Origin of the sequence: Pseudomonas furukawaii, assembly GCF_002355475.1 — a bacterium.
GTDB classification, from domain to species: domain Bacteria; phylum Pseudomonadota; class Gammaproteobacteria; order Pseudomonadales; family Pseudomonadaceae; genus Metapseudomonas; species Metapseudomonas furukawaii.
Genome location: NZ_AP014862.1, coordinates 5,936,456 through 5,991,277, shown reverse-complemented (window position 1 = coordinate 5,991,277; position 54,822 = coordinate 5,936,456). Strand labels below are relative to the sequence as shown.

Genomic DNA, 54,822 nt, shown 5'->3' with positions numbered 1-54,822 from the left:
GATCGATGTACCTGAAGGTTCGTCTGGCAAAGGCACCGGCTCTGGCGATGAATAATCAAGCACTTGCTCGAAAGACTGAAGATTAGTGTTACGAATGCCCTGAGTGCTGAAAACGCCCTTCAATTACCGTCATGAGAGAAGGGCGCTAGTGCAATGTCTTACACATAGGTGGATAATGGTCACCACAATCCACCAGCCGATTTAATAGGTCATCCCCGTATGTCGAAGATTGCGGAATTTAAAGCTCTTGAAGCCCAGCTTGCTGAACAGCTGAAGCAATTGGATGCAATGAAGAACGATGAAGGACTGAAGCGCGAAATAGAGTTCGAAAGTAAACTACGTTCGCTAATGGCCGAATATGGTATGAGTCTGCGTGGAATCATCGCACTGATTGACCCGCAACCGGTTTCCAAAACTGAGCAGAAGACGACCAGCAATCGCCGCAAGCGCCAAGTGAAAACCTTTAAGAACCCGCACACCGGGGAAATTGTTCAGGCTAAAGGCGGCAACCACAAAGTACTCAAAGCATGGAAAGCGGAGTTCAGTGCGGAAGTAGTGGACGGCTGGCTCCAATAACCGCTAGCGCTCCTTTCGGCGGGCTTTGCGCCGTTTTTTGGCTTCGGGTGGGCTTCGCAGCAATCTGTGGACGGAAGCTGGGATTGCCATAGGTCAGAAGGCGCGTGAAGTGCTGCCCTGAAGGGCACCCCTTCGCCGTTAAGCGACTCGACGTACTCGGAGCGATAGCTCGAGGAATCGTCTGAAACGACCGGTTGTTGCCGCTGACCGAAACCTAACCCAGGTGTTCAACTGCGTCTGCTCAATTTTTGAGCAGAAAAACGCAGGGTGACCGGCATGGAAACGATGGGCGAAATCCGGCGGATGTCCTTTTCGCGACAAACTGTCCTTGCATGAGATAGCCAAGCGTACCGGGCTGTTGCGTAACACCATCAGAAAGCGGGTCAGAGCATGCACTGTGCATTTTGATATGCGAGTGGCGGAATGCACGATGCTGACATCACCGGGTCGCGGTTCTGGATCTGCATGCATGGCGGGGTGATCTGCTGGGCGTTCTCGGTCACGCCGGATGCCGTGTTGGTTGGACATGGACTACCAAAACAGAGCCAGCTGCGGTCGGTGCTGTTCCATTCGAATCCGGATATCTATTACGCCAGCTGCCTGTTTCGCATTGGCTCTGGCGCTACCGGATGCAGCAGAAGATGAGCCGCCAGGGGAATTGCCGGGGTAGCTCGCCGGTGGAGAGCCTGTTCCGCAACCTGAAGTCGGAGTGGATTCCAACGATCGATTAATCCTTAGCTCAAATCCCTTGTTTAGCTGCACAGCTAAACAAGGGATTTGAGCTAAACAACGCGGCATTGCTCGAGCTTTGAGCTGGGGTCCGGCTGACGGCAGGGCTAGTCCGCGAATAGTGCCATTGGCCACTGGTGGTACGCGTTGAGCAAAGCCTTTATGGGAATTATGAATTTTCGCATAATTGCACATAACCACTAAATGTTGGCATGGCATCCCTCAGCACCCTAATAGCTGGCAATAAATCTTCACTTTTAACCACGGCCGGAATGCAATTGTGCCAAGCCAACGTTGGCCGCCGGCCCTGGCAAGCACAAGATGTCTACGGACGAGCTGGACTCCTACTCACCCAATTTCGGTAAGAAATGTCCCGGCACGAATAGGCGCGGCCAACATGGAGGTCTTCGGAGGTGCGTCCGGTTCAGGTGAAAAGCTTTTCCCAGCTTCGCCGGGAAAGCACTTCGCACGCTTCAGGGGCTCCGCCAAAGCAGCGAGTAGCGACCTTCGACAAGTTCATCTGCGGGCTGTAAGTGATCGGATTGCCGTCTTGGTCTAACAATACGCCCTGGGCCCCAATGAGTAGAGCATGTCCTGCCACTACGTCATGCGCACCCACGGGGACCAGTGAAACACCGGCCACGGCTTCGCCAGCTGCTGCAAGCGCCAATCGGTAAGCGATGCTTGGCATGGGGGAAAACCCGGCTGGAGCACACAGTTCAGCGTTGAGCTGGGGCTTGGTCTTGGCGGCGGTGCTCACCAGAACCTGAGAGTTGGGAGTGAGGACCTGGTGGCGTAAACAGGGCTGGATTTGCTGCCCATTTCTTAGAAGGCCGGATAGCCCAGTCTCCCACGCAATGCAGTCAGGCCCCCTGCTATCCGTCACAGGGGCGTACACGACACCGAGTATTGGTTCTGCGTTGCGCAGCAATCCGACGGAAATAGCCGAACCGCGGTGCCCCTGAAGGAAGTCGGCTGTCCCGTCGTTTGGGTCGACCACCCAGCAGAGTTCGGCGCCTGTCAGTCGCCGATCAGTCTCCTCTCCCCAGAAGTCGCAATCGATCAGAGCCAGCAGCTCAGTCCGTAGAACATGTTCAATTTCGGTGTCGACATCAGCTTTGTCGCCGGCACCTCGCGGACCGTCCGGGCGCTCCCACTCCGCAGCCAGAATCTGGCCTGCAGAGAGCACTGATGCGATGACCTGGAATAGGTGCTCCAAGGTGCGTGCCTCTCTTTGGGGAGGGGGAGCTTCCACTCTACAAGCGTACCCGTACCTGAAATTGAAGCGCATGCCTCAAGACGTACTGCTGCAGCGCGGCGTTGGAAGAGTTGAGCCGAATGGCGGTTGAGGTATTGATCATTGCTTGACCAATGTCAGAAATTAACTAATATTTCTGACATGCGAGTAATGAGAGTTGCTTAAGGCCTATGAAGACCCTCCCCGAATTGATCTTGGAGCACAGCAGGCGATTGCCTGAAGGTGGGATGCTGACGCCCAAGGAGTTCCTGCACTTGGGAAGTCGGGCTGCTGTGGATCAGGCGCTTTCAAGATTGGCGAAGGTTGGGCAACTCATTCGAGCAGCTCGCGGGCTCTATGTGGCCCCGACTACAGGCGCGCTCGGGAAAGGAACGCCTGCGATGGAGAAGGTCGTCAGTGCCCTGGCCTCAAAGAGCCAGGAAGTGATCGTGGTTGATGGCGAACGCTCCGCGAAGATGCTGGGCCTCACCACACAAACCCCAGTTGGGGACGTGTTTCTCACCAATGGGCGTACCCGTACGCTTAAAGTGGGTGACGTGAAGGCAGAGATCCGGCACGCGCCCAGATGGATGCTATCGCTTGGCGCCACGACCGCAGGTTCTGTCGTTCGCGCCCTGGCTTGGATGGGGGAGGCGCAGGTAGGCGAGGTGATGGAGAAGCTGCGTAAGCAGCTGACTTCAGTCGACTGGCAGGCTTTGAGCTCAGTACGGTCGCTCCTTCCCTCCTGGATGGCATTGGCGATCGGTCGCGAAGTGGTATGACAGGCTGCAGCTCGGCGGAATTTAGGGGCTAGGCGTTTAAGGCTTTCTGAAAGTGAACTAGGCTACGCCGCCATGCCAGCTACCCTGCTTCACAGTGTTAGCGTCAAGTGTGTACAGATATATAATTAGGAAGGGAGTCCTTGATTATGAAATTCAAAGTGAGAGACGGGTTATTGCAAGTTATGTAGCCACGATAGAGTTTGTCGCTGTCTATATAAAACAGAAGTGAGCAATAATTCAGAGGGTGGTGACTATGGCCAATGGAAAAATTCTCCGTCAGCTGTTCAGAGCAGGAACGGCAGGCGATGCCGATGCGTTTCGCCTCGCCTCCCAAGCTGTCATCGAAGAAGAGCGGCAGAAGCAGCACCATCTTCTCGCTAATGATCTTGAGCAAATTCTCTACGGCAGCGATTTGAATCTGCGGGCTTCCAATAGTACGCCTCGCGTTCACTATGATGTTCCCGTAGACAAAGAGCGCGGTTTACCGCTGTTGGATATAAGAACGCCTAAGCGCTCCCTCGATGAAGTGATTCTCCCTTCCAGCAGTTCTGCTGCACTCGAGGAAGTACTCGAGGAAAACCGGCGTGCTGATGTGCTGCGTAGCTACGGCATGAAGCCCGCAGGCAAGGTGATTTTCTTCGGCCCACCAGGGTGCGGAAAGACGCTGGCAGCTGAGGTTGTAGCTTTTGAGCTGGATAGGCCGCTAGCTATCGTTCGACTGGATGCTTTGGTTTCATCTTTCCTCGGTGAAACGGCTGCCAATCTTCGCAAGGTCTTCGACTTTATTGCCCAACATCCGTTTGTGGTTCTATTCGATGAATTCGATGCCATCGGTAAAGAGCGCGGCGATAGTGGTGACCATGGCGAGCTGAGACGCGTAGTAAACGCGGTGCTTCAGATGATGGATTCATACGAAGGTCGTAGTTTGATCTTGGCTGCTACGAACCATGAGCAGATCCTGGACACCGCCATTTGGCGGCGATTCGATGAGTCCATTGAGTTTCCGCTCCCGGACGAGAAGCAGCTGAAGGAGATTTTGTCGCTGAAGCTGAGAGGGATCCGTCGACAATTCGAGATTGACGACAAGGAAGTATTGAAGGAATTTAAAGGTAAGAGCGGGGCGGATATTGAGCGAGTCATTCGTCGTGCCGCGAAGCGAATGATCCTGCGGGAGCAAGAGTTTCTGACCATCAAGGAGCTGAAGAGCGCCCTTGTACGGGAGGACCTCAGGAAGTCCTAAAAATGAGCCTTCAAGGAAGAAGTAGTGGCTACCTACAAGCATCTGAGCATTGCACGGGAAGTTCTGGACAACTCGCGTCGGACTAAGAACCCGCCCCATTTCGTCACGCGTGAAGACCGTCGTGGGCATGGTCAAAAGCTCAATGCCTACTTCGCCACGGCTGAGGGGCAAGCCAGGAAGCAAATCGGCTCGACAGTAAACTCCCCCTACGTCCTCAAGCTGAAGTACGACGGCGCCCTTACCTTCTCCAACCTTTCGACCCATGGGTTGGAGTTTGTCAGCCAAGAGGACAAGCAGCTCTGCGTGGTGTTCGCGACGGAAGCCGGCCTGGCCAAGTTCGCTGACCATTTGAGAAAGCTGGGCGTCATGGAAGCCGCCTTGACCTACCGTCAGATCCTGGAGGCCATTGCGGGGGTGGAGGCCTGGTCGGCAGAAGATCGGATGAGCTGGGCGCTTACCAACATCGGCTTGCCGGATACCCCGAGCTTCAAGCTTGATGTCGAGCTGTGGCCCGTTCACGTCGCGAACCACCCAAGTCGAATCCTGCTCACGAATGCTTTCGAGGCGTGGCTCGCAGGCGAGCACATCAAAAGGCTCGACAAGATCAATCTGGATAGCCTGCTCATGTACCGGGTTGAAGTGACTCCTGCGCAAGCACAGCTACTGCTGAATCACCGCGATGTCCGTCTGGTGGACCTCATTCCAGCCACCGGGATCAGTGTTCAGCAGCTGAATCGGGACATCAATGAGCTACCTCGAAACATCCCTTCTCCGCCCGGAGATGCGGCGCGGGTCTGCATTCTCGACAGCGGTATCAACGGGAACCACCCTCTGTTGAAGCCTGCGATGGCTGAAAGCGCCTCCTTTGTCGATGAGGAGGGAGAGGCCGATGAAGCGGGTCACGGTACTGCTGTGGCCGGTGTCGCCCTGTATGGCGACGTGGAGGCCTGCAACAACTCGAATTTCTGGCGGCCGGAGTTCTGGCTTTTCAACGGAAAGGTGATGAAGAAATGCCCGCATACCGGTGATGCGGTCTATGACGAGCTCTCGCTAGAGGCATCACTGGCAAAAGCGGTTGAGCACTTCGTCGAGCTCGGATGCCGAATCTTCAATCTATCGTTGGGCAACAACAATGCCCCCTACGATGGCGCACATGTTAGGGGGCTCGCCTATATCCTGGATGTCCTTTCCAGGCGGCATAACATTCTGTTCGTAGTCTCTACGGGTAACTTCTGTGGTTCTGAAAACCCGCCAGTTCCGATCAACAGTTGGCGTGATGAGTACCCCGAGTACCTTGTCGCTGAACAAAGCGCGATCATCGATCCGGCACCCGCTATGACGGTGCTGACGGTGGGAAGCATTTCCCGCCATAACGCCACTTTTGACAGCCAGAAACATCCGGAGATCAACCAGCTCTCGCCGGCCTCGGAAAACCAGCCATCGCCCTTCACACGGCACGGCCCTTCGGTAAAGGGGGCGCTCAAGCCTGAACTTGTTGCGCCGGGTGGCAACCTCGCGAGTCCCATGAGGCAGGCCAAGGCGCAATGGGCGCCGCACATGCGAGGCTTGGGGGTTCTCACGCTCAACCACCAGGTGGTGGGCAACACGGTATTCAAAGAGGTCAGTGGGACCAGCTTGGCCGCTCCCTACATCACTCACCTGGCCGGGCGTTTGCTGAACGAGTACCCAACTGCGTCAGCTAATTTGCTTCGCGCCATGTTGGTCAATCAGGCCTACCTGCCGGATGAGGTTACCTCCTCGTTTTCTGAAGAGTTCAGAAAGGGCTACAAGGAGGCCAAGGCTACCCTCAACCGTGATGTGGCAAGGGATGTAGCCGGCTATGGAGTTGTGAGTGAGGCCGATCTATTCAGATCTTCCGATAACGTCGTGGTTCTAATGTCGGAGGAAAGCATCGAGAACGATGGATGCCAGTTCTTTGAGCTGCCTTTGCCGGACGACTACCTGCGTTCCGCGCGAGGAACGCGTGAGCTCTCGATAACACTGGCCTATTCGCCAGTGGTCCGCACTACCAGGATCGAGTACCTGGCCACTCAGATTAATTACCGCTTGGTTATTGGTACTTCGTTGGACGAAGTTCAGAAACACTTTAACCAAGAGCTGAAGGCTGAGACTGAAGTGCTCAAGGAGGCCAAGTCCACCAATCGCGACATCTCCGCCCAGCTGAGAAACCACGGTACGGTCCAGTCATCACGTTGGACGCTTCGACAGTGCAGACCGGGTGAAAAGTGGTTTGTGGTCGTGGTCAGGCAGGATCGCGACTGGAACCCCTCCGCAGCAGAGAAGGAATCCTATGCGCTGGTGGTCACCGTAGCTGATCGGGACAACGAGCACGCTCAGCTCTACACACAGATCCAGGAACGGATAGCGCAGCAGGCTGTGGTAAGGGAGCAACAAAAGGCCGTTGCTCGACTGCAAAATCGGGGATAGTCAGCCAGCAGCTGCTATCTCGGACACCCTGCAGGCCCTGCCATTTGGGAAAACGGGCGATGCTGTCACGACGCGCTCAAGGTATCGGAGTGCTGTCTCGCGATTGGATTCGTGCTCTGGGGCCTGTGAGTGGATAAGCCGTCCCCACTGGATATGTGGGCACTCGCCGGCCACCAGGGTGGCTTTGCTCTCGATAGCGCATGACAGCAGCAGCTTTGCGATGTCGCTACTCTCGATGAAGCCCTCCTGATCGCCCCAGAACACGATTGTCGAGTACTGCTGCTTGCCAGGAAGCTGTTGGAGCTCAAGCAAGTATCGATATCGCTCCTGGTACTTAATCTCGGCCACGATGGCGAAGCGACGCTTCGTGTTGTCCTCGTCGGTGTATAGCCATTTCTTTTTCCTACCGTTGATTTCCGGGGGGTAAACATTGACTGGAATATTGCCAACGGTAGAGAGGTCGACCAGGACCACTCGGTAGCAAACGCTTGCCTGGGTGTATACCTCCATCCATCTCAGCCTCTGGATAACCGCGGAGTGCCCAAGGTCATTGGGCGAGGCGTCAATATCGGCGAGCTTTTTGGGAGTATCACCTGGATGCCGACTGTCTTTTTTCTGCCTCAACGCCCCGCTTATCCCGGTTCTTGCGACAGGGCCACCTGTGCCTTTCCCCGGTACCACCGATCCAGTCGAAATTGGCGCAGGTGGCAGCAAACGAGCTTTCGTGGTGTCACTCCGGTCCTCTACGAGCTCCCTGCTATGAGGGATTACGTCGACATCGTTGAACGCAGGAAACCGCTCATCAATGGCCGGGTCTTCGATGGAGTTGCTCGATTCACCGGTAGGCGGACGATCCGAGAGCGTATCGGGTGGGGTGTCGTTATGCCCTTCGATTGCGCCATTCGGAGATGATCCATCCGTGGGAGACGGATCTGGCTTGGCATCGGTTTCGCGCCCGGTCAGAAGGCGCTGGCATGGTGGTGGGCACTTACATGACAGGATCCGGGTGATCATCTTCCTTGTGCGACCGGGCGTTTCTATCTGCCGGTACAGGAACTCTGTTTCAGCCTCGACATCGATGGGTGGTACGACGCTAACGAATGCGGGGTTTCCGGATGCGTTCCTAACCGTCCAAAGCAGGTGCAGGCTTTTCGCTTGCTTCATGGCATAGGGGCTGAAGGCGAAGCGGCTCAGATAGCGTGCATCGGCGTCTCTGACCCTTTTCCGCAGCATCATGGAGCCGGTGCCATCTTCGTCCAGCTTCTCGTTGTAAAAGAGATTGCTATGGGGATCGAGGATGCTCCCGTCGAACAGGGCTCGGGTGAAGCTATCGGACGTTGCGTAGAAGAACCGCAGGACCTCTGCAGCAGGGATGATGAGGCTGTAGGGGTCACCATCCTGCCCGATACCTAGAAAGTAACCGTTGAAGTCATCATCGGCCGGCGGAGTGCCAGTCTTGCTTGGGGGGATGATGAGTTGGTCATTTTCAGTGGCCAGGCGGCGGAAGATTCTGAGATTGCTTGGTGCGTAGTCGAGGAGTTCGTTTCCCTGTCGGAGCTTTGGCTGAAAGCGTTCTTCCTGAGAGATGTATCCGTCGACGACGACTGCCTCGTGGTAAAGCAGCGGCATTTCACCCACGGGCACCTGGACGATCTTGCTCTGATTTTTTTCTAGATTTCGCAGCTTCACCAGGAAGCGGACATCGGACGAGATATTGCCGGGGGAAGGTGTGTGAGGTGCGGTTGCGCCGAATGCAGCGATCCGCCAAACCCCGCCCAGTGCTAGGGATTCATGTCTTACAGCCCCCAACGCGCCCTCTCTGATTATCAAATAGCACTAGTCTATTTTCACTCGAGATGGACTCATTATCAAATAGCGTTGTTCTTAATACTTGGGCAGGTCGGCGGGGGCGAGGTTGAGGGTGATGCGCCTGGGAGCGAAATCGAAGCCGCTGTTGAGGATGGCGCTGCGGACGCGGTCCTTGCTCTCCTTGACGGCCGTTTCCGGCAGGCCCACCAGGGTCAGGGACGGCAGGCCGTTGGCGATGTGCGCCTCGACGGTGACGGCGGGGGCTTCGACGCCCACCTGCGCGCGGCTGTGGACGATGGCCAGGGACATGGATCACTCCTTGATCGGTCCGCCGGGCCGGAGCGGGATTACTCCGTGGTCGGCGGGTTCACTTTGGCTTCCAGCTCCAGGACCTTGGCTTCCAGGGCCTCCAGGCGGGCGCGGGTGCGGGCGAGTACCACCATCTGGCTGTCGAACTCGTCGCGGCTGACCAGGTCGAGCTTGCTAAAGGCGCTCTGCAGCAGGACCTTGAACTGGGCCTCCACTTCGGCGCGGGGCAGCGGGCTGTCGGCGCTGAACAGGCGTGAAGCGGTGGCGGCTAGGGTGTCGAGCAGGGCTTTGGGCGGCAGCATGGTGGGTATCCGTAGGTGAATGGAGGCGAGTCTACCACGGGGCCCGGCGCCCGGTTCGGGAACACGGGACTGCACACTTTTTGAGCGGTGCGATGGGGCGCCATGCACTCCTTTGGTGCGATGAGGGCGGTGCCGAGAGGGCGTGTAACCGGCACTGCGCCACTATCTGCTTGAAAAGACGAGCTTTGTTTGGATCTGGCAAGGATTCTGCTACGTCGGGAGTGACGCATGCACCGATGCAGTTCCGGTGCACCAGGCGAGGCGGGGGAGTGTTTCGCCAGAAGCGGTTGGTTGAGGTCGGAATGCCGTGCCAGGGCGGTCCGACGCGTTACAAAAGCCAGACACTGCGCTTAGACTTGCTCCGGGTTCGCGTTTTTCCTGGGGCAAGTCAACCAAACACGGGAGAGAGTTTCATGAAGCTAGTCACCGCCATCATCAAGCCTTTCAAGCTCGACGACGTGCGTGAGTCGTTGTCGGAGATCGGTGTGCAGGGCATCACCGTCACCGAGGTCAAGGGCTTCGGGCGTCAGAAGGGCCATACCGAGCTGTATCGCGGCGCTGAGTACGTCGTCGACTTCCTGCCGAAGGTGAAGATCGACGTGGCCATCGCCGATGACCAACTGGACCGCGTCATCGAGGCGATCACCAAGGCTGCCAACACCGGCAAGATCGGTGACGGCAAGATCTTCGTCGTCAATCTGGAACAGGCCATCCGTATCCGTACCGGCGAAACCGGCACAGACGCGATCTAAGCCTCCGAACCCCAACGCCCCAGGAGAAAACAACATGACTCTGCGTAAAGCCGCAGGGCTAGGAGCCCTTTTGTCCCTCGTTACCCCCGGCCTGGCCATGGCCGCCGACGAGGTGGTGCTGAACAGCGGTGACACCGCGTGGATGCTGACCGCGACCGCGCTGGTTCTTTTCATGACCATCCCCGGCCTGGCCCTGTTCTACGGCGGCATGGTGCGCTCCAAGAACATCCTGTCGGTAATGATGCAGTGCTTCGCCATCACCGGCCTCATCAGCATCCTCTGGGTCGTCTTCGGCTACAGCCTGGCGTTCGACACCACCGGCATGGAAAAGGGTGTCGTCAACCTCAGCTCCTTCGTCGGCGGCTTCGACAAGGCCTTCCTCAGCGGCCTCGGCGTCGACAGCCTGGTGGCGGCCTTCCCCGAGAGCGTGTTCATCACCTTCCAGATGACCTTCGCCATCATCACCCCGGCCCTGATCGTCGGTGCCTTCGCCGAGCGCATGAAATTCTCCGCGATGCTGATCTTCATGGGCGTCTGGTTCACCCTGGTCTACGCCCCGATCGCCCACATGGTGTGGAGCGGTGATGGCGCCCTGATGTGGGACTGGGGCGTGCTGGACTTCGCCGGTGGCACCGTGGTGCACATCAACGCCGGCGTGGCCGGCCTGGTTGCCTGCATCGTGCTGGGCAAGCGCAAGGGCTACCCGACCACCCCGATGGCTCCGCACAACCTCGGCTACACCCTGGTGGGCGCCGCCATGCTGTGGGTCGGCTGGTTCGGCTTCAACGCCGGCTCCGCCGTAGCCGCCAACGGCACCGCCGGCATGGCCATGCTGGTCACCCAGATCGCCACCGCCGCCGCCGCCCTGGGCTGGATGTTCGCCGAGTGGCTGACCCACGGTAAGCCGAGCGCGCTGGGTATCGCCTCCGGCGTGGTGGCTGGCCTGGTCGCCATCACCCCGGCCGCCGGCACCGTCGGCCCCATGGGTGCCCTGATCATCGGCCTGATCGCCGGCGTGATCTGCTACTTCAGCGCCACCAGCCTGAAGCGCAAGCTGGGCTACGACGACTCCCTCGACGCCTTCGGCGTTCACGGCATCGGCGGCATCGTCGGCGCCCTGCTGACCGGTATCTTCGCGGCCCCGGCCCTGGGTGGCTTCGGTGCCGTCGATGACATCGGCGCCCAGTTCTTCATCCAGCTGAAAGGCGTGGTGGTGACCGTGGTCTACACCGGCATCGTGACCTTCGTGATCCTGAAAGTGCTGGACGCGGTCATGGGTCTGCGTGTCAACGAAGAGGAAGAAACCGTCGGCCTCGACCTGGCTCAGCACAACGAGCGCGGCTACAACCTCTGATCCTTCCGGGGCCCCGTCCGGCGACCGCCGGCGGGGGCTTCACCGGGACACCGCGAAGGGCGCCGAAAGGCGCCCTTTGCTTTTTCGACGGCCGCGCTAGAATGCCGGCCGTACGAGCCTGGACAGGTATTTGCGGATGTGGCGGCAGACCCTGATCACCCTGCGTGCGAGGCCCCGCGGCTTCCACCTGGTCACCGAGGAGATCCTCGCGGCCTTGCCGGAACTCGGGCGCTATCGCGTCGGTCTGTTGCACCTCTGGCTGCAGCACACCTCCGCCTCCCTGACGGTCAATGAAAATGCCGATCCCGCCGTTCGGCGTGACTTCGAGCGGTTTTTCAATCGACTGGTGCCTCAGGGCGAAAGCGGCTATGAACATGACTACGAAGGGCCGGACGATTTGCCCGCGCACTTCAAGGGCAGCCTGCTGGGCTGCCAGCTGAGCCTGCCGATTCGTGATGGGCGGCTGGCGATCGGCACCTGGCAAGGTGTCTATCTGGGGGAACACCGCGACCATGGCGGTGCCCGGAAACTGATGGCGACCTTGCATGGCGAGGCGTCCTGAATTTTTTCCGGCAGCGTTAGAAACCTGGCGCAGCTGGGCTATAACTAACCTGCTTTGGCAAGGCATGAGGTAGAACATGAGCGACGAAGAACTGGAACAAGACGAGCTGGAAGCGGGCGACGAGGACGACGGCGAGGAGCTGGCGGCAGCCGATGACAGTGATGGCGACAGCGAGGATGGTGAGGTAGCGGCTCCCTCCGGGAAGGGCAAGGCCAAGGCCACCGTCGAGGTCGAGGAACTGCCCAGCATCGAAGCCAAGCAGAAAGAGCGCGATGCCCTGGCCAGGGCGATGGAAGAGTTCCTGGCCCGTGGTGGCAAGGTGCAGGAAGTCGAGCCCAATGTGGTTGCCGACCCGCCCAAGAAGCCGGACAGCAAGTACGGCAGCCGCCCCATTTGAGGACGGCCAGTAGAAAAGCCCGCCCAGGCGGGCTTTTTCATGGGCGAAGGAAAAGGCCTGGGCTCAGTGCCATCGGGCCCAGCGCGTCAGCACCTCGGGCAACTCCTGCAGGCTGCCGATCTCCGCGTCGGGGGCCTGTTCGCCTTCCCATGCCTTGCCCTGGGGATTGAACCAGATGGCCTTGAGCCCCGCGCGCCGGGCGCCTTCGATATCGTCGGCCGGGTGGTCACCGATGTGCACGGCCTGGCTGGCGCTCACGCCACCGCGCCGGAGGGCTTCCAGGAACGGCATGGGGTCGGGCTTGCCGATGCCCAGCTCTTCCGCGCAGAGGGCGAACTTGAAGTAGTCGGCCAGGCCAAGGCGGCGTACATCGGCATTGCCGTTGGTGATGACGCCCAGGCTGTAGCGCATGGCCAGGCGTTCCAGGGTCGGCACGGTGTCCGGGTAGAAGGTGATGCGGTGGCGTGCATGGAGCATGGCCTGGAAGGCCCCTTCCGCCAGGTCGAGGGCATCGCTGGCGCTGTAGCCGACCCCTTCCAGGGCGCGGCGCAGGGTGCGACGGCGCAACTCGCTGAGGCGGTGCCTGAGGCTCGGTTCGGCGGCCAGGACTTCACCCCGGATCGCCCAGAGATGCTCCACGGGCAGGGTGCCCAGGGCCGGCGTGTGCTCCAGCAGCCAGTCGCGCATGGCCGCCTCGGCGCCCTCGATGACCGGGCGGTTGTCCCAGAGGGTGTCGTCGAGGTCGAAGGTGATCAGTTGGATGCTCATTCGTCCGCTCCCTGTCGCTTGGCCCTTGGATGGGCGCGGTCATACACCGCGGCCAGGTGCTGGAAGTCCAGGTGGGTATACACCTGGGTGGTGGAAATATCGGCATGGCCCAGCAGTTCCTGCACCGCGCGCAGGTCCTGGGACGACTCCAGCATATGACTGGCGAAGGAATGCCGCAGCATGTGGGGATGCAGGTGCTGGCCCAGTTCGCGGACGCCCGCCTGGCGCACGCGGGCGCGTACCGCGCGCGGGGTCAGGCGGCGGCCCTGCCGGCTGACGAACACCGCATCGTCCTCCGGATTCGCGCCGGTCCGCAGGGGCAGCCAGGCTTCGAGGGCCTCGCGGGCCTTGCGGCCAACAGGCAGCTCGCGGACCTTGTTGCCCTTGCCGCGGACCCTGACCAGGCCGTCGGCGAGGTCAAGTCCATCGAGATCGAGGCCGACCAGTTCCGAGAGGCGCAGGCCCGAGGAGTAGAACAGCTCCAGCATGGCGTGGTCGCGGCGGGCGATGAAGTCGTCTTCCACCGCCCCGTCCAGCAACTGCTGGGCGCGATCCGCATCCAGGGTCCTGGGCAGTCGGCGGGCGCCTTTTGGGGCCTGGATGCCGGCGGCGGGGTCGTGGCGGCAGCGGCCTTCGCGGATCAGGTAACGATAGAGGCCGCGCACCGCGGACAGCAGACGGGACAGGCTGGGGCTGGCAAGGCCGTCGTGATGCAGCCGGGCGACGAAGCCGCGCAGGCTGCGCACGTCGAGGTCCTGCCAGTTGGCGATGCCGGCCTTCTCGCACAGCGCCAGGACCTTGTGCAGGTCCCGGAGGTAGCCTTCCAGGGTGTGGGCCGAGACCTGGCGCTCGCTGCGCAGGTGGTTCAGGTAGGCATCCAGGTCGGCTTGCATGGGACTTCCTTGGACTGCGGAATGGGGCGCTATCTCACCGATCTCAGGGGCGTGTCGAAGCGCGGCAGCACCCGGGCCAGGACTTCGGCGATGTAGCCGAGGAAGAGGGTGCCCAGGGAGCTCTTGTAGTGTTGCGGATCGGGGCTGCCGATGGCCAGCACGCCATGGACACCCTGGTGGGTGAGGCTGACCACGGCGGCGGAGCCCACCTTGTCGCGCTCCTCGCTGCCGAAGAGGAATTCCAGCTCATGGCCGCGCAGGACGCCGCAGATAGTCTTGCCGCCCGCCAGCAGTCCACCGATGCTCTGGTGGGCCTCCGCCGTGGTGACGCTGCGACCTACCGGCAGCGCGGTCTCGCTGAACAGGATGAGGCTGACGAAGGGCACCTGGAATTCGTGGCGCAGGCTGTCTTCCACAGCGCCCACCACTTCCTCCAGGCTGGAGGCATCCAGCAGGTCCAGCACCAGGCGCCGGGTCTTGTCGAACAGGCGGTCATTCTCCCGAGCCACGTCCATCAGCTGGGACAGGCGATGGCGCATCTCGATGTTGCGATCCCGCAGCAGCTTCACCTGGCGCTCCACCAGGGACACCGCATCGCCCGGCTGGTGCGGAATGCGCATCTCGGGAATCAGTTCTTCGTGGTGGACGAAGAACTCCGGATGGAGGCGCAGGTAGGCGGCCACCGTTTCCGCGTCGAGGTGTTGGGGCGAGTCCTGGTGCTGGTCGGTCATAGGCGAACCTGTCCTTCGAATACCCGGACGGCGGGCCCGGTCATCATAACGGGGTGGCCGGGGCCGGCCCACTCGATGGCGAGGCGGCCACCAGGCAGGTCGAGTTGTACCGGGGAGTCCATCCAGCCCTGACGGATCGCCGCGACGGCGGCGGCGCAGGCACCGGTTCCACAGGCCTGGGTTTCCCCCGCACCGCGCTCCCAGACCCGCAGCTTGGCGTGCGTGCGGTCGACCACCTGGAGGAAGCCGACATTCACCCGCTGGGGGAAGCGTGGATGGTGTTCCAGCTTCGGTCCCAGGCTGTGCACCGGTGCGCGGGCGACGTCGTCCACCCGCAGCACCGCGTGGGGATTGCCCATGGACACGGCGGCCAGGTCGACGGTCTCGCCGTCCACCTCGACGGCGTAGGACAGGGCCTCCTCATCGGCGATGAAGGGAATGGTCTGCGGGACCAGGCGCGGCGGCCCCATGTCCACAGTGACCTGGCCGTCGGGCTTGACGTTGAGCTCGATGATGCCGCCTTTGGTTTCCACCCGGATGCACTTCTTCACCGTCAGGCGCTTGTCGAGGACGAAGCGGGCGAAGCAGCGGGCGCCGTTGCCGCATTGCTCCACTTCCGAACCATCGGAGTTGAAGATGCGGTAGCGGAAGTCCACGTCCGGGTTGGTCGGGGCTTCGACGATCAGCAGTTGGTCGAAGCCGATGCCGGTGTGTCGATCACCCCACTGCTTGGCGTGCTTGGGCTGGATATGGGCGTGCTGGCTGACGAGGTCGAGCACCATGAAGTCGTTGCCGAGGCCGTGCATCTTGGTGAAGCGCAATAGCATGGTTGCGCCCTCACTGCGGCAGCAGGCTTTCGCCGGCGTAGAGTTCTTCGGGGGTCTCGCGGCGGCGTACTTCGTACGCCCGCTCGCCGTCTACCAGCACCTCGGCGGCGCGGCCGCGGGTGTTGTAGTTGGAGCTCATCACGAAACCGTAGGCGCCGGCGGAGCGGATCGCCAGCAGGTCGCCTTCGTCCAGTGCCAGGGTGCGCTCACGGGCGAGGAAGTCGCCGGTCTCGCAGATCGGGCCGACCAGGTCGTAGGTGCGCTCGGGGCCGGCATGGGGTTGCACCGGCACCACGTCCATCCAGGCCTCGTAGAGCGCCGGGCGGATCAGGTCGTTCATGGCCGCGTCGATCACCGCGAAGTCCTTGTGTTCTGTGTGCTTGAGGTATTCCACGCGGGTCAGCAGGACACCGGCGTTGGCGACGATGGAGCGCCCCGGCTCCAGCAGCAGCTCCAGGCGGCGGCCCGCCAGACGCTGGCGCACCGCGGCGAGGTACTCGGCCGGCTGCGGCGGATGTTCGTCACGGTAGCGCACGCCAAGACCACCCCCCAGGTCCAGGTGGCGGATGGCGATGCCACGGGATTCCAGGCGATCGACCAGGTCCAGGAGGCGGTCCAGGGCGTCGAGGAAGGGCTCCAGGCTGGTGAGCTGGGAACCGATATGGCAATCGACGCCGATCACCTCGAGGTTCGGCTGGCTGGCTGCGAGGGCGTAGACCTCTTCCGCCTCGTCGATGGCGATGCCGAACTTGTTTTCCTTCAGGCCCGTGGCGATATAGGGATGGGTGCCGGCATCCACGTCCGGGTTCACCCGCAGGGACACGGGTGCCTTCAGGTCCATCTCCTCGGCCACGTCCTGCAGGCGTTCCAGTTCGTTGCGCGATTCCACGTTGAAGCAGTGCACGCCGGCTTCCAGTGCACGGCGCATGTCGTCGCGACTCTTGCCGACGCCGGAGAAGACAATGCGTGAGGCCGCGCCGCCGGCCGCCAGCACACGCTCCAGCTCACCACTGGATACGATGTCGAAGCCTGCACCAAGACGCGCCAGCAGGTTCAGTACGCCCAGGTTGGAATTGGCCTTGACGGCGTAGCAGATCATGCCGGGCAGGTCGCCCAGCGCGTCCGCATAGGCGCGGTAGGCGCCCTCGATGGCCGCACGGGAGTAGACGTAGGTGGGCGTGTCGAAACGGGCGGCGATATCGGACAGCGCTACGCCTTCCGCGAACAGCTCCCCGTCGCGGTAAGTGAAAGCGTCCATGGAAGCTCCCCCGATCAGCGGATGTACACGTCTTTCTGGTGTTCTTTCGCCGCTTTCTCGTCGTCAGGCATGTAGAGCGGGCCTTTCTGGCCACAGCCGGCCAGCAGGCAGGCCACGGCGAGCAGGGCGACGAAGGGGGCGTGGAGTCGCTTCATGACGGAGTCCTTGCAGAAAACGTGAATTGTTCCGGAGTATACCGACCCCCCGACGCCTTGCCTATGCGCCGGAATTCGCGCCCGCCGTGGCTTCCGGGCCCTTGCGGGGCCGGCCTCGGGCGCCTCGAGAAGGAGAGTCCATGGACACCAGCGCATCCCTCGCCGGCTCGGTTTCGGTGACCTGTCTGCAGGGCCTGGTGGAGTACCTGGAACAGGTCGGCGTGGCCCCTGTCGAGTTGCTCCGCCCTGTCCAGCTGACCCCGGCCATCCTGACCCAGCGGGACCAGCGCATCGCCGCCAGCGCCTACCTTGAAATGCTTGCCCAGGGGGCCCGGCTGTCCGGCGACCCGCACCTGGGCCTGCACCTTGGGGAGGCGGTGCGCCCCGGCTACTACGGTGTGCTCGGCTACCTGCTGATGAGTTGCGCCACCCTCGCCGATGCCCTTCATCGCCAGGCCCGTTACGCCGCGCTGGTCGGCGACCTGGGGCGGGTAACCCTGGCGGATGAGCCGCCCCGCGCGGGGTTGGAGCCCCAGGTCGCCCATGGCTGGGAGCCGCGGCTGCCGCAACAGCGCGCGTTGCTGGCGGAGGAGACTCTCGCGGGCTGGGTGACCTTCGGGCGTTGGATCACCGGACTGGACATTCCACCCACCGAGGTGCGTTTCCAGCATCCGGCGCCGGCGGATATCGCGGAGTACCAGCGGATCTTCCGTTGCCCGGTGCGCTTCGGCCAGAGCGACAATGCCCTGGTCTTTCCCCGGCGCCTGCTGGGCACGCCCCTGGGCCAGGCCGACGCGGCCGTCCGCGCGCTGTTCGACGACTACGCCGAGCGCCTGCTGGTCCGCTTGCGCCAGGGGCACAACGTGCTGGATCGCGCCCGGGAGCGGTTGGCGGCCCAGCTTGCGGCCGACGGCCCGGACCTGGAGCGCCTGGCCGGCGACCTCGCCCTCAGCCCTCGCACCTTGCAGCGCCGGCTGCGGGAAGCCGGGTTATCCTTCAGCCAGTTGGTGGACGAGACCCGCCAGCAACTGGTGCTGCATCACCTGCGCGACCCGAATCTGGACCTGACCGATATCGCCTTCCTGGTGGGGTTCAGCGAGCCCGGTTCGCTGGCGCGGGCTTTCCGCCGCTGGACCGGACAGACCCTGGGCGAGTACCGTCGCGCCCCACATTCCATGCCCTGAGGTAGAACCCCATGACTTTGAGCGAAGCCCAATTCCACGACCTGGTCGATGCCGCCCAGGAACTTGTGGAGGACGCTTTCGACGACAGCGACCTGGACCTGGACCTGGAAAACAGCGGAGGCGTGCTGACCGTGCGCTTCGAAAATGGCAGCCAGGTGATCCTCAGTCGCCAGGAGCCTCTGCGCCAGCTCTGGGTGGCCGCCCGCTCCGGGGGATTCCACTTCGACTACGACGCAGACAGTGGCCGCTGGATCTGCGACAGCAGCGGCGAGCCCCTTGGCGAGCTGCTGGGCCGTGTGACCCGCGAGCAGGCGGGCGAAGACCTTGAGTTCGACGAGCTCTGACCGGGCGCCCCCGGCGCGCCATCCGTCGCCCTGCGTCCGACGCTGCTGCCTGAACGACGCCGATGTCTGCGTAGGCTGTGGTCGGACACTGGCGGAAATCTGCGAGTGGGGCGAGGCCAGCGACGTCCGACGTCGCGAAATCTGTGCTGCGGCCGAGGCCCGGCGCCAGTCGCGCGCCGGCTGACCGGGTGGTCTTGCCAAGCGCGTCCGGGCTGACGTACTGTCGGGCTTCCGGGCGATGACGTCCGGGCATACAGAATCAGAAACCCCGCCCTCGGGCGGGGTTTCGCTTTTTTCGTAACCTGCACAAGGAGTCGCGCGTTCGCCATGAACACCCATCCGCCCATCACCATCACCCGTCTCGACCTGCAACGCCTGGAGCGCATGCTCGACAGCCTGGAGGAGTTCGGCCCGGCCGCCGAGGCGCTGGAGCGCGAGCTGTCCCGCGCCCAGGTGGTAGGCCATGAGGAAGTTCCCGCTGGCGTCGTCACCATGAACTCCCGGGTCCATTGCCGCGAGGAAAGCAGCGGCAAGGACTATCACCTGACCCTGGTCTACCCCGAAGAAGCCGGGGGCGAGGGCAAGGTTTCCATCCTCGCGCCCGTGGGCAGCGCACTGCTGGGTCTGACCGTCGGTCAGCACATCGACTGGCCGGTACCGGGTGGCAAGACGCTCAAGCTGACCCTGCTGGAGATCGAGTACCAGCCCGAAGCGGCGGGTGAATACGCGCGCTGATCCTTCGCAAGGTCCGCGAGGTGGGGCCTGTGCTGAAGGGCAGGTCTTCGACCTGCTTCGCGGCTGAACCTCCACGGAGAAGCCGGCAGCCCTCTGGCGGCTTCGTCAGCCTTCCCGCAGCGCCCGATTGAGCCGATCTTCCAGTTCCACCTTGTAGCGCAGGTAATGGACCGTCTGCGCCTGGCCGCGCCCGGGCATCTGGGACAGGTCGAGGTCGGTGATGTAGCAGGGATAGCGTTCGGGTGAGCGGCGCTGGGCGAGGATATGCCGGGCCACGGCGGCGAACAGGCCACTGCCGTACTCCAGCTCGGAGAATTCCCGGTGGTTGCAGTAGAGGGTCACGTGGACCATGCCGGCGTCGGCGGGCTCGACGATGGCCTGCACATCGTAGAAGGGATGGCTCACCGCTGCCGCCGGTGCGGCGCGACGTTCCAGTCCGCGACCCTGGTTGACCACCTCGTAGTAGAGGATTTCCCCCGAGGCTTGTGCCTCGGTGCCTTCCAGGGGCAGCAACGCGTTGCGCCGATAGAGCAGTGACTGCAGGAAACGGTGCAGCGGGTTGAGCAGGCTCAGTTCGTCATGGAACGGCAGGCGTTGGCGCCAAAGGGCGTTGCGCTCGTCCAGCAGGCTGATCTCGGCGCTGCCGCCCTCCTGTCGGTAGAACACCTGGATGCAGCCCGGGCGCCCGACCGGGAGGATCACCGACAGGTCCTGCTCGGCCAGGGCATGGCGGTCCAGTTGCAAGGGGCTGTAGTCCGGCACGTCGCGCCCCAGGTGCTCCACCAGCGCCGGCAGGTCCGGCAGGCTGGCATGGTTCACCTGGCCCGGCTCCAGTTGCAGGATGTGGAAGCGCTGCTCCACCTGGAGCAGGAAGCGCGGGACGCCGGTGGTGCCCAGGAGGGCCTGGGTGTCCTTGAATAGCTCTTCCACCCGCTGCCCGATGGCCTGGGCGCGATTGCGACAGTAACAGCGCACGCGCAAGCCCGGTCGCGGGCCGTTGGCGGGCAGGGCATTCAGGTAGTCGCGCAGGCAGGCGAGCAGGGCGTCCGGGCCCTCGTAGCGCTGCACCAGCAGTTCGTTCCAGCTGTTCAGCGTGACCTGGTCCAGGGTCAGCACCAGATTCTCCCGCACTGCGGAAAAGCCCAGGGCGTCGTTGTGTTCGGTGATCAGGTGGAAGTTCTTCTGGCTGTGCTGGCGAAGCGGGTCGACGCCGACGTTCACCAGCAGCAGGGTGTTGGTGGGGACGCCAGGGCGGAGCAGGGCGTTTTCATCCACCTGGCCCAGGGGCAGGGGAAAGGCCTGTTGCAGGCTGGCCAGCAGGTTGCTCAGTTCGTTTTCCGTCAGGTCGCTGTTACCCGGGTGCAGGGAAACCCGGGTGCTGGCGTCGATCACGCCGTTGCGGTGGCACCAGGCGAGCAGGGCGATCAGTTCCCGACTGCGCTTGAGGGGCGCGAAATCGCGCCACTCCTGGGCATTCAGGCTGCCGTGGAAAAGTGCCCACTGGGTTTCGCCGCCGTCTTCCGTGCTGGGGCATTGCACCAGGGTCAGGGTGTCTTCTGCGATGTCCGGGGCGATCCCGGGGTTGATGAATTCCACCTTGCCCGCCTTGCGCTCGAAGGCGGCGTAGAGGCGTCGGCCCAGCACCCCAAGGTCGCGGCTGCTCAAGGTGCCGGCGGTCTGTTCGCTGCGGGCGAACTGGGACAGGAAGCGGTAGCTGTAGGTCAGTTCGTTGACCAGGGCGCGCCGTTCGCTGAGCACCTGGCGCACCTTCCACTGGCTGCGGCTGTCGAGCATCGCCAGCTGGCGGGGCGACCAGTGCCATTCGGCGGTGAGGCGCTCCAGCAGCAGGCGCTGCCAGCTCTTGCTGCGGTTGCGCGGAGGGCGGCTGAGCTTCTTGTTCACCTTGAGGTAGAGGCAGCGGCGGATCAGTTCCAGGCGCTCCGGTTCATTGCGTGCCCGCAGGTATTCTTCCAGGCGGCGATAGACCACCACGTAGGGGTCCAGCTCGTCCAGGTCCAGGCGATTGGCGTAGACCGCTTCCTTGAAGCGCAGGGAAAGGCAGGCCACCCGGGGGTGCTCGCGGGCATAGACCTCGGTGAGCAGCAGCTTGAGCACGGACTTGTAGGGGGATTCGATGCCCTTGTAGAGCTGCCACATGCTGGCGCCGATGAATTCCCCGGGGGGGATATGGGCCAGGTTGCCCAGGTCCAGCACGTCCTCGGCACGGATGAAGCGCTTGGACAGCAGGGTGCGGGCGTATTCGGCGTAGCGGCCCTCTTCATAGGTCGGCACCAGCCACCAGAGCGGCGTGCGGCCGGCGAGCCAGATGGCGGTCCGGTAGAACTCGTCCAGCAGCAGGTAGTGCTGGGTGGTGCCGCAGTCGTCGGAGGTGAGCCGGGCTTCGCGGTCGCCCAGGGTGAAGCGGGCCGGGTCGACGAGGAAAAAGTGCGCCTCGGCGCCCTGGCTGGCGGCCCAGGCTTCCAGGGCGCTGCACTTCTTCTGCAGTTCGCCGGTGGCGGCGACGTCCAGGTCCGGGCTGTGGCAGACCCAGATATCCAGGTCGCTCTGCTCGTCCTGGGCGATGGTGCCCAGGCTGCCCATGAGGAACAGGCCATGAATGGGCGTGGGTTGCGGTCCCCGCCGGGCCTTGTAGGAAAACGAGCGGGTGAGGCGCTGGGCTTCGGCCAGGACTTCGTCGTCGGGCTCGAAGGTCGCCACGCCGGCGGGCGTGGTGCCGGAGACATAGCCGGGCAGCAGGGGGTGGTTGACGTGGAACAGCAGCGGCAGCAGCCGCAGCACCAATTGCTGGCGGGTGGAAAGCGCCAGCATGGCCCGCTCCAGGCGACCGTCGTTCACCTTGAGGAAGCGTGCGCGAAGCTGGGCGAGGACCTTGCGGTCGATGCCGTCGTCGATGTCCGGGCGGATTTCCTGGGTACGCGTCATGCTCACATCTTGTCCCATGCTGGAGGTCTGCCGGCCATTCGGGCCGGCAGGCGTCCGCATTGTATCGCCCGGGAGCGCACCGACTTGAGTGCGCGTCGGGTCAGCTGGGTTGGGGCAGGAGGATGGTGCGCAGGGCTTGTACGTGCTCGGCCGCATCGAGGCCGAGGCTGGTGAGGTAGCCGCCGTCGGGTTGGGTGACCAGGCCTTTCTCGTGAAGCCGCGTGACGGCGGCCTGGGCCTTGGGATTGGCGTTGTTGTGGACCTTGATGCCTTCCTGGGTGTTGTCCAGGTTGAACAGGGCCAGCAGTTCGAATTCGGCGATCAACTCGGGGGTGAAGACCATGGTCGCTCCTTGTTCTTGTTGTACCGCGGGAGTCTCGCCAGTGTAGGCGAACTCAGGCCTGATCTTCCGGCAGCTCGGGGAGCGCCCGCAAGGCCTGTTCGTACCAGGCGGTGTCGAACGGACGGTCGGCAGCGAGCATGGCGTCGATTTCGTGGGCCAGCACCAGGGCCATGAGCTGGAGGATCTCCTCCCGTTCGTAGCCCACCAGGGTCAGTTTGTTGAGGGTGGCCCGGGCGGCGGGCGGCTCGCCGGTCTCGATCTGGTTCTCGATGGCCTGGGTCAGGGTGGCTTCGGCGAAGGCTTCTTCGCCGTCATCAATGTCGTCGGTCATGGTGGGGTTCCCGGTTGCGATGGCGGAAGTGTGCCACGTCCGTCGCCGGCCTGCTGGCGCAGCTGACGCAGGAAGGCCCGGACTTCCCGGCGCGAGCCCAGGCGTATGCGTCGGATGCCCGCCAGTTCCGGGTCTTCGTGCTCGGCACGGAAGCGGGCGCGGTAGACGCCGAAGCGGGTCCAGCCCCAGAGGATGATGGAGCGCTCGGGGTCCAGGCTGAGGAGGTTGCGCAGACGCTCGCGGTTGCCGTTCCAGAGTCGTGTGCGCAGCAGCACCCGGCCGAAGCTGCGCAGCAGCAGGTTGCGCATCACCTCGGCACGCGGCGGGTCCAGCCAGATCTGGGTGTCGGCGCGGGCGAGTACCTCGGGGCGCACGGCGCCGTAGCTGCCTTCGACTATCCAGCGCTCGCCGGCCAGGGCCTCGGTGACGCGGCGGCGGAATTCCCGCCGGGGCAGGGGCTGCCAGTCGCGCTGGTGGAAGAGGGCGTCGAGCTCGATGTGCGGGCGGTCGAGGAGGCGGGCCAGCGCTCGCGCCAGGGTGGTCTTGCCGGAGCCGGAGCAACCGACGATGGAGATGCGCTGGCCGGGAAGTCCCGGCCAGTCAGGTTGCCGATCCATGGCGTGCGGCTGTCAGCGGGCGGCCAGCAGGGCCTTGCCACGTTGCACGGCGGCGCGGACCTGGTTCGGCGCGGTGCCGCCGATGTGGTCGCGGGCATTCACCGAGCCTTCCAGGGTCAGCACGGCGAAGACGTCGTCACCGATCTGGTCGCTGAACTGGCGCAGTTCGTCCAGGCTCATCTCGGCCAGGTCCTTGCCGGTGTCGACGCCGTACTTCACCGCGTGGCCGACGATCTCGTGGCAATCACGGAAGGGCAGGCCCTTGCGCACCAGGTAGTCGGCCAGGTCGGTGGCGGTGGAGAAACCGCGGCGGGCGGCTTCACGCATGACCTCGCGCCTGGGCTTGATGGCCGGAACCATGTCGGCGAAGGCGCGCAGGGAATCGCGCAGGGTGTCGGCGGCGTCGAACAGCGGTTCCTTGTCCTCCTGGTTGTCCTTGTTGTAGGCCAGCGGCTGGCCTTTCATCAGGGTCAGCAGGCCGGTGAGGGCGCCAAAAACCCGGCCGGACTTGCCGCGAACCAGCTCGGGCACGTCGGGGTTCTTCTTCTGCGGCATGATCGAGGAGCCGGTGCAGAAGCGGTCGGGCAGGTCGATGAACTGGAACTGGGCGCTGGTCCAGAGCACCAGCTCTTCGGAAAAGCGCGACAGGTGCATCATCGCCAGGGAGGCGGCGGCGCAGAATTCGATGGCGAAGTCGCGGTCGGACACGCCGTCCAGGGAGTTGCCGCCGACAGCGTCGAAGCCCAGCAGCTGGCAGGTGACCTCGCGCTGGATCGGGTAGGTGGTGCCGGCCAGGGCGGCGGAGCCGAGCGGCATGCGGTTGACCCGCTTGCGGCAGTCCACCAGGCGCTCGTGGTCGCGGCTGAGCATTTCGAACCAGGCCAGCAGGTGGTGGCCGAACGTCACCGGTTGTGCGGTCTGCAGGTGGGTGAAGCCGGGCATGATGGTGTCGGCCTCGGCGTCCGCCAGGCCCAGCAGGCCCTGCTGCAGGCGGGTGATCTCCGCGAGGATGATGTCGATCTCGTCCCGCAGCCAGAGGCGGATATCGGTGGCCACCTGGTCGTTGCGCGAGCGGCCGGTGTGGAGCTTCTTGCCGGTGACGCCGATGCGGTCGGTCAGGCGCGCCTCGATGTTCATGTGCACGTCTTCCAGGTCCACGCGCCAGTCGAAGGTGCCGGCTTCGATCTCACCCTGGATCTGCTTCAGGCCATCGATGATGGCGTCACGTTCCGCCTCGCTGAGGACACCGACCTGTGCCAGCATGGTGGCATGGGCGATGGACCCCATGATGTCGTGGCGGTATAGGCGCTTGTCGAAGTCAACGGATGCGGTGAAACGGGCGACGAAGGCGTCTACGGGCTCGCTGAAGCGGCCACCCCAGGACTGGTTGGTCTTGTCGGTGCTCATGGGTTCACTCGGTGAGGAAGGTGAAAGAAAGCCGATGGGCCGGAAAATTCAGTCGATAATAACAGCGTTGCCGGAAAAACCGGCGCGGCCCGTCTGGTCGGGGCCCGATCGCCATGGCCCTCTCGGCGGCCCCAGGCGTTCGACGGTCCGGCTGAGGTTCTTTACCCGGCGACCGCGCCTGCCGCTCGCCGGGTCATGGGGGATGTGTCCGGGATGTCGAAGCGCCTGAAGAAAAAAGTGCGTGCCAGAAGCGCGCACGACGATTTCTTCCTGCCCGAGCTCTGCTTGCCCGAGGCCTTGCTCGGCCTGGTTCTGCTGGCCGAGTTGCTGGTGCTGGTGCTGGTGCTGGCCGAGCCGATGCTGCCCAGCTTCAACTGGGTGCGCCTGGCACTGACGTCCCTCTTCGTGCAGTGGATCGTGCTGCTCTCGGCGGCGTTGCTCTGCCAGCTGCGCCCGTTGCTGGCGCGTATGCGGGCCTCCGTGGCCGGAGGCATCTGCTGTGCCCTGGTGGTGGGGCTGACCCTGGCCGGCACCGGCGTGGCCGACTACTTCGACTTGGGCGGCCCGCTGCCGCGCCATGGGGAGGTCAACCTTTACCTGCGTCACGGCCTTATCAGCCTGATCATGTCGACGCTGCTGCTGCGCTACTTCTACCTCCAGAGCCAATGGCGCAAGCAGCAGCAGGCCGAGCTCCGGGCCCGAATCGAATCCCTGCAGGCGCGTATTCGCCCGCACTTCCTGTTCAACAGCCTGAACAGCATCGCCAGCCTGGTGGTCATCGATCCGGACAAGGCCGAGCAGGCCGTGCTGGACCTTTCCGACCTGTTCCGCGCCAGCCTGGCCAAGCCCGGCACCCTGGTGGATTGGGGCGAGGAGCTGGAACTGGCGAAACGATATCTCTCGATCGAGCAATATCGTCTCGGAGACCGGCTACAGTTGGATTGGCAGGTGGATGAAGTTCCGGAGGATCTGCCCATTCCCCAGTTGACGCTGCAGCCTTTGCTGGAAAATGCCCTGATCCATGGCATCCAGCCGCGCATCGAGGGGGGGCTGGTGCGGATCGAAGCGGACTACCGCGACGGCATGTTCCGTCTCTGCGTGAGCAACCCTTACGACGAGACCCAGGACCCGTCGCCGTCGAAGGGAACCCAGCAGGCGCTGCGCAATATCGACGCCCGCCTCGTGGCACTTTTCGGGCCACGGGCGAGTCTCAGCGTGGAGCGCCGTGACGGCCGCCACTTCACCTGTCTACGCTATCCTTGTGCGAGACTCACGCAGGAAGCCCGTGCGATATGAATGTCCTGATCGTCGACGATGAACCCCTTGCCCGCGAGCGCCTCAGCCGTCTGGTCGGAGATCTCGATGGGTACCGTGTCCTGGAGCCTGCCGCCAGCAATGGCGAGGAGGCGCTCACCCTCATCGACAGCCTGAAGCCGGATGTCGTCCTGCTGGACATTCGCATGCCCGGGCTGGACGGGCTTCAGGTGGCCGCCCGGCTCTGCGAGAAGGAGGCGCCGCCGGCGGTGATCTTCTGCACGGCCCATGACGAATTCGCCCTCGAGGCCTTCCAGGTCAGCGCCGTTGGCTACCTGGTCAAGCCGGTGCGGTCCGAGTCCCTGGCCGAGGCCCTGAAGAAGGCCGAACGCCCCAACCGCGTGCAACTCGCCGCGCTGACCCGCCCCGCCGCGGTCAGCGGGAGTGGTCCCCGAAGTCACATCAGCGCCCGTACCCGGAAAGGCATCGAGCTGATCCCCCTGGATCAGGTGGTCTACTTCATCGCCGACCACAAGTACGTGACCCTGCGCCATGAGCACGGCGAAGTGCTGCTGGACGAACCCCTGAAGGCCCTGGAGGACGAATTCGGCGACCGATTCGTGCGAATCCACCGCAACGCCCTGGTGGCCCGCGAGCGCATCGAGCGGCTGCAGCGCACGCCCCTGGGGCACTTCCAACTGTTCCTCAAGGGCCTCAATGGCGATGCCCTGACCGTCAGTCGCCGGCATGTCGCGGGCGTGCGCAAGATGATGAACAGCCTGTAGCGGGTTGACGTCGGTCACCCGCTTCTTCCGCCTGCGTTTCCTCGCAAGTCGGTGTCGTTCCGTGACAACCGCCCGCGCCCTCGCCGCGTGCGGGCCTGTTATGATTCCGGGCATTGCCCATTCCGGAAGTGACCATGTCCCGCGAGATCCGCATCGCCACCCGCAAGAGTGCCCTGGCCCTGTGGCAGGCCGAATACGTCAAGTCGCGCCTCGAGGCCGCCCATCCCGGCCTGAAGGTCAGCCTGGTGCCCATGGTCAGCAAGGGCGACAAGCTGCTGGATGCCCCGCTGGCCAAGATCGGCGGCAAGGGCCTGTTCGTGAAGGAACTGGAAACCGCGCTGCTGGAGCACGAGGCCGACATCGCCGTGCACTCCATGAAGGACGTGCCCATGGATTTTCCGGAAGGCCTCGGGCTCTACTGCATCTGCGAGCGTGAGGACCCCCGGGACGCCTTCGTCTCCAACACCCATGACAGCCTCGACGCGCTGCCCGCCGGTAGCGTGGTGGGCACCTCCAGCCTGCGCCGCCAGGCCCAGTTGCTGGCTCGTCGCCCCGACCTGAAGATCCAGTTCCTGCGGGGCAACGTGAACACTCGCCTGGCCAAGCTGGACGCCGGCGACTACGACGCCATCATCCTTGCCGCCGCCGGCCTGATCCGCCTGGGCTTCGAGGATCGAATCCGCGCCTCCATCAGCGTCGAAGACAGCCTGCCCGCCGGTGGCCAGGGGGCCGTGGGCATCGAGTGCCGTACCGCCGACAGCGAGATCCACGCCCTGCTGGCGCCGCTGCATCACCCGGACACCGCCCTGAGGGTCACCGCCGAGCGCGCCCTGAACAAGCGCCTGAACGGCGGTTGCCAGGTGCCTATCGCCTGTTACGCGGTGCTCGAGGGCGAACAGCTCTGGCTCCGTGGCCTGGTGGGCCAGCCCGATGGCGGCCAGTTGCTGCGCGCCGAAGCCCGTGCCGCCAGCGCCGACGCCGAGCGTTTGGGGGTGCAGGTAGCCGATGAGTTGCTGCAGCTGGGCGCTGGCGAGATCCTCAAGGCCGTCTATGGCGAGGCCGGTCACCCGTGACGGGTTGGCGGTTGCTGCTGACGCGCCCCGCCGAGGAGTGCGCAGCCCTGGCCGCGACCCTGGCCGAGCACCAGGTGGCCAGCAGCAGCCTTCCGCTGCTGGCCATCCAGCCTCTGGAAGAATCGCCGGAGCAGCGAGGCCTCGTCCTGGCGCTGGATCGCTACTGCGCCGTGGTGGTGGTCAGCAAACCGGCGGCGCGTCTTGGCCTCGACCTGCTGGATCGCCATGGGCGGCAGCCCCCGGCGAGCCTGCGTTGGTTCGCCGTCGGCGCCGCCACCGGCGCCTTGCTGGAAGGTCACGGCTTGCCGGCGTCCTGGCCGGAGGCGGGCGATGACAGCGAGGCCCTGCTGGGGCTGCCGGCCTTCACCGAGGCCCTCGCCACGGCGGAACCCAGGGTGCTGATCATGCGCGGCGAGGGTGGCCGGGAGTTCCTGGCCGACCGCTTGCGCGACCAAGGCGTCGCGGTCGACTATCTGGAGCTCTATCGCCGCTGCCTGCCGGAGTATCCGTCCGGGACCCTGGCGCGGCGCATCGAGGTTGAACAGCTGAACGGGCTGGTGGTCAGCAGTGGCCAGGGCCTTGCGAACCTGCTGCTGCTGGCCGGGGATGACTGGGCCGGAATGGCCCACCTGCCCCTGTTCGTGCCGAGCCCACGCGTGGCCGAGCAAGCGATGGCGGCAGGCGCGAAGAATGTTGTGGATTGTCGTGGCGCCAGTGCCACGGCCTTGCTGGCGGCGCTCAGGCAGCATCCGGCGCCGGCCCCCTGAAGCGAAGGATGGATACGTGAGCGAAGCAGAAGCCCCGAAACAAGAGCATCAAGATACCTCAGCCGCCGAGCCCGTCACCCCGACTCCGGCCGCGTCCACCCCGCGAGGCAATGGCCTGGCCCTGTGCGCCCTGCTGCTGGGCGCCGTCGGCATCGCCGTGGGGGGCTGGGGACTTTGGCAGGTGCGCAGCCTGGAGGCCCGCGACCAGCAGCAACTTGGACTGGTCGAAGAGACACGGGGCCAGGCCCAGGCCCTGGCCCAGCGTGAACAGCAACTCAGCAAGCGCCTGGAGGCGCTGCCCAGCGCCGCGGAGCTGGACGAGCGTCGTCGACTGCTGGTGGACCTTCAGGGTGACCAGCAGCAGATCCGCCAGCGCCTGGAAACCATCCTCGGCGCCAGCCGCAAGGACTGGCGTCTGGCCGAGGCCGAGCACCTGTTGCGACTGGCCACCCTGCGCCTCTCGGCGCTGCAGGATATCCACAGCGCCACCGCCCTTGTGCAGGCCGCTGACGACATCCTCCGCGAACAGAACGACCCCGGCGCCTACGCCGCCCGCGAGCAGATGGCCAAGAGCCTGCTGGCGCTGCGCAGCACGCCGCAGCCGGACCGCACGGGCCTGTTCCTGCAGCTGGGGGCCCTGCGCGAGCAGGCGGCCCGGCTCAACCCGCTGGTACCGGCCTTCGAGGACAAGGGCGGCGTGCTGATGGACATCGCCGCCGAAGGCGACGGTCGCAGTCGCTGGTCCGAATGGCTGGAAACCCTTTCCCACTACTTCCGCATCCAGCTGGACGCCAGCCAGGACATCAAGCCACTGCTGTCCGGCCAGAACCTGTCCCGCGTCCGCCTGGCCCTGTCGCTGGCCCTGGAACAGGCCCAGTGGGGGGCGCTGCACGGCCAGACCCAGGTCTACCAGCAGGCCTTGCGCCAGGCCGGCGAGGTGCTCAAGGGACACTTCAACGACGAAAACCCCGACAGCCGAGCCCTGCTGGCGCGCATCGACGAACTGGCCACGCAGCCGGTGGAGGTCAAGGTCCCCGACCTCGCCCCCACCCTTGCCGCGCTGCAGGCCTACCTTCTGCGTGCCCCCGGCGCCGCCGGTGAAGCCGAAGAGCCGGCCAGCGCTGAGCCGGCCCAGGAGGCCGGCCAATGAAGCGTCTGCTCAAGGTCCTGCTGGTCCTGGTGCTGATCGGCGGCGTGGCGACTCTGCTGGGCATGGCCATTGCCCAGCACAAGGGTTATGTCCTGGTGGCCTACAAGGGCTTCCGCTACGAGTCCACCCTCTGGGCCACCCTGGCGTTGCTGGCGGCGCTCTGGCTGCTGTTCGCGGCGATCCGCTACCTGCTGCGGCTGGTGGTGGTTTCCGGCGGCGTGGTCAATCCCTGGTCCCGGCGCAACGCCCGGCGTCGTGCCCGCCTGGCCTCCGAACAGGGGCTGCTGGACCTGGCGGAAGGCCGTTGGGCCAGGGCGCTGCGTCATCTCAAGCGTGCCGCCGAAGCTGACCCGCAGCCGCTGATCTACTACCTCGGTGCCGCCCGCGCGGCCCAGAAGATCGGCCAGCACGAGGACGCCGAGCACCTGCTGGAGCGTGCCCTGGAGCGCCAGCCCCAGGCCGAACTGGCCATCGCCCTGGCCCATGCCGAGCTGCAACTGGACCGGGGGGATTCCGACCAGGCCCTGGAGACGCTCAAGGCCGTCCATGACCGCCATCCGCGCCATCACCAGGTACTGCGCCAGTTGCTTCACCTCCACGAAGTTCGGGCGGATTGGGCCGCCCTGGTCGGACTGCTGCCCACCCTGCGCAAGGAGAAGGCCCTGCCGGAGAGCCGCTTGGCCGAGCTCGAGTTGCGTGTCTGGAGCGCCCGTCTGGAGCAGGCGGGCGAAGAGGGGCTGAACGAGGGCGAGACCGCCCTTCAACCACTGACCCGCGCGTGGCAACAGCTTTCTTCCAGCCAGCGTGCCGAGCCTCGACTGGTGCTCGCCTTCGCCCGGCAGCTGCAGCGCCTGGGCGCGGAAGAGGAGGCCGAGGAGGTGGTGCGCGGGGCGCTCAAGCGCGGCCACGACGACGACCTCGTCCACCTCTACGGCCTGCTGCGCGGGCGCGACCCGCTGCGACAGTTGCAGACCGCCGAGGGCTGGCTCAGGGATCGCCCGCAGGACGGGACCCTGCTCCTCACCCTGGGCCGGCTGTGTCTGCGCAATCGCCTCTGGGGCAAGGCGCGCGAGTACTTCGAAAGCAGCCTGAGCTTCCGTCGCGACCCGGAAACCTGTGGCGAGCTGGCGCGCCTTCTGGCGCAGCTGGGCGAGATCGAGCGCAGCAACCAGCTCTTCCAGGAAGGCCTGGGCCTGCTGGACCAGCGTCTGCCCGCCTTGCCCCTGCCGGCGGAGCGGATGGCCTGACGGCCAGGCCCGGAATGTCCGGGCCCCTGGTTGGCTCGGTCCTGTCCGCCGCGACCCGGTGTCGCGGTGAATGCGAACGGGCCTTCTCCCGCCTGCCAAGCCAGCGCCTGCCGCGATCCCGGGTTCCTGGAGGCGGTCTGGAGGGTGAGCGCGATGGGCGCGCCGGGCAGGCACTTGCCACGACCTCGGCTGTCGCCTTGAAAGCGCAAGGCCCTTTCCTCTACCGTATCGCCCTTTCCGACCATCCAACGGAGCCGCCATGTCCCTGGCCAGCCCGCGTCAGCTCTTCCTGCTTGCCTTCCTCGCCTGTGTGGCGGTCATGGGCGGCGCCCTCTACCTGGAACACGCGCTCGGCCTCGAGCCCTGTCCGCTGTGCATCGTCCAGCGCGTCTTCATCGTCGCGTTCGGCCTGGTCTGCCTGGTCGCCGCGCTGCATGGCCCGGCCACCATCGGGCGTCGTGTCTACGCGGTGCTGGCGTTGCTGTTCTCAGGCCTGGGCGCCGCAGCCGCCGGCCGCCAGATCTGGCTGCAGAACATACCGGCCGACCAGTTGCCCGCATGCCTGCCCAGTTTCGACTACATGATCGAAGCCTGGCCTGTCCTGCAGATTCTCACGACCATGCTCCATGGCACCGCCGATTGCGCCGAGGTGACCTGGACCCTGTTCGGCATGAGCATTCCCGAGTGGAGCCTGCTGGCCTTCGCCGGCTGCATCCTGTTCTCCCTCTACCAACTGCTGCGTCGCGCCTGACCCTTTGGCGCGCGCGGCGCCAGCCCATCGCCTCGCTCGCGAAGCGCTGGCCAGATGGGGCGGGGGTTGTCGATTAAACGCTCGTATGAATCTTTTCCCGCCAGTGCCTTGATGGCACTCTCCGGCGAGCATAATCTGGCCCGCACGCACCGCCGGAATATTGCCGTTTTTGCGGTGTCTTCCCCGAATCTTGCACCGGTCGACAAAAAACCGTCTCGGAGCAGACGTATAACGGCATTACCGAATTAGGGAAGTGAGGTCGTCACCATGCTCGAAAGTTGCCAGAACGCTCAGGAACGTTGGGGTGGCGTGCACCAGCTGATCGACCGCTGGCTGCAGGAGCGCCGCGAACTGGTCAATGTCTACGCTTCATTGAGTGACAAGCCCCAGGCTCCGAGCGCCAACGCGGAAGGGCTGCAACGTTTTTGCGAAGTGCTGCTGGACTACGTGTCAGCGGGGCATTTCGAGGTCTACGAGCAGTTGCTCAACGAGGCGAAGGAGTTCGGTGACCAGCGTGGTCTCGACCTTGCCAGGCAGATCTATCCCCGCATCGAAGCCATCACCCAGGTCGCGCTGGCGTTCAACGATCGCTGCGACAACGGCGATTGCCGCGACCTCGGCCTGAGCGCCGAGCTCAAGCAGCTGGGGCAGTTGCTCCATGAGCGTTTCGAGCTGGAGGATTGCCTGATCGAAGTGCTGCATAACGCCCACCAGGGCCAGGCCCCCCAACCGGCCTGACCCGGTGCTTCCAGCTCGGGATTGCGCGTGCCGTGGTCCCTCTGCGGATCTCCCTGGCGTCCTGCTGCGGTCGGCGCTGCTCCCCGGGCCGGGCTCGAAATTTCGGCGCCGGGTTCGCTTCGGGACACCGCGCCCGTGTCATCAGCCGCAAAGCCGCGGCGGGCGGAATGCAGCGGCCTCTGGCGACTCGTGAAACAGGCGACTAGTATGGGCCAAATAACGCCCGCCAGGAGGCAAACCATGTCGGCCAAGAAGAAGCCCGTAAGCACCCCTCTGCACCTGCTGCACCAGCTTTCCCACAGCCTGCTCGAACACCTCGAAAAAGCCTGCGCCCAAGCGTCGGTCGACGCTGAAAAGCTGTTGGCCAAACTGGAGAAACAGCGCGGCAAGGCCCAGGAGAAACTCCACGCCGCACGCACCAAGCTGCAGGATGCTGCCAAGGCCGGCAAGGCCAAGGCTCAGGCCAAGGCGAAGAACAGCATCGCCGAACTCGAGACCCTGCTGGATACCCTCAAGGATCGCCAGTCCGAGACCCGTACCTACATCGCCCAGCTCAAGCGCGACTCCCAGGAAAGCCTGAAGCTCGCCCAGGGTGTCGGCAAAGTGCGCGAGGCCGCCAACAAGGCGCTGACCGCCCGTGAGGCCAAACCCGCCGTCGCTGCCAAGCCGGCTGCGAAGGCCGTCGCCAAACCGGCTGCCAGGGCCGCCGCCAAACCGGCCGCCAAGGTGGCGGTGAAGCCCGCCGCCAAGCCTGTCGCAGTGAAACCGGCAGCCAAGGTCGCAGCCAAGTCGGCGACTAAACCCGCCGCCAAGGTCGCGGCTAAACCGGCGACCAAACCGGCCGCCAGGGCCGCTGCGAAATCCGCTGCCAAGCCTGCTGCGCAAGCTGCCGCCAAACCTGCCGCCGCCAGGGCCCCGGCCGCGAAGCCCGCAGCCAAGCCGGCCGCGAAAGCCGTCGCCAAACCGGCTGCCGCCAAGCCCGCTGCGGCTAAACCGGCCGCCAAGCCTGCGGCCAAGCCCGCAGCCGCCAAGCCGGTCACTGCGGCCAAGCCCGCCGCAAAGGCACCGGCGAAGCCGGTTGCCGCGAAGGCCGCGACCAAACCTGCTGCGAAGAAACCCGCCGCCAAGCCGGCTGCCGCCAAGCCTGCCGTTCCGGCTCCGGCCGCTGCACCTGCCGCACCGGCTGCGCCTGCCGCCCCGGCGGCTGTCAGCGCAACCCCGGTCAGCAGCAACAGCGCCACTCCGACCGCGCCGTCGAACTAAAGCGCCAGGGCCGCGCCGCGCAGGCACTCCAGCGCGTCGCGGTCCACTTCCTCCCGCACGGGGAAGCTGCCCTGCAACCAGGCCTCCAGCTGCTCTCCGTGGTTTGCCCCCCAGCCATCCGCCGCACTCTCCAGGCGCGCCAGCAGCTTGCGTTCAGCCTCCACTTCCAGCGCCTTGATCTGCTCCCGCAGGCCATCCAGTGCGGGGTCCTCGCGGGCCGCTTCGCGCCAGCCCTGGCGTAGGGCACGCAAGGGCTTCACCACGCGCTCCTGCCAGGGACCGCACCTGTCCGCCAGCGCCCGCAGGCGCGGTTCCTCGAAGGAGACGCCCCGCCGTCCGAGCCAGCAGGCCGTGAGTAGCAGGCAGACATCCGCCCCCCGATCCTGCAGGTGCAGGCATGCGGCCTCCACCCCGGGTTGGGCGTAGAGACGCAAGGCGAAGGTCCACAGGTCAGAAGTCATGGCGCTCCCCGGGCGATGGCACAGCGAAGCTGATAAACTCCGCCGCCATCATGATCCGACTGCAAAATCTCACTCTACAGCGTGGTCCCCAGCGCCTGCTAGAAGGCGCTGAATTGACCTTGCACGCTGGCCAGAAGGCCGGCCTCATCGGTGCCAACGGCGCCGGCAAATCCAGCCTGTTCGCGCTCCTGAGGGGCGAGCTGGGACCGGATGCCGGAGACTGCCAGCTGCCCGCCGACTGGCGCATCGCCCACATGCGCCAGGAAGTGGACAACCTGGAGCGCCTGGCGGTGGACTACGTGCTCGACGGCGACGTGCACCTGCGCAAGGTGCAGCGTGACCTGGCCGCCGCCGAAGCCGGGCACGACGGCTCCGCCATCGCCCGGTTGCACCTGGAACTGGACAGCGCCGACGGCTATACGGCCGATGCCCGGGCCCGCAAGCTGCTCGCCGGACTCGGCTTCAGCGCGGAGCAGATGGACCGGCGCGTCGGTGACTTCTCCGGTGGCTGGCGGATGCGCCTCAACCTGGCGCAGGCCCTGATGTGCCCGTCGGAACTGCTGCTGCTGGACGAGCCCACCAACCACCTCGACCTGGACGCCATCCTCTGGCTGGAAGAGTGGCTCAAGGGCTACCCCGGCACCCTGCTGCTGATCTCCCACGACCGCGACTTCCTCGACGCGGTGGTGGACCACGTCGCTCACCTCGACCAGCGCAAGCTGACCCTGTATCGCGGCGGTTACTCGGCCTTCGAGCGCACCCGTGCCGAACGCCTCGCCCAGCAGCAGCAGGCCTACGAGAAGCAGCAGGCGCAGCGTGCCCACATGGAGAGCTTCATCGCCCGCTTCAAGGCCAAGGCCACCAAGGCCCGCCAGGCCCAGAGCCGGATCAAGGCCCTGGAGCGCCTGGAAGAGCTGGCGCCGGCCCACGTGGACTCGCCCTTCGATTTCAGTTTCCGCGAGGCCGACAAGGTCTCCAGCCCGCTGCTGGACCTGTCCGAGGGCCGTCTCGGTTACGGCGACAAGACCGTCCTTGAGCAGGTCAAGCTGCAACTGGCGCCGGGCGCCCGCATCGGTCTGCTGGGTCCCAATGGCGCCGGCAAGTCCACGCTGATCAAGACCCTCTCCGGCGATCTCGAACCCCTGGGCGGTCGCCTCGTCCGGGGCGAGAACCTCGCCATCGGCTACTTCGCCCAGCACCAGCTGGATGCCCTCGACCCCAAGGCCAGCCCGCTGCTCCATCTGCAACGCATCGCCCCGGGCGAACGTGAACAGACGCTGCGGGATTTCCTCGGTGGCTTCGATTTCCGGGGCGACCGCTGCGACGAGGCGGTGGCCAATTTCTCCGGCGGCGAGAAGGCGCGCCTGGCACTGGCGCTGATCGCCTGGCAGAAGCCCAACCTGCTGCTGCTGGACGAACCCACCAACCACCTGGACCTCGAGATGCGCCTGGCGCTGACCCTGGCCCTGCAGGACTTCGCCGGCGCCGTGCTGGTGGTGTCCCACGATCGCCACCTGCTCAAGAGCACCACTGACGAGTTCCTGCTGGTGGCCGATGGCCGCGTCCAGGGCTTCGACGGTGACCTCGACGACTACGCCCGCTGGCTGGTGGATTACCGCGCCCGCCAGGCGCCGGTGTCCTCCACGCCGATGAACCCGGACAAGACCGACAAGCGCGCCCAGCGCCAGGCCGCGGCAGCCCTGCGTCAGCAACTGGCACCGCACAAGAAGGAAGCCGACAAGCTGGAGAAGGATCTGGGCAAGGTGCAGGAGCAGCTTGCCGGCATCGAGGCGCGCCTCGGCGACGCCGCGCTCTACGACGCCGCCCGCAAGGACGAACTCCGTGACCTGCTGGCCGAGCAGGCCCGTCTGAAGGGCCGCGAGGCCGAACTGGAGGAAGCCTGGCTGTTGGCACTGGAAACCCTGGAGGACCTGCAGCGGCAACTGGAGGCCACGGACTGATGGAGGACCTGCAATTCCTCACGGCCTGGAGTGAGCCGCTGATCCGCACCGGCCAGGTGCTGCTGGTGATGCTGCTGGCCTGGTTGGCCCAGCGCGTGCTGACCCGTGGCATCACCCGGCTCGGGCAACGCTATCCACAGCTGCCCCCGGAACTCTTGCTGCCCCTGCGCGGCTTGCTGCGCTGGATGATCCTCGGCAGCGCCTTCATGCTGGTGCTGGAGCGCTTCGGCGTGTCCGCGGAGGTGCTCTGGACCGCCCTCACCGGCTTTGCCGCCGTGGCGGCGGTGGCCTTCTTCGCCATCTGGAGCGTGCTCTCCAACATGTTCTGCGCGGTGCTGATCTTCTCCCTTGGCCCCTTCCGGATGGGGGACAAGGTGGAGGTGGTGGAAAGCGCCGACAAGCCGGGTGTGAAGGGCCGGGTGATCGCCATCAACCTCTTCTACACCACCCTCGAAGACCTCAGCGAAGACCAGCAGGGCGCCCTGGTCCAGGTGCCCAACAGCCTGTTCTTCCAGAAGGCCGTGCGCCGCTGGCGCTGATGGCCCTGTGCAGCGCCCCGGCGGAGGAGTAGGCTGGGGACCTTTCCGTTTCGCTCTCCTTCCCGAGGTATTCGCCATGGCCTTGCAGACCTGGCTCGCTTTCCTGGTCGCCTGCTGGGTGATCAGCCTGTCTCCGGGGGCCGGTGCCATCGCCTCCATGTCGTCCGGCCTGCAGTACGGCTTCTGGCGCGGCTACTGGAACGCCCTTGGCCTGCAACTGGGACTGGCGCTGCAGATCGCCATCGTCGCAGCCGGTGTCGGCGCCATTCTCGCGGCCTCGGCCCTGGCCTTCAGCCTGATCAAGTGGTTCGGCGTCGGCTACCTGGTCTACCTGGCGGTGAAGCAGTGGCGGGCCCTGCCCAGTGACCTCGCCACCGACGACGCCACCCGTCCCATCGGCCGCCCGCTGAGCCTGGTACTTCGGGGCTTCCTGGTGAACTTCAGCAACCCCAAGGCCATCGTCTTCATGTTGGCGGTGCTGCCCCAGTTCATCGATCCCCATGCCCCCCTGGTGAAGCAGTATCTGGTGATGGGCGTCACCATGATCACCGTCGACCTGATCGTGATGGCCGGCTACACCGGCCTGGCCGCACGGGTCCTGCGACTGCTGCGCACGCCGGGCCAGCAGCGGCTGATGAACCGCAGCTTCGCGGCGCTGTTCGTCGGCGCTGCCGCGCTACTGGCCACGGTGCGTCGCACCTCGGCCTGAAGCCCATGCAGCCTGGACATCACAAAGGCGACTGTTGTCGCCTTTGTGTTTTCTGGCGTTCGCCGGCCCGTCGGCTGAAATTCTTCAAATCATCTGGGCCCCAGGTCCTATGAGGGCTGCAGGGGCGATCTGCGACAAATCACCGCAACTCCGGGGGCTAGTTGGGGTTGAGCTGTTTCGTTAGGAGGGTAACAATTTGTTTCCCCATTCTCATTTGAGATTGAAACATGTTTCCGATTTCCAGATTGCTCGGCTGGCTGCTCATGCCGCTGATGGCGCTCTGCAGCTTCAGCCTGCTGGCCGACCCGGCCGATGGCGCCGCGCAGGCGCTGCACCTGCTCAGTTACATCGGGGCCGACTACCCCTCCACCGTTGCCAACGGCCAGGTCATCGATGATGGCGAGTACCGTGAGCAGGTCGAGTTCCTGGGTGTCCTGCAGGGCCTGATCGTCGCCTTGCCGGCTCGCGACGGCCAGCAGGAGCTGGAGCAGGGCGTGGCCGGACTGCGCCAGGCCGTGGAAGCCCGCCAGGACGGGGCCGACGTGGCGCGTCAGGCTCGCCAGCTGGCGGCCCGCCTGGCCGCGTCCTATGAGGTCAGCCAGGCCCCGCTCATCACTCCCGACCCCGTCCGTGGCGCGCCCCTTTATGCCCAGCATTGCAGTGTCTGCCATGGCGATGCCGGCGCCGGTGACGGCCCCGCCGGGATGGGGCTGGAGCCGCCGCCGGCGAACCTGCGGGATCAGGCTCGAATGGATCGGATGAGCCTCTATGACCTCTACAACACGCTCGGCCTGGGGGTGGACGGAACCGACATGCCCGCGTTCGCCGACCAGCTGGACGATCGCCAGCGCTGGGACCTGGCCAGCTACATCGCCGGTTTCAGTGCCGATCCGTCGGTTAAAGGGGCGCCGCTGCCCCTGGGCGAACTGGCCGGGCGCACGCCGGAGGAGGTGGGGGCCAGCCAGGGCGTCCAGGCCCAGGCGCTGTTCCGCGCCCAGCGCGCCCAGCCGCCGCTGCAGAAGCGTGGCCCCGCCGAGTTGATCGGGCATACCCGGGCGACCCTGGAGCAGAGCCTTAAAGCCTATCGGGATGGCGAGGCGGACCAGGCCTATGACCTGTCCGTGGCCGCCTACCTCGAGGGCTTCGAGCTGGTGGAGAGTTCCCTCGACAACCTGGATGCTGCCCAGCGCAAGACGACCGAACGGGCGCTGATGGCCTATCGGCAGGCGATCCAGGATCGCCAGTCGACGGGACAGGCCGCCCGGTTGCTGGAGCAGGCCAAGGTGGAGCTGGACAGGTCCGCCCGGTTGCTGGACGGCGATGGCCTGAGCGGTTCGCTGACCTTCGTCTCCAGCCTGCTGATCCTCCTGCGCGAGGGCCTGGAGGCGATCCTGGTGCTGGCGGCGATCCTCGCCTTCCTGCGCAAGACCGACCAGGAGCACGCGGTGCGCAGCGTCCATGCCGGCTGGGGCCTGGCGATCGTCGCCGGCTTCGCCACCTGGGCGGTGGCGGCCTTCCTGATCGACATCGGCGGTGCCCAGCGCGAGCTGATGGAGGGCTTCACCGCGCTCTTCGCCAGCGTGATGGTGCTCTGGCTCGGCGTGTGGATGCATGATCGCCGTCATGCCGCGGCCTGGCAGAGCTACATCAAGGAGCACCTGCTCGGCAGCAGTGGCCGCTTCGGTTTCGCCACTCTGGCGTTCTTCTCGGTCTACCGCGAGCTGTTCGAAGTCATCCTCTTCTACGAAACCCTCTGGCTGCAGGCCGGACCCGCCGGCCACGGCATGGTGGTGGCGGGAGCGGCGGCCGCGCTGGTGCTGCTGGTGGGGCTGGCCTGGGTGATCCTGCGGGGCTCGGCGAAGCTGCCGCTGGGCACCTTCTTCAGCGCCAACGCCATCCTGCTGTGCGCCCTGTCGGTGGTCTTCGCCGGCCATGGCGTGGCGGCGCTGCAGGAAGCCGGCGTGCTGGGCACCCGTCCGGTGGCCTTCTTCGAGTTCGACTGGCTGGGCATCCATCCCGACGCCTGGACCCTGTCGGCCCAGGCCCTGGCGTTGCTGGCCATCGCCGCACTCTACGGTCGCAGCCGGCTGCGGGAGCGCGGTACGGCGCAGGCCTGAGCCGGGGGCGGGGAGTGTAGACTTCCCGCTCTCTTTCTTTTCTGGATGGAAATGCCATGCGCGTCTGGATCGATGCCGATGCCTGTCCCCGGGCGGCCAAGGACCAGGTGATCAAGTTCGCCCTCAAGCGCAAGTTCGAGGTGGTGCTGGTGGCCGGCCAGAGCCAGGTCAAGCCTGCCTTCGCCTGCGTGCGGCTGGTGGTGGTGCCCAGCGGCCCCGACGCGGCGGATGACTACCTGGTGGAGAATGCCGTGCCCGGCGAGCTGGTGGTCTGCAGCGACGTGCCGCTGGCGGATCGCCTGGTGAAGAAGGGCGTGGCCGCCCTCGATCCCCGGGGCCGGGAGTTCGACGAGCGCAACATGGGCGAGCGCCTGGCGGTGCGCAACCTGCTGACCGACCTGCGTGACCAGGGGCAGATGGGCGGTGGCCAGGCCGCCTATGGCGAGCGTGACCGCCAGGCCTTCGCCAACGCCCTGGACCGCTTGCTGGCGCGGCTCAGCCGGGGCTGATCAGCCACAGAGGTAGGTGCCGGTCCCGACGGCCACCAGGGTGCCGTCATCGGCATGCAGTTCGGAGCGCACCACCGCCACCTTGTTCCCTGAGCGCAGCAGCACCGCCGTGGCGGTGAACTGGCGGCCCCGGCCTGGGCGCAGGTAGTCGATGCGCAGGTCGATGGTGCCCAGCCTGGACAGCCGGGCCATGCGTTCCGCCCCGGACAGGTGCTGGTGCCGCTCGAAGGCGCCGATCAGCGCCATGGCACCGCCAACCACGTCCAGCAGGCTGGAGATCACGCCGCCGTGGAGGATGCCGTGGACGAAGTTGCCGATCAGCTCGTCCTTCATCGGCAGGTGCATCACCACCCGCTCGGTGCTCATTTCCCCCAGCTGGATGCCCAGCAGGCGGTTGAAGGGAATGCGCTCGAAGAAGTCGCGCACCGCGTCTTCCAGTTCAGGGGTCAGGGTAAAAGGGGTCTGGCTCATGGCGCCTCCCGGAATGGGTCCTGTCGTGACGCTGCCGCAGGAGCGGGGTGGCTGCCAAGGGGGGCGGCGCGAGTGGCGGGGGGATTGGCCGGATCGACATGGGCGGGCGGTGGGTACCGCCCGCCCATGGTGGTCAGTGAGTCAGCTCCAGCACGCGGTCCACCAGCTTGTAGATGCCGGCGGCGGCCTCGCTGATGGATTGCGCCAGCATGTAGGCGGGGGTGGTCACCAGCTTGCGCTGCTCGTCCTCGACGATTTCGCTGACCGTGCAATCCACGTGTTGGGCACCCATCGCGCCGAGGGCGGCGGCGGTGCCGGCGTCGTTGCCGATGGTGCAGCTCACGCCCTCGCCATAGATCTTCGCGGCCAGGTGCGGGGCGATGCAGATCAGGCCGACCGGTTTGCCAGCCTCGGCAAACCCCTTGGCGGCGGCCAGGACGTCGGGCTGCACGACGCAGGCGGCGCCGCTGATGGCGAAGTCGGAGAGGTTCTTCGCGGCGCCGAAGCCACCGGGAATGATCAGGGCGTCGAAGTCCGCCGCATCCAGATCACGCACGTCGCTGATCTCGCCACGGGCGATGCGGGCGGACTCCACCAGCACGTTGCGGCTTTCCGGCATCTCCTCGCCGGTGGTGTGGTTGATCACATGGTGCTGCGCGATGTTCGGTGCGAAGCACTGGACCTTGGCGCCGCGCTGGTCCAGGCGCAGCAGGGTGATGACGCTTTCGTGGATCTCCGCGCCGTCGTAGACGCCGCAGCCGGACAGGATCACGGCAACTTTCTTGGTCATGGACATCTCCAGGTCAGGGGGCTGGCGCGAGGTTTTCCCTGAGGAACGCCAGGGCGCGCTTCCGGGCATCCTCGGCCAGGCCGGGTTGATAGGTGTTGAGGTCGGTACGCTGGTCGAACACGTGGTCCGCCTCGGCGTACTGCACCAGCTCCAGGCGCGCGGCGGACAGGCCGTCGACGGCGGACAGGCATTGCTGGTGGTCGGTGATGTGGTCCTTGCCGCCCAGGAACATCAGCACCGGGGCGGGGTGGCCGAGTCCGGCCCGCAGCTGGGCGGGGAAGCCGCAGTAGGGGTAGTAGGCGATCACGCCGCGAACCCCGGCGAGGGCGTTCTGGCCGGTGGCCGGGAAACCGTGGCCGGCGGCGCCGTCGTAGGAGAGGGCGTCGAGTATGGTCCAGCCGCCATGGGAGTAGCCCAGCAGCGCCAGCTGCGTGCCGTCCACGGCGGGGTTGCGTCGGGCCAGGGCGAGGGCGGCGTAGACGTCGAGGGCGCGTTCGTTGCCCCAGAGCTGCTTGCCGTCGCACACCGGGCGCCAGTCCTCGATGCCCCGGGCGGCGTGGCTGTCGACGAACAGCGCGGCGTAGCCCGCCGGCAGCAGCCAGGCGGTGACGTTGCGCACGAACCCGGGGTTCTGGCCGCTGCAGCCGTGGAACACCAGCACGGTAGGGAATGGGCCCGCGCCCTTCGGAGTGTGGAGGCTCAGGTGCGGCGCCAGGCGTTGTTCCGCCGCGGCGAGGTCCATGTCCTGGGGCAGCAGGGCGGCACGATAGGGATAGAGTCCCAGCAGGGCGGCGCAGGCCAGGAGGGAGAGGGCGATCAGGGCGGGTTTCAGGAGTCTGCGCATGCTGTCGTCATATGCCGCTTGGGTTGGCACGCCATGCCGAGGCGCAGGCGGGCCGGGGGAGTAGCATCCGGTCACCGGCTGGACGACACGCGGATGCGGGGCGTTTCAGGTCGGTTCCGACGAGCAATCCTAGCAGGCCGGGGAAACCGGCTGCGAGGGCCAGGCGGCTGCCGTTTCCCCGGTTGGCCGCCGGACGGCATTCACGACAAGGTCGAGCCATGAACTATGTCCTCTATGCAGTGCCCTTCTTTTTCCTGCTGATCGGTCTGGAGCTGCTGGCCGATCGCTGGCGTGGCAGGCGCAGCTACCGCACTGCCGACGCCCTCAGCAGCCTCAGTGCCGGCGTGCTGTCCACCACCTGTGGCCTGCTTACCAAGGGCGTGGGGCTGCTGACCTACAGCCTCGCCTGGCAGCATCTGGCATGGGTCGAGTTCAGGGCCGATGACCTCTGGGTCTGGCTCTTCGCCTTTGTCTTCTATGACTTCTGCTACTACTGGAACCATCGCCTGGGCCATGAGCGCAATGTGCTCTGGGCCGCCCATTCGGTGCATCACCAGAGCGAGGAATACAACCTCTCCACCGCCCTGCGCCAGACCAGCACCGGCTTCATCTTTGGCTGGATCTTCTACCTGCCCATGGCCCTGGCGGGGGTGCCGCCCGTGGTGTTCCTCGGCGTCGGCGCCATGAACCTGCTTTACCAGTTCTGGGTTCACACGCGGCACATCCCCAAGCTGGGGGCCTTCGAGTGGGTCTTCATCAGCCCGTCAAACCATCGGGTCCATCATGCCCAGAACCCGGTGTACATGGATCGCAACTACGGCGGCGTGTTCATTCTCTGGGATCGGTTGTTCGGGACTTTCCAGGAGGAACTGGACGAGGAGCCGGTGATCTTCGGCGTGACCACGCCGCTCGCCAGCTGGAATCCGCTCTGGGCGAACCTCCAGTTCTACGTGCAGCTCTGGCGCGACGCGTGGCGGACGGAGTCCTGGCGGGACAAGCTGCGCATCTGGTTCATGCGGACCGGCTGGCGTCCGGCGGATGTGGCGGCGCGTTATCCACAGGAAAAACCGGACCTGGCGCGCTTCGTGAAATTCGAGGTGCCCTTGCCACGGGCGCAGAAGTGGTACGCCGGGCTGCAGTTCGCCGCCTACGTGGTGGCGGGAACCTGGCTGCTGGGCATCGGCGCGGGCGTGTCCGAGGTGGCGCTCTGCCTGGCCTGCGCCTGGATGGCCTTCGGCCTCTACGCCATAGGCGCCCTGCTGGAGAATCGTCCCTGGGCCCTGGGCGTGGAACTGGCCCGGTTGGCGATGCACTGGCCGGCGTTCTGGCTGGCCTCTGCCCTGGGCCTGCTGCCGATGGGCGCGCTCGGCTGGGCGGGACTGGCCCTCTACACCCTGGCCAGCCTGGCGGCGCTGTGGGGCCTTCCCCGTCGCGAGGCGGCCCTGGCGACCTGAGTCAGTTGCCCTTGGCGCTGCGTAGGCGGCGGCGCAACCAGAGGAGCCCGCCGATGGCCAGCAGGGCGCCGAGCACCATCAGCTCGTAGCGCTTGAGGTTGCCCAGCATGCCTTCGAGCACGGCGCCGAAGTGGAAGGCGGCGAAGCCCAGGGCCAGCGCCCAGATGATGGCGCCGATGCCGTTGAGGAGGAGGTAGCGCAGGGGAGGATATCCCGACAGGCCGATGGCCACCGGCATCACCGTGCGCAGACCGTAGACGAAGCGGAAGCTCAGCACCCAGATGTCGGGGTGGCGGCGGATATGGTCCAGGGCCTTGTCGCCCATCGCCTGCCAGCGCGGCTTGCGGGTGAGGATCTGGCGGCCCTTGTGACGGCCGAGGTAGTACCAGAGCTGGTCGCCGGCGTAGCTGCCGCAGAAGGCGGTGGCCACGACGGCGTTGATGTCCATGTAGCCCCGGAAGGCCAGGAAGCCGGCCAGGACCAGGATGGTTTCACCCTCGAAGAAGGTACCGAGGAAAAGGGCGAAATAGCCGAAATCCTGGAGAAATTGTTGCAGCATGGTTGGGTTGCGCAGCGAAATGAACGCGCAGCCTAACCGGGATGGCCGGTTGGGGAAAGCGCCGGCCCTCGCCAACCGGACGGCGTATTGATCCGGGGCAGGATTCGGTTGGACGAACGCGACCCCGGGTCGCTGTCGCGCATTGTTACCATTCCGTCATAATCGCCCTCTACTATTTGTCACACTGCGTCCGTTCCGGGCCCTGGAGTCTGCTGTGAGCTTTACCCCCGCCAACCGCCTGTTTCCCGCAACCCGCCTGCGCCGCAATCGTCGTGATGATTTCTCCCGGCGCCTGGTGCGCGAGAGCGTCCTGACCGTCGACGACCTGATCCTTCCGGTGTTCGTGCTGGACGGCGAGAACCGTCGCGAGGCGGTGCCCTCGATGCCGGGCGTCGAGCGCCTGACCATCGACCTGCTGCTGGAGGAGGCCGCGCGTTGGGTGGAACTGGGCATTCCGGCGCTGGCGCTGTTCCCGGTGACCCCGCTGGAGAAGAAATCCCTCGATGGCGCTGAGGCGTGGAACCCGGACGGCATCGCCCAGCGTGCCATTCGCGCCCTGCGTGCACGCTTCCCGGAGCTCGGTGTGATCAGCGACGTGGCCCTGGACCCCTTCACCACCCATGGTCAGGACGGCATCCTCGACGAGAGCGGTTACGTGCAGAACGACGTCACGGTCGATGCGCTGGTCAAGCAGGCGCTGTCCCACGCCGAAGCCGGTGCCCAGGTGGTCGCGCCCTCGGACATGATGGACGGCCGCATCCAGGCGATCCGCGAGGCGCTGGAGCTGGCCGACTTTCCCAATGTGCGGATCATGGCCTACTCGGCCAAGTACGCCAGCGCCTACTACGGGCCCTTCCGTGACGCCGTCGGCTCGGCCGCCAACCTCGGCAAGGGCAACAAGGCCAGCTACCAGATGGACCCGGCCAACACCGACGAAGCCCTGCACGAGGTGGCCGCCGACCTGGCCGAAGGCGCCGACATGGTCATGGTCAAGCCGGGCATGCCCTACCTCGATATCGTGCGTCGGGTGAAGGATGAATTCCGCGTTCCCACCTTCGCCTACCAGGTGAGCGGCGAGTACGCCATGCACATGGCGGCGATCCAGAACGGATGGCTGAGCGAGGCGGTCATACTGGAATCCCTGGTGGCCTTCAAACGCGCCGGTGCCGATGGCATCCTCACCTACTTCGCGGTCCGTGCCGCAGAACTGCTCAAGACGGGAGCCTGAGCTCCCTCCAGGAACTCAAGATGAACACCGAAGGACTCAATCCCAGCGCAGTGCCCGATTCCATAGAGGGAGCCGTCGAGGTCGACCTGGCCCCGCCGGCCCCCGAGGCTCCCGCCGCCGAGGCGGTGCCCGCACCGGCCCCCGCGCCGGCGCCCCTGGTGGTGCCGAGCCTGGATGACAGCAGCCTGTACATCCACCGCGAGCTGTCCCAGTTGCAGTTCAACATCCGCGTGCTGGAGCAGGCGCTGGATGAGTCCTATCCCCTGCTGGAGCGCCTGAAGTTCCTGCTGATCTTCTCCAGCAACCTCGACGAGTTCTTCGAGATCCGTGTCGCCGGCCTGAAGAAGCAGATCACCTTCGCCCGCGAACAGGCCGGCGCCGATGGCCTGCTGCCGCACCAGGCCATGGCCCGCATCAGCGAACTGGTCCATGAGCAGGTGGCGCGGCAATACAGCATCCTCAACGACATCCTGTTGCCGGAGCTGGCCAAGCACCAGGTCAACTTCATCCGTCGCCGCTACTGGACCACCAAGCTCAAGGCCTGGGTGCGCCGCTATTTCCGCGACGAGATCGCGCCGATCATCACGCCCATCGGCCTGGACCCGACGCACCCCTTCCCGCTGCTGGTGAACAAGAGCCTGAACTTCATCGTCGAGCTGGAGGGCGTGGATGCCTTCGGCCGCGACTCCGGCCTGGCCATCATCCCGGCGCCGCGCCTGCTGCCGAGGGTGATCCGGGTGCCCGAAGACATCGGCGGCGCGGGGGACAACTTCGTCTTCCTGTCCTCGATGATCCACGCCCATGCCGATGACCTGTTCCCTGGCATGAAGGTGAAGGGCTGCTATCAGTTCCGCCTGACCCGAAACGCCGATCTCTCGGTGGATACCGAGGACGTCGACGACCTCGCCCGCGCCCTGCGCGGCGAGTTGTTCTCCCGTCGCTATGGCGATGCGGTGCGCCTGGAAGTGGCCGATACCTGCCCGAAGAACCTCTCGGACTACCTGCTCAAGCAGTTCGGCCTGGCCGAGAGCGAGCTCTACCAGGTCAACGGCCCGGTGAACCTGACCCGCCTGTTCAGCATCACCGGCCTGGAAAGCCATCCGGAGCTGCAGCATGCGTCCTTCACCCCGGTGATCCCCAAGCTCCTGCTGAAGGTGGAGAACCTGTTCAGCGTGGTGGGCAAGCAGGACATCCTGATGCTGCACCCCTTCGAGTCCTTCACCCCGGTGGTGGACTTCCTGCGCCAGGCCGCCAAGGACCCCAACGTCCTGGCCATCAAGCAGACGCTTTACCGGGCTGGCGCCAACTCCGAAATCGTCGACTCCCTGGTGGAGGCGGCGCGCAACGGCAAGGAGGTCACCGCGGTGATCGAATTGCGCGCGCGCTTTGACGAGGAGTCCAACCTGCAGCTGGCCAGCCGCCTGCAGCAGGCCGGCGCGGTGGTGATCTACGGCGTGGTGGGTTTCAAGACCCACGCCAAGATGATGCTGATCCTGCGTCGCGAGAACGGCGAGCTGCGCCGTTACGCCCACCTGGGCACCGGCAACTACCATGCCGGCAATGCGCGCCTGTACACCGACTACAGCCTGCTGACCGCCGACGAGGCGCTCTGCGAGGACCTGCACAAGCTGTTCAACCAGCTGATCGGCATGGGCAAGACCCTGCGCATGAAGAAGCTGCTGCATGCGCCCTTCACCCTGAAGAAGACCATCCTCGACATGATCGCCCGGGAGGCCCAGCACGCCATCGAAGGCAAGCCGGCCCACATCATGGTCAAGGTCAACGCGCTCACCGATCCCAAGGTGATCCGCGCGCTCTACAAGGCCAGCCAGAGCGGCGTGAAGATCGACCTGGTGGTGCGTGGCATGTGCTGCCTGCGCCCGGGCATTCCGGGGGTTTCCCACAACATTCAGGTGCGTTCCATCATCGGTCGCTTCCTGGAACACAGCCGCATCTACTACTTCCTCAACGAGGGTGACGAGAAGATGTACCTCTCCAGTGCCGACTGGATGGAGCGCAACCTCGACATGCGGGTGGAAACCTGTTTCCCGGTCGAGGGCAAGAAGCTCCTGACCCGGGTGAAGAAGGAGTTGGAGGCCTACATCACCGACAACACCCAGAGCTGGGTGCTGCAACCGGACGGCCGTTACCTGCGCAACAGCCCCAGCGGCAACCAGAACTCCCGCAACGCCCAGGCGACGCTGCTGGAGAAGCTGACCAACCCGCCTGTCAGCGTACGCTGATCGCAGAATGCGAAACGGGGCCTTCGGGCCCCGTTTTGCATGCAGTGGAAAGGTCCGCGCTCAGCTCACCTTCAGCACGAAGTCGATGCGTTTCAGCCACTCGGCCTCCTGCTCGAAGTCCGCCTGGGTCAACGGGTTGGCCTCCAGCCAGCCTTTCGGGAACTGAAGCGACAGGCTGTTGCCGTCGGCCTCGAGGGTGACGGCCGGCATGGCCGAGGTACCACGGATGTGGTGGAAGAGGATGGCGAAGCGCAGCAGCACGCAGAGACGCAGCAGCTTGACGCCTTCCTCGCCGAACTCGGCGAAGCGGTCCTTGGGGATGTTGCGGCGGTGACCGCGTACCAGCAGGGCGAGCATCAGTTGATCCTGGCGGGAGAAGCCGGCCAGGTCGGAATGTTCGATCAGGTAGGCGCCGTGCTTGTGGTAGTGGTAGTGGGCGATGTCCATGCCGATCTCGTGGACGCGCGCGCTCCACAGCAGCAGGTCGCGGTGCCAGTCATCGTCCAGGCCCCAGCTCGAAGCCACCTGTTCCAGTGCCTCCAGAGCCTTGGCCTCCACCCGCGCGGCTTGCTCGACGTCCACATGGCAGCGCTCCATCAGCGCGCTCAGGGTGCGCTCGCGCACGTCCTCATGGTGATGCCGGCCGAGCAGGTCGTAGAGCACGCCTTCCCGCAGGGCGCCTTCGGAGTGGGTCATGCGGTTGAGTTCGAGGGCGTCGAAGATCGCTTCGGCGATGGCCAGGCCAGCCGGGAAGATGGGGCGGCGGTCGGGTTTGACGCCATCCAGGTCGATCTTCTCCACGTCCCCCAGTTTGAACAGCTTGCGCTTGAGCCAGGCCAGGCCTTCGGGGTTGATCTCGCCGTTGCCCAGTCCGGCGGCCTTGATCGCCAGGCCCACGGCGCGAAGGGTGCCCGAGGCGCCCACGGCCTCCTGCCAGCCGAGGCGTCGCAGGCTGTACTCGATGCCCATCAGCTCAAGACGGGCCGCCGTGTAGGCCTGGGCGTAGCGGGCGGGCGTGATCTTGCCGTCGCGGAAATAGCGTTGGGTGTAGCTGACGCAGCCCATCTGCAGGCTTTCCCGCAGTTGCGACTCGAAGCGCTGGCCGATGATGAATTCGGTGCTGCCGCCACCGATGTCCGCCACCAGGCGGCGACCGGGCGTATCGGGCAGGGTGTGGGACACGCCGAGGTAGATCAGGCGCGCTTCCTCGCGGCCGGAAATCACTTCCACCGGGTGACCGAGGATCGCCTCGGCGCGGCGGATGAATTCGGCGCGGTTGTGGGCCTCGCGCAGGGCGTTGGTGCCGACGATGCGCACGGCGCCTTCCGGCAGGCCGGCGATCATCTGGGCGAAGCGGCGCAGGCAGTCAAGGCCACGCTGCATGGACTCTTCGTTGAGGTTGCGGGCCTCGTCCAGCCCCGCCGCCAACTGCACCTTGTCGCCGAGCCGTTCCAGGATGCGGATCTCGCCGTGGTCGGCTTTGGCCACCACCATGTGGAAGCTGTTCGAGCCCAGGTCGATCGCGGCGATCAGGGAAGGGATTGGGGCGTTTTTCTGCGGCATGGTGTCGGGTCTCGAGGCTGAACCGGGCAATCCTGCCACGGTTGCCGGGTGGCGCCAATGCGAATCGAGGTACGTTCGTGCCAGGACATGCCCGGCTCCGCGCGGCTCGCCGCTGGGCTCTTTTTCGGCGAATGACCGGCTGATCACACTATAGGTGGGATATGACAGGTGCGTGTCCGGCCCGCATCCTCCTGCCTTCTACCTTCCGCGGATTGACGCGACGGGGCCTATCCATCAGTTTTGCCCGGGTTCCCCATAGCAACGCTCAATCGTCCCTGGCTTTCGGTCCCGGGAAAGCCGGGATATGATGGCCCCACTTTTTTGCTTCCGAACCACGGAGAACTTCCATGAGCGAATTCATCACCAATGTCACCGATGCCAGCTTCGAGCAGGACGTGCTCAAGGCCGACGGCGCGGTGCTGGTCGACTACTGGGCCGAGTGGTGCGGTCCGTGCAAGATGATTGCTCCGGTCCTGGACGAGATCGCCAAGGACTACCAGGGCAAGCTGAAAGTCTGCAAGCTGAACATCGACGAAAACCAGGACACCCCGCCGAAGTACGGCGTGCGCGGCATCCCGACCCTGATGCTGTTCAAGAACGGCAACGTCGAAGCCACCAAGGTCGGCGCCCTGTCCAAGTCCCAGCTGGCTGCGTTCCTCGACGCCAACATCTGATTCCGGGCGGCCCGCCGGGTCGCCAATCCGGTATCGGCAGCGTCCTGAAAATACCCCGCGCCCTGCGGGGTATTTTCATTTTCCGCTACTGGACTCCCCGTCCCACCGGTGTTAAATTCGGGCCGCTGCTTTTTCTCATGCAGCCCTCCACGCCGTCGCCGACGCACCCTACTCGAATAACTAAAGCGATCCTGTCGCCTTCTCTGCGGCGCGGCCTCTAAAGCTCAAGAGCTTTCTCCTCTCCATTCCTACTACGTCATTCCTATGAATCTGACCGAACTCAAGCAAAAGCCGATTGGCGAACTCCTCGAATTGTCCGATGCCATGGGCCTGGAGAACATGGCCCGTTCGCGCAAGCAGGACATCATCTTCGCCCTGCTGAAGAAGCACGCGAAGAGCGGCGAGGAGATCTCGGGTGACGGTGTGCTGGAGATCCTCCAGGACGGCTTCGGCTTCCTGCGCTCCGCCGACTCCTCCTACCTGGCCGGCCCGGACGACATCTACGTTTCCCCGAGCCAGATCCGGCGCTTCAACCTGCGCACCGGCGATACCATCATCGGCAAGATCCGCCCGCCGAAAGAGGGCGAGCGCTACTTCGCGTTGCTCAAGGTCGACTCGATCAACTTCGACCGCCCCGAGAACGCCAAGAACAAGATCCTGTTCGAGAACCTGACCCCGCTGTTCCCCAATGAGCGCCTGAAGATGGAGGCCGGCAACGGCTCCACCGAAGACCTCACCGGCCGCGTGATCGACCTCTGCGCGCCGATCGGCAAGGGCCAGCGCGGCCTGATCGTCGCCCCGCCGAAAGCGGGCAAGACCATCATGCTGCAGAACATCGCGGCCAACATCACCCGCAACAACCCCGAGTGCCACCTGATCGTCCTGCTGATCGACGAGCGTCCGGAAGAAGTGACCGAGATGCAGCGCACCGTGCGCGGCGAAGTGGTCGCCTCCACCTTCGACGAGCCGCCGACCCGCCACGTGCAGGTCGCCGAGATGGTGATCGAGAAGGCCAAGCGCCTGGTCGAGCACAAGAAGGACGTGGTGATCCTGCTGGACTCCATCACCCGCCTGGCGCGTGCCTACAACACCGTGATCCCGAGCTCCGGCAAGGTGCTCACCGGTGGTGTCGACGCCCACGCCCTGGAGAAGCCCAAGCGCTTCTTCGGCGCCGCCCGAAACATCGAGGAAGGCGGCTCGCTGACCATCATCGCCACCGCGCTGGTCGAGACCGGTTCGAAGATGGACGAGGTGATCTACGAAGAGTTCAAGGGCACCGGCAACATGGAGCTGCCGCTGGACCGCCGCATCGCCGAGAAGCGCGTGTTCCCCGCCATCAACATCAACAAGTCCGGTACTCGCCGCGAAGAGCTGCTGACCGCCGAGGACGAGCTGCAGCGCATGTGGATCCTGCGCAAGCTGCTGCACCCGATGGATGAGATCGCCGCCATCGAGTTCCTGCTCGACAAGCTCAAGGACACCAAGACCAACGATGAATTCTTCATGTCCATGAAGCGCAAGTAAGGTCTGGTGCGTATCAGAAAGGCCGGGGAAACCCGGCCTTTGCGTTTGCGCGATTCGTCGCGGCCTTCTGAATAACCCAGTTCGGCGCTAAACTTTGCGCCCCGACCTGCACGCCCCGAGAGGCTCAAGCATGCAGTATCGCGATCTGCGCGAATTCATCAGTGGCCTGGAACGGCGTGGCGAGCTCAAGCGCATCGCCACTCCGGTGTCCCCGGTCCTGGAAATGACCGAAATCTGTGACCGCACCCTGCGCAAGCAGGGTCCGGCGTTGCTCTTCGAAAACCCCACCGGCTTCGATATCCCCGTGCTCGGCAACCTGTTCGGCACCCCGGGTCGCGTGGCCCTGGGCATGGGCGCGGATGACGTCGCCGAGCTGCGGGAAATCGGCAAGCTGCTGGCCTTCCTCAAGGAGCCCGAGCCACCCAAGGGGCTCAAGGACGCCTGGTCCAAGCTGCCGATCTTCAAGAAGGTCATCAGCATGGCGCCCAAGGTGCTGAAGGACGCCCCCTGCCATGAAGTGATAGAGGAGGGCGACGAGGTCGACCTCGGCAGGCTGCCGATCCAGCATTGCTGGCCGGGCGACGTGGCGCCGCTGATCACCTGGGGCCTGACCATCACCCGCGGCCCCAACAAGGAGCGGCAGAACCTCGGCATCTACCGCCAGCAGGTGCTTGGCCGCAACAAGGTCATCATGCGTTGGCTGAGCCACCGGGGCGGGGCGCTGGATTATCGCGAGTGGTGCCAGAAGCACCCGAATACGCCCTATCCGGTCTGCGTGGCCCTGGGAGCCGACCCGGCCACCATCCTCGGCGCCGTGACCCCGGTGCCGGACACCCTGTCCGAGTACGCCTTCGCCGGCCTCCTGCGGGGCCACCGCACCGAACTGGTAAAGGCCGTCGGCTCCGATCTGCAGGTGCCCGCCAGCGCCGAGATCGTGCTGGAGGGCGTGATCCATCCAGGCGAGACCGCGCCCGAGGGGCCCTACGGCGACCACACGGGCTACTACAACGAGGTCGATACCTTCCCGGTGTTCACCGTCGAGCGCATCACCCGCAGGCAGAAGCCGATCTACCACAGCACCTACACCGGCCGGCCGCCGGACGAGCCGGCGATCCTCGGCGTGGCGCTGAACGAAGTCTTCGTGCCGATCCTGCAGAAGCAGTTCCCCGAGATCACCGACTTCTACCTGCCGCCCGAAGGCTGCTCCTACCGCATGGCGGTGGTGACCATGAAGAAGCAGTACCCGGGCCACGCCAAGCGCGTGATGCTGGGCGTCTGGTCGTTCCTGCGACAGTTCATGTACACCAAGTTCGTTATCGTCACCGATGACGACGTCAATGCGCGGGACTGGAACGACGTGATCTGGGCCATCACCACGCGCATGGACCCCAAGCGCGACACCGTGATGATCGACAACACGCCGATCGACTACCTCGACTTCGCCTCGCCGGTCTCCGGCCTGGGCTCGAAGATGGGGCTGGATGCCACCCACAAGTGGCCGGGTGAAACCAGTCGCGAGTGGGGCCGGGTCATCGTCCAGGACGATGCGGTCAAGCGCCGCGTCGATGAGCTCTGGTCATCACTGGGAATCGATTGATGCGTGTCACCCTGCAACCCTCGGGAGCGGTCATCCAGACGGCTCCCAACGAGCGCATCCTCGATGCGGCTCGGCGCCTCGGCTACGAATGCCCGCAAAGCTGCCGCAACGGCAATTGCCATGTCTGTGCGGCCTTGCTGGTGGAGGGGCGGGTGCGCCAGAACGGCGCCGAGTTGAGCCAGGGCGAACTGCTCACCTGCCTGGCCGAGCCCCTCGAAGATTGCGTGCTGCACTGGGATGGCGTGCTGGCTCCGGGGGAGCTGCCCGTGCGCAGCCTGGGCTGCCAGCTCACCGAGTGCACGCCGGTGGGCGGCGATGTCTGGCGTGTGCGCTTGCGGACGCCGGCGGGCAAGCCGCCGCGCTACCACGCCGGGCAGTACCTGCTGATCGAGCGGGAAGATGGCGAGTCCTCGGCCTTCTCCATCGCTTCGGCGCCCAGCGCCGGGCGTGATATCGAGCTGCATATCCTTGGTCGCGAGAACGGCGCCGTCGCCCTGCTGGAGCAGTTGCGGCGCACGGGCATGGCGCGGGTGAGGATGCCCCTTGGCGATACCCACCTGGCGGAGCTGCCCGACGGCCCGCTGGTGCTGATCGCCGCCGGCACCGGCATGGGCCAGATGCACAGCCTGATCGAGCACTGCCGGGCCAGCGGCTTCCGCTATCCCGTGCACCTCTACTGGGGTGTGCGCCAGCCGGGCGACTTCTACGAGCTGGCCCACTGGGACGAATGGAAGCGCCTGGAGAACCTCGTCCTCCATCAGGTCGTGAGCGATGCCTGTGGCTGGAAGGGTCGTTGCGGCCTGCTGCACGAGGCGGTGTGCGAGGACTTCCCCGACCTCAAGGCGCTGCACGTCTATGCCAGCGGGTCCCCCGCCATGGTTTACGCCACCCTCGATGCCCTGGTGGCGGCGGGCATGGATGCCCACCAGATGCGTGCGGACGTGTTCGCCTACGCGCCGAGGTCCTGAGGTCGGCGCGCGCCAAAGGCCGCCCTTGGGCGGCCTTTCCTTTGCCCGGGGTGCGCTGCGCGCACCGGGAGTCAGCGGACCTCGACCACCACCTTGCCCACTGCCTGGCGGCTGGCCAGGCAGTTGATGGCGTCCGCCGCGCGCTCCAGCGGGAAGGTCCGGGACACCAGGGGTTTCAGCTTGCCCTCGGCGTACCAGGCGAACAGCTGCTGGAAGTTGGCCAGGTTGTCCTGGGGCTGACGCTGGGCGAACGAGCCCCAGAACACGCCGACCACCGAGGCCCCCTTGAGCAGGGCGAGGTTCACCGGCAGCTCCGGGATGCGGCCGCTGGCGAAACCCACCACCAACAGGCGGCCGTTCCAGTTGATGGCGCGCACGGCCGCGTCGAAGAGGTCGCCGCCCACCGGGTCGTAGATCACGTCGGCACCCTGGCCACCGGTCAGGGCCTTGACCCGCTCCTTGAGGTCTTCGCTGCTGTAGTTGATCAGCTCGTCGGCACCGGCGGCCCTGGCCACCTCGAGTTTCTCCGCGCTGCTGGCGGCGGCGATCA

Annotated in this window: 56 protein-coding genes and 1 pseudogene (2 of these 57 only partly in view); 35 read left to right on the top strand and 22 right to left on the bottom strand. The window is 65.2% G+C overall.

All coding sequences use genetic code 11. From position 1 onward, the window contains the following. The 3 genes from KF707C_RS27710 to KF707C_RS29250 form a co-directional block, all read left to right on the top strand. Positions 1-15, top strand: partial view of a cation diffusion facilitator family transporter gene (locus KF707C_RS27710; protein WP_036994538.1) — the end only. Its footprint begins 927 nt before the window's first position; only the last 15 of its 942 coding nucleotides appear in the window; its start codon lies beyond the left edge, outside the window; it ends in the stop codon at positions 13-15. A 204-nt stretch (positions 16-219) separates the two neighbouring features. Beyond that, entirely contained in the window at positions 220-576 is a 357-nt protein-coding gene (locus KF707C_RS27705; protein ID WP_036994536.1) for a histone-like nucleoid-structuring protein, MvaT/MvaU family, read from the top strand. 423 nt (positions 577-999) lie between these two features. Continuing rightward, positions 1,000-1,221 carry a hypothetical protein gene (locus KF707C_RS29250; RefSeq protein ID WP_131679707.1) on the top strand — a complete coding sequence of 74 codons (222 nt, stop codon included), beginning with the start codon at positions 1,000-1,002 and terminating at the stop codon, positions 1,219-1,221. 508 nt (positions 1,222-1,729) lie between these two features. Here the strand turns inward: KF707C_RS29250 and KF707C_RS27700 are convergent. Then, entirely contained in the window at positions 1,730-2,524 is a 795-nt protein-coding gene (locus tag KF707C_RS27700) for an inositol monophosphatase family protein (RefSeq protein WP_036994534.1), read from the bottom strand. A 209-nt stretch (positions 2,525-2,733) separates the two neighbouring features. Here KF707C_RS27700 and KF707C_RS27695 point away from each other — a divergent pair, with 209 nt between their 5' ends. The 3 genes from KF707C_RS27695 (at position 2,734) to KF707C_RS27685 (ending at position 7,012) form a co-directional block, all read left to right on the top strand. Next, complete coding sequence (locus KF707C_RS27695; protein ID WP_036994531.1) at positions 2,734-3,324, top strand: DUF6088 family protein; 591 nt, start codon at positions 2,734-2,736, stop codon at positions 3,322-3,324. Positions 3,325-3,577: 253 nt separating this feature from the next. Continuing rightward, on the top strand, positions 3,578-4,564 hold the full coding sequence (locus tag KF707C_RS27690) for an AAA family ATPase (RefSeq protein ID WP_003457602.1): 987 nt from the start codon (positions 3,578-3,580) through the stop codon (positions 4,562-4,564). A gap of 24 nt (positions 4,565-4,588) precedes the next feature. Further along, positions 4,589-7,012: a S8 family peptidase gene (locus KF707C_RS27685; protein ID WP_003457601.1), complete on the top strand. Its 2,424-nt coding sequence runs from the start codon at positions 4,589-4,591 to the stop codon at positions 7,010-7,012. Here KF707C_RS27685 and KF707C_RS27680 read toward each other — a convergent pair whose 3' ends face one another. The 3 genes and pseudogenes from KF707C_RS27680 to KF707C_RS27670 form a co-directional block, all read right to left on the bottom strand. Next, positions 7,013-8,842 (bottom strand): hypothetical protein, encoded by a 1,830-nt coding sequence (locus KF707C_RS27680; protein WP_131679706.1) that lies wholly within the window; start codon positions 8,840-8,842, stop codon positions 7,013-7,015. It lies immediately after the preceding gene. 60 nt (positions 8,843-8,902) lie between these two features. Continuing rightward, positions 8,903-9,130 (bottom strand): annotated as a pseudogene (locus KF707C_RS27675) (magnesium chelatase domain-containing protein); the annotation flags it as partial. Positions 9,131-9,168: 38 nt separating this feature from the next. Further along, positions 9,169-9,432: an accessory factor UbiK family protein gene (locus KF707C_RS27670; RefSeq protein WP_003457593.1), complete on the bottom strand. Its 264-nt coding sequence runs from the start codon at positions 9,430-9,432 to the stop codon at positions 9,169-9,171. 413 nt (positions 9,433-9,845) lie between these two features. Here KF707C_RS27670 and glnK point away from each other — a divergent pair, with 413 nt between their 5' ends. The 4 genes from glnK (at position 9,846) to sutA (ending at position 12,497) form a co-directional block, all read left to right on the top strand. Continuing rightward, entirely contained in the window at positions 9,846-10,184 is a 339-nt protein-coding gene (gene glnK, locus KF707C_RS27665; RefSeq protein ID WP_003457590.1) for a P-II family nitrogen regulator, read from the top strand. Between the two features lie 34 nt (positions 10,185-10,218). Further along, positions 10,219-11,538: an ammonium transporter gene (locus tag KF707C_RS27660; RefSeq protein WP_036994527.1), complete on the top strand. Its 1,320-nt coding sequence runs from the start codon at positions 10,219-10,221 to the stop codon at positions 11,536-11,538. Between the two features lie 136 nt (positions 11,539-11,674). Continuing rightward, positions 11,675-12,100, top strand: coding sequence for a secondary thiamine-phosphate synthase enzyme YjbQ (locus KF707C_RS27655; RefSeq protein ID WP_003457582.1), 426 nt, complete (start codon positions 11,675-11,677; stop codon positions 12,098-12,100). Positions 12,101-12,176: 76 nt separating this feature from the next. Continuing rightward, complete coding sequence (sutA, locus tag KF707C_RS27650; RefSeq protein ID WP_003457579.1) at positions 12,177-12,497, top strand: transcriptional regulator SutA; 321 nt, start codon at positions 12,177-12,179, stop codon at positions 12,495-12,497. A 63-nt stretch (positions 12,498-12,560) separates the two neighbouring features. On the opposite strand, the gene KF707C_RS27645 is transcribed toward sutA, so the two are convergent. Genes KF707C_RS27645 through lptM form a run of 6 tightly spaced genes read right to left on the bottom strand, consistent with a single transcriptional unit; the run spans position 12,561 to position 17,129 of the window. Continuing rightward, positions 12,561-13,265 carry an HAD family hydrolase gene (locus KF707C_RS27645; RefSeq protein ID WP_003457577.1) on the bottom strand — a complete coding sequence of 235 codons (705 nt, stop codon included), beginning with the start codon at positions 13,263-13,265 and terminating at the stop codon, positions 12,561-12,563. Beyond that, a complete protein-coding gene (gene xerC / locus KF707C_RS27640; RefSeq protein ID WP_003457576.1) occupies positions 13,262-14,158 on the bottom strand; it encodes a tyrosine recombinase XerC in 897 nt (298 codons plus the stop codon). The genes KF707C_RS27645 and xerC overlap by 4 nt, the downstream gene beginning before the upstream one ends. 29 nt (positions 14,159-14,187) lie before the next feature. Beyond that, entirely contained in the window at positions 14,188-14,889 is a 702-nt protein-coding gene (locus KF707C_RS27635) for a DUF484 family protein (RefSeq protein ID WP_003457573.1), read from the bottom strand. Then, positions 14,886-15,716 carry a diaminopimelate epimerase gene (gene dapF, locus KF707C_RS27630; RefSeq protein WP_003457571.1) on the bottom strand — a complete coding sequence of 277 codons (831 nt, stop codon included), beginning with the start codon at positions 15,714-15,716 and terminating at the stop codon, positions 14,886-14,888. The genes KF707C_RS27635 and dapF overlap by 4 nt, the downstream gene beginning before the upstream one ends. Before the next feature lie 10 nt (positions 15,717-15,726). Further along, the gene (gene lysA / locus KF707C_RS27625) at positions 15,727-16,974 is read right to left on the bottom strand and encodes a diaminopimelate decarboxylase (protein ID WP_003457570.1); all 1,248 of its coding nucleotides are present in this window, start codon (positions 16,972-16,974) and stop codon (positions 15,727-15,729) included. Positions 16,975-16,988: 14 nt separating this feature from the next. Further along, positions 16,989-17,129 (bottom strand): LPS translocon maturation chaperone LptM, encoded by a 141-nt coding sequence (gene lptM, locus KF707C_RS27620; protein WP_003457568.1) that lies wholly within the window; start codon positions 17,127-17,129, stop codon positions 16,989-16,991. A 140-nt stretch (positions 17,130-17,269) separates the two neighbouring features. Between lptM and KF707C_RS27615 the strand changes: the two genes are divergently transcribed. From KF707C_RS27615 to rnk, 4 genes are all read left to right on the top strand, one after another. Further along, positions 17,270-18,313: an AraC family transcriptional regulator gene (locus KF707C_RS27615; protein ID WP_003457566.1), complete on the top strand. Its 1,044-nt coding sequence runs from the start codon at positions 17,270-17,272 to the stop codon at positions 18,311-18,313. An 11-nt stretch (positions 18,314-18,324) separates the two neighbouring features. Next, positions 18,325-18,657, top strand: a complete 333-nt coding sequence (gene cyaY / locus KF707C_RS27610) for an iron donor protein CyaY (RefSeq protein WP_003457565.1) — start codon at positions 18,325-18,327, stop codon at positions 18,655-18,657. Then, entirely contained in the window at positions 18,638-18,841 is a 204-nt protein-coding gene (locus tag KF707C_RS27605) for a DUF1289 domain-containing protein (protein ID WP_036994523.1), read from the top strand. The genes cyaY and KF707C_RS27605 overlap by 20 nt, the downstream gene beginning before the upstream one ends. A gap of 143 nt (positions 18,842-18,984) precedes the next feature. Then, complete coding sequence (gene rnk, locus KF707C_RS27600; protein ID WP_003457563.1) at positions 18,985-19,392, top strand: nucleoside diphosphate kinase regulator; 408 nt, start codon at positions 18,985-18,987, stop codon at positions 19,390-19,392. Between the two features lie 105 nt (positions 19,393-19,497). On the opposite strand, the gene KF707C_RS27595 is transcribed toward rnk, so the two are convergent. The 5 genes from KF707C_RS27595 to argH form a co-directional block, all read right to left on the bottom strand. Then, positions 19,498-22,335: a class I adenylate cyclase gene (locus KF707C_RS27595; protein ID WP_003457561.1), complete on the bottom strand. Its 2,838-nt coding sequence runs from the start codon at positions 22,333-22,335 to the stop codon at positions 19,498-19,500. Positions 22,336-22,435: 100 nt separating this feature from the next. Further along, positions 22,436-22,678, bottom strand: coding sequence for a TIGR02647 family protein (locus KF707C_RS27590; protein ID WP_003457559.1), 243 nt, complete (start codon positions 22,676-22,678; stop codon positions 22,436-22,438). Between the two features lie 52 nt (positions 22,679-22,730). Beyond that, positions 22,731-23,009, bottom strand: coding sequence for a hypothetical protein (locus tag KF707C_RS27585; RefSeq protein WP_003457558.1), 279 nt, complete (start codon positions 23,007-23,009; stop codon positions 22,731-22,733). Further along, complete coding sequence (locus KF707C_RS27580) at positions 23,006-23,626, bottom strand: ATP-binding cassette domain-containing protein (protein WP_003457556.1); 621 nt, start codon at positions 23,624-23,626, stop codon at positions 23,006-23,008. Before KF707C_RS27580 ends, KF707C_RS27585 begins: the two co-directional genes overlap by 4 nt. Positions 23,627-23,638: 12 nt before the next feature. Further along, entirely contained in the window at positions 23,639-25,033 is a 1,395-nt protein-coding gene (gene argH, locus KF707C_RS27575; protein ID WP_003457555.1) for an argininosuccinate lyase, read from the bottom strand. A 213-nt stretch (positions 25,034-25,246) separates the two neighbouring features. Here argH and KF707C_RS27570 point away from each other — a divergent pair, with 213 nt between their 5' ends. From KF707C_RS27570 to KF707C_RS27530, 9 genes are all read left to right on the top strand, one after another. After that, positions 25,247-26,329, top strand: a complete 1,083-nt coding sequence (locus KF707C_RS27570; protein ID WP_003457554.1) for a sensor histidine kinase — start codon at positions 25,247-25,249, stop codon at positions 26,327-26,329. Continuing rightward, on the top strand, positions 26,326-27,072 hold the full coding sequence (locus KF707C_RS27565) for a LytR/AlgR family response regulator transcription factor (protein ID WP_003457553.1): 747 nt from the start codon (positions 26,326-26,328) through the stop codon (positions 27,070-27,072). Before KF707C_RS27570 ends, KF707C_RS27565 begins: the two co-directional genes overlap by 4 nt. A gap of 134 nt (positions 27,073-27,206) precedes the next feature. After that, the gene (gene hemC, locus KF707C_RS27560; RefSeq protein WP_036994519.1) at positions 27,207-28,145 is read left to right on the top strand and encodes a hydroxymethylbilane synthase; all 939 of its coding nucleotides are present in this window, start codon (positions 27,207-27,209) and stop codon (positions 28,143-28,145) included. Continuing rightward, positions 28,142-28,912 carry a uroporphyrinogen-III synthase gene (locus KF707C_RS27555; RefSeq protein ID WP_003457551.1) on the top strand — a complete coding sequence of 257 codons (771 nt, stop codon included), beginning with the start codon at positions 28,142-28,144 and terminating at the stop codon, positions 28,910-28,912. Before hemC ends, KF707C_RS27555 begins: the two co-directional genes overlap by 4 nt. Positions 28,913-28,928: 16 nt before the next feature. Next, a complete protein-coding gene (locus KF707C_RS27550) occupies positions 28,929-30,062 on the top strand; it encodes a uroporphyrinogen-III C-methyltransferase (RefSeq protein ID WP_003457550.1) in 1,134 nt (377 codons plus the stop codon). After that, positions 30,059-31,309, top strand: a complete 1,251-nt coding sequence (locus tag KF707C_RS27545) for a heme biosynthesis HemY N-terminal domain-containing protein (protein WP_003457547.1) — start codon at positions 30,059-30,061, stop codon at positions 31,307-31,309. The genes KF707C_RS27550 and KF707C_RS27545 overlap by 4 nt, the downstream gene beginning before the upstream one ends. 259 nt (positions 31,310-31,568) lie before the next feature. After that, entirely contained in the window at positions 31,569-32,060 is a 492-nt protein-coding gene (locus tag KF707C_RS27540; RefSeq protein ID WP_003457545.1) for a disulfide bond formation protein B, read from the top strand. A gap of 267 nt (positions 32,061-32,327) precedes the next feature. Further along, complete coding sequence (locus KF707C_RS27535; RefSeq protein WP_036994514.1) at positions 32,328-32,798, top strand: Rsd/AlgQ family anti-sigma factor; 471 nt, start codon at positions 32,328-32,330, stop codon at positions 32,796-32,798. Between the two features lie 240 nt (positions 32,799-33,038). Then, positions 33,039-34,061, top strand: a complete 1,023-nt coding sequence (locus tag KF707C_RS27530) for an AlgP family protein (protein WP_003457541.1) — start codon at positions 33,039-33,041, stop codon at positions 34,059-34,061. On the opposite strand, the gene KF707C_RS27525 is transcribed toward KF707C_RS27530, so the two are convergent. Continuing rightward, positions 34,058-34,522: a TIGR02444 family protein gene (locus KF707C_RS27525; protein WP_003457539.1), complete on the bottom strand. Its 465-nt coding sequence runs from the start codon at positions 34,520-34,522 to the stop codon at positions 34,058-34,060. The genes KF707C_RS27530 and KF707C_RS27525 overlap by 4 nt on opposite strands. Before the next feature lie 50 nt (positions 34,523-34,572). On the opposite strand from KF707C_RS27525, the gene KF707C_RS27520 reads away from it, so the two are divergent. The 5 genes from KF707C_RS27520 (at position 34,573) to KF707C_RS27500 (ending at position 40,357) form a co-directional block, all read left to right on the top strand. Further along, a complete protein-coding gene (locus KF707C_RS27520; protein WP_036994513.1) occupies positions 34,573-36,483 on the top strand; it encodes an ATP-binding cassette domain-containing protein in 1,911 nt (636 codons plus the stop codon). Then, on the top strand, positions 36,483-37,022 hold the full coding sequence (locus KF707C_RS27515; RefSeq protein ID WP_003457537.1) for a mechanosensitive ion channel family protein: 540 nt from the start codon (positions 36,483-36,485) through the stop codon (positions 37,020-37,022). The genes KF707C_RS27520 and KF707C_RS27515 overlap by 1 nt, the downstream gene beginning before the upstream one ends. Before the next feature lie 76 nt (positions 37,023-37,098). Further along, positions 37,099-37,731, top strand: a complete 633-nt coding sequence (gene rhtB / locus KF707C_RS27510) for a homoserine/homoserine lactone efflux protein (protein WP_003457536.1) — start codon at positions 37,099-37,101, stop codon at positions 37,729-37,731. A 227-nt stretch (positions 37,732-37,958) separates the two neighbouring features. Then, a complete protein-coding gene (locus KF707C_RS27505) occupies positions 37,959-39,848 on the top strand; it encodes a cytochrome c/FTR1 family iron permease (protein ID WP_003457535.1) in 1,890 nt (629 codons plus the stop codon). Between the two features lie 56 nt (positions 39,849-39,904). Then, positions 39,905-40,357: a YaiI/YqxD family protein gene (locus KF707C_RS27500; RefSeq protein ID WP_003457534.1), complete on the top strand. Its 453-nt coding sequence runs from the start codon at positions 39,905-39,907 to the stop codon at positions 40,355-40,357. Here KF707C_RS27500 and KF707C_RS27495 read toward each other — a convergent pair whose 3' ends face one another. The 3 genes from KF707C_RS27495 to KF707C_RS27485 all read right to left on the bottom strand — a co-directional run bounded on the left by KF707C_RS27495 (position 40,358) and on the right by KF707C_RS27485 (position 42,462). Continuing rightward, entirely contained in the window at positions 40,358-40,828 is a 471-nt protein-coding gene (locus KF707C_RS27495) for a thioesterase family protein (RefSeq protein ID WP_003457533.1), read from the bottom strand. Positions 40,829-40,961: 133 nt separating this feature from the next. Continuing rightward, positions 40,962-41,618 carry an isoprenoid biosynthesis glyoxalase ElbB gene (gene elbB / locus KF707C_RS27490; protein WP_003457532.1) on the bottom strand — a complete coding sequence of 219 codons (657 nt, stop codon included), beginning with the start codon at positions 41,616-41,618 and terminating at the stop codon, positions 40,962-40,964. Positions 41,619-41,631: 13 nt separating this feature from the next. After that, complete coding sequence (locus KF707C_RS27485) at positions 41,632-42,462, bottom strand: dienelactone hydrolase family protein (protein ID WP_003457531.1); 831 nt, start codon at positions 42,460-42,462, stop codon at positions 41,632-41,634. A 218-nt stretch (positions 42,463-42,680) separates the two neighbouring features. Here KF707C_RS27485 and KF707C_RS27480 point away from each other — a divergent pair, with 218 nt between their 5' ends. Next, on the top strand, positions 42,681-43,916 hold the full coding sequence (locus KF707C_RS27480; RefSeq protein WP_003457530.1) for a sterol desaturase family protein: 1,236 nt from the start codon (positions 42,681-42,683) through the stop codon (positions 43,914-43,916). A gap of 1 nt (position 43,917) precedes the next feature. On the opposite strand, the gene KF707C_RS27475 is transcribed toward KF707C_RS27480, so the two are convergent. Beyond that, complete coding sequence (locus KF707C_RS27475) at positions 43,918-44,475, bottom strand: DedA family protein (RefSeq protein WP_003457529.1); 558 nt, start codon at positions 44,473-44,475, stop codon at positions 43,918-43,920. Positions 44,476-44,689: 214 nt separating this feature from the next. Here KF707C_RS27475 and hemB point away from each other — a divergent pair, with 214 nt between their 5' ends. Together hemB and ppk1 are read left to right on the top strand one after the other, a co-directional pair. Beyond that, on the top strand, positions 44,690-45,703 hold the full coding sequence (hemB, locus tag KF707C_RS27470; RefSeq protein WP_003457528.1) for a porphobilinogen synthase: 1,014 nt from the start codon (positions 44,690-44,692) through the stop codon (positions 45,701-45,703). Positions 45,704-45,723: 20 nt separating this feature from the next. After that, positions 45,724-47,946 (top strand): polyphosphate kinase 1, encoded by a 2,223-nt coding sequence (ppk1, locus tag KF707C_RS27465; RefSeq protein WP_003457527.1) that lies wholly within the window; start codon positions 45,724-45,726, stop codon positions 47,944-47,946. A gap of 60 nt (positions 47,947-48,006) precedes the next feature. Here ppk1 and ppx read toward each other — a convergent pair whose 3' ends face one another. Beyond that, positions 48,007-49,509: an exopolyphosphatase gene (ppx, locus tag KF707C_RS27460; protein ID WP_003457526.1), complete on the bottom strand. Its 1,503-nt coding sequence runs from the start codon at positions 49,507-49,509 to the stop codon at positions 48,007-48,009. Positions 49,510-49,856: 347 nt separating this feature from the next. On the opposite strand from ppx, the gene trxA reads away from it, so the two are divergent. The 4 genes from trxA to KF707C_RS27440 all read left to right on the top strand — a co-directional run bounded on the left by trxA (position 49,857) and on the right by KF707C_RS27440 (position 54,272). Continuing rightward, on the top strand, positions 49,857-50,183 hold the full coding sequence (gene trxA / locus KF707C_RS27455; protein ID WP_003457525.1) for a thioredoxin TrxA: 327 nt from the start codon (positions 49,857-49,859) through the stop codon (positions 50,181-50,183). A gap of 264 nt (positions 50,184-50,447) precedes the next feature. Next, entirely contained in the window at positions 50,448-51,707 is a 1,260-nt protein-coding gene (rho, locus tag KF707C_RS27450; RefSeq protein ID WP_003457524.1) for a transcription termination factor Rho, read from the top strand. Between the two features lie 130 nt (positions 51,708-51,837). After that, positions 51,838-53,304, top strand: a complete 1,467-nt coding sequence (gene ubiD, locus KF707C_RS27445; protein ID WP_003457521.1) for a 4-hydroxy-3-polyprenylbenzoate decarboxylase — start codon at positions 51,838-51,840, stop codon at positions 53,302-53,304. Further along, complete coding sequence (locus tag KF707C_RS27440) at positions 53,304-54,272, top strand: CDP-6-deoxy-delta-3,4-glucoseen reductase (protein WP_003457520.1); 969 nt, start codon at positions 53,304-53,306, stop codon at positions 54,270-54,272. The genes ubiD and KF707C_RS27440 overlap by 1 nt, the downstream gene beginning before the upstream one ends. Before the next feature lie 71 nt (positions 54,273-54,343). Here the strand turns inward: KF707C_RS27440 and KF707C_RS27435 are convergent, their stop codons facing one another. Further along, on the bottom strand, positions 54,344-54,822 hold the end of the coding sequence (locus tag KF707C_RS27435) for an NADPH:quinone oxidoreductase family protein (protein WP_003457519.1). Its footprint extends 499 nt past the window's final position; 479 of the gene's 978 nt are visible here — the last part of the coding sequence; the start codon falls outside the window, past its right edge; the stop codon is at positions 54,344-54,346.

What these genes read in the sequence shown, in the direction of transcription:
- KF707C_RS27660 (WP_036994527.1), top strand. Translation starts at nt 10,219, where the DNA reads ATGACTCTGCGTAAAGCCGCAGGGCTAGGAGCCCTTTTGTCCCTCGTT.
- KF707C_RS27545 (WP_003457547.1), top strand. Translation starts at nt 30,059, where the DNA reads ATGAAGCGTCTGCTCAAGGTCCTGCTGGTCCTGGTGCTGATCGGCGGC.
- KF707C_RS27495 (WP_003457533.1), bottom strand. Translation starts at nt 40,828, where the DNA reads ATGAGCCAGACCCCTTTTACCCTGACCCCTGAACTGGAAGACGCGGTG.
- KF707C_RS27690 (WP_003457602.1), top strand. Translation starts at nt 3,578, where the DNA reads ATGGCCAATGGAAAAATTCTCCGTCAGCTGTTCAGAGCAGGAACGGCA.
- xerC (WP_003457576.1), bottom strand. Translation starts at nt 14,158, where the DNA reads ATGCAAGCCGACCTGGATGCCTACCTGAACCACCTGCGCAGCGAGCGC.
- KF707C_RS27440 (WP_003457520.1), top strand. Translation starts at nt 53,304, where the DNA reads ATGCGTGTCACCCTGCAACCCTCGGGAGCGGTCATCCAGACGGCTCCC.
- glnK (WP_003457590.1), top strand. Translation starts at nt 9,846, where the DNA reads ATGAAGCTAGTCACCGCCATCATCAAGCCTTTCAAGCTCGACGACGTG.
- dapF (WP_003457571.1), bottom strand. Translation starts at nt 15,716, where the DNA reads ATGCTATTGCGCTTCACCAAGATGCACGGCCTCGGCAACGACTTCATG.
- ppx (WP_003457526.1), bottom strand. Translation starts at nt 49,509, where the DNA reads ATGCCGCAGAAAAACGCCCCAATCCCTTCCCTGATCGCCGCGATCGAC.
- KF707C_RS27670 (WP_003457593.1), bottom strand. Translation starts at nt 9,432, where the DNA reads ATGCTGCCGCCCAAAGCCCTGCTCGACACCCTAGCCGCCACCGCTTCA.
- hemC (WP_036994519.1), top strand. Translation starts at nt 27,207, where the DNA reads ATGTCCCGCGAGATCCGCATCGCCACCCGCAAGAGTGCCCTGGCCCTG.
- KF707C_RS27525 (WP_003457539.1), bottom strand. Translation starts at nt 34,522, where the DNA reads ATGACTTCTGACCTGTGGACCTTCGCCTTGCGTCTCTACGCCCAACCC.
- rnk (WP_003457563.1), top strand. Translation starts at nt 18,985, where the DNA reads ATGAACACCCATCCGCCCATCACCATCACCCGTCTCGACCTGCAACGC.
- KF707C_RS27475 (WP_003457529.1), bottom strand. Translation starts at nt 44,475, where the DNA reads ATGCTGCAACAATTTCTCCAGGATTTCGGCTATTTCGCCCTTTTCCTC.
- KF707C_RS27695 (WP_036994531.1), top strand. Translation starts at nt 2,734, where the DNA reads ATGAAGACCCTCCCCGAATTGATCTTGGAGCACAGCAGGCGATTGCCT.
- ppk1 (WP_003457527.1), top strand. Translation starts at nt 45,724, where the DNA reads ATGAACACCGAAGGACTCAATCCCAGCGCAGTGCCCGATTCCATAGAG.
- KF707C_RS27505 (WP_003457535.1), top strand. Translation starts at nt 37,959, where the DNA reads ATGTTTCCGATTTCCAGATTGCTCGGCTGGCTGCTCATGCCGCTGATG.
- KF707C_RS27655 (WP_003457582.1), top strand. Translation starts at nt 11,675, where the DNA reads ATGTGGCGGCAGACCCTGATCACCCTGCGTGCGAGGCCCCGCGGCTTC.
- KF707C_RS27635 (WP_003457573.1), bottom strand. Translation starts at nt 14,889, where the DNA reads ATGACCGACCAGCACCAGGACTCGCCCCAACACCTCGACGCGGAAACG.
- KF707C_RS27485 (WP_003457531.1), bottom strand. Translation starts at nt 42,462, where the DNA reads ATGCGCAGACTCCTGAAACCCGCCCTGATCGCCCTCTCCCTCCTGGCC.
- lptM (WP_003457568.1), bottom strand. Translation starts at nt 17,129, where the DNA reads ATGAAGCGACTCCACGCCCCCTTCGTCGCCCTGCTCGCCGTGGCCTGC.
- KF707C_RS27480 (WP_003457530.1), top strand. Translation starts at nt 42,681, where the DNA reads ATGAACTATGTCCTCTATGCAGTGCCCTTCTTTTTCCTGCTGATCGGT.
- KF707C_RS27530 (WP_003457541.1), top strand. Translation starts at nt 33,039, where the DNA reads ATGTCGGCCAAGAAGAAGCCCGTAAGCACCCCTCTGCACCTGCTGCAC.
- KF707C_RS27590 (WP_003457559.1), bottom strand. Translation starts at nt 22,678, where the DNA reads ATGGTCTTCACCCCCGAGTTGATCGCCGAATTCGAACTGCTGGCCCTG.
- trxA (WP_003457525.1), top strand. Translation starts at nt 49,857, where the DNA reads ATGAGCGAATTCATCACCAATGTCACCGATGCCAGCTTCGAGCAGGAC.
- KF707C_RS27500 (WP_003457534.1), top strand. Translation starts at nt 39,905, where the DNA reads ATGCGCGTCTGGATCGATGCCGATGCCTGTCCCCGGGCGGCCAAGGAC.
- ubiD (WP_003457521.1), top strand. Translation starts at nt 51,838, where the DNA reads ATGCAGTATCGCGATCTGCGCGAATTCATCAGTGGCCTGGAACGGCGT.
- KF707C_RS27580 (WP_003457556.1), bottom strand. Translation starts at nt 23,626, where the DNA reads ATGGATCGGCAACCTGACTGGCCGGGACTTCCCGGCCAGCGCATCTCC.
- lysA (WP_003457570.1), bottom strand. Translation starts at nt 16,974, where the DNA reads ATGGACGCTTTCACTTACCGCGACGGGGAGCTGTTCGCGGAAGGCGTA.
- KF707C_RS27570 (WP_003457554.1), top strand. Translation starts at nt 25,247, where the DNA reads ATGTCGAAGCGCCTGAAGAAAAAAGTGCGTGCCAGAAGCGCGCACGAC.
- sutA (WP_003457579.1), top strand. Translation starts at nt 12,177, where the DNA reads ATGAGCGACGAAGAACTGGAACAAGACGAGCTGGAAGCGGGCGACGAG.
- KF707C_RS27520 (WP_036994513.1), top strand. Translation starts at nt 34,573, where the DNA reads ATGATCCGACTGCAAAATCTCACTCTACAGCGTGGTCCCCAGCGCCTG.
- rho (WP_003457524.1), top strand. Translation starts at nt 50,448, where the DNA reads ATGAATCTGACCGAACTCAAGCAAAAGCCGATTGGCGAACTCCTCGAA.
- KF707C_RS27595 (WP_003457561.1), bottom strand. Translation starts at nt 22,335, where the DNA reads ATGACGCGTACCCAGGAAATCCGCCCGGACATCGACGACGGCATCGAC.
- rhtB (WP_003457536.1), top strand. Translation starts at nt 37,099, where the DNA reads ATGGCCTTGCAGACCTGGCTCGCTTTCCTGGTCGCCTGCTGGGTGATC.
- argH (WP_003457555.1), bottom strand. Translation starts at nt 25,033, where the DNA reads ATGAGCACCGACAAGACCAACCAGTCCTGGGGTGGCCGCTTCAGCGAG.
- KF707C_RS27705 (WP_036994536.1), top strand. Translation starts at nt 220, where the DNA reads ATGTCGAAGATTGCGGAATTTAAAGCTCTTGAAGCCCAGCTTGCTGAA.
- KF707C_RS27540 (WP_003457545.1), top strand. Translation starts at nt 31,569, where the DNA reads ATGTCCCTGGCCAGCCCGCGTCAGCTCTTCCTGCTTGCCTTCCTCGCC.
- KF707C_RS27615 (WP_003457566.1), top strand. Translation starts at nt 17,270, where the DNA reads ATGGACACCAGCGCATCCCTCGCCGGCTCGGTTTCGGTGACCTGTCTG.
- elbB (WP_003457532.1), bottom strand. Translation starts at nt 41,618, where the DNA reads ATGACCAAGAAAGTTGCCGTGATCCTGTCCGGCTGCGGCGTCTACGAC.
- KF707C_RS27515 (WP_003457537.1), top strand. Translation starts at nt 36,483, where the DNA reads ATGGAGGACCTGCAATTCCTCACGGCCTGGAGTGAGCCGCTGATCCGC.
- cyaY (WP_003457565.1), top strand. Translation starts at nt 18,325, where the DNA reads ATGACTTTGAGCGAAGCCCAATTCCACGACCTGGTCGATGCCGCCCAG.
- KF707C_RS27535 (WP_036994514.1), top strand. Translation starts at nt 32,328, where the DNA reads ATGCTCGAAAGTTGCCAGAACGCTCAGGAACGTTGGGGTGGCGTGCAC.
- KF707C_RS29250 (WP_131679707.1), top strand. Translation starts at nt 1,000, where the DNA reads ATGCACGATGCTGACATCACCGGGTCGCGGTTCTGGATCTGCATGCAT.
- KF707C_RS27585 (WP_003457558.1), bottom strand. Translation starts at nt 23,009, where the DNA reads ATGACCGACGACATTGATGACGGCGAAGAAGCCTTCGCCGAAGCCACC.
- KF707C_RS27565 (WP_003457553.1), top strand. Translation starts at nt 26,326, where the DNA reads ATGAATGTCCTGATCGTCGACGATGAACCCCTTGCCCGCGAGCGCCTC.
- KF707C_RS27645 (WP_003457577.1), bottom strand. Translation starts at nt 13,265, where the DNA reads ATGAGCATCCAACTGATCACCTTCGACCTCGACGACACCCTCTGGGAC.